The organism is Pseudomonas sp. WS 5503 (assembly GCF_012985385.1).
Taxonomy (GTDB): Bacteria; Pseudomonadota; Gammaproteobacteria; order Pseudomonadales; family Pseudomonadaceae; genus Aquipseudomonas; species Aquipseudomonas paracarnis.
In genome coordinates, this window is sequence record NZ_JAAQWI010000011.1 from 55,412 (window position 1) to 113,082 (window position 57,671).

At 63.7% G+C, this 57,671-nt stretch carries 30 protein-coding genes and 3 pseudogenes (1 of these 33 cut by a window edge); 19 read left to right on the forward strand and 14 right to left on the reverse strand.

The features are described 5' to 3' along the window. Positions 1-125 precede the first annotated feature (125 nt). The 4 genes from HBO10_RS25305 to HBO10_RS25320 all read left to right on the forward strand — a co-directional run bounded on the left by HBO10_RS25305 (position 126) and on the right by HBO10_RS25320 (position 4,916). On the forward strand, positions 126-1,505 hold the full coding sequence (locus HBO10_RS25305) for an iron-containing redox enzyme family protein (protein WP_034127755.1): 1,380 nt from the start codon (positions 126-128) through the stop codon (positions 1,503-1,505). 11 nt (positions 1,506-1,516) lie between these two features. Beyond that, positions 1,517-2,461, forward strand: coding sequence for a class I SAM-dependent methyltransferase (locus HBO10_RS25310; RefSeq protein ID WP_034127754.1), 945 nt, complete (start codon positions 1,517-1,519; stop codon positions 2,459-2,461). 7 nt (positions 2,462-2,468) lie between these two features. Further along, positions 2,469-3,587: a carboxylate-amine ligase gene (locus tag HBO10_RS25315; RefSeq protein ID WP_169922151.1), complete on the forward strand. Its 1,119-nt coding sequence runs from the start codon at positions 2,469-2,471 to the stop codon at positions 3,585-3,587. 84 nt (positions 3,588-3,671) lie between these two features. Further along, positions 3,672-4,916 (forward strand): zinc-dependent alcohol dehydrogenase, encoded by a 1,245-nt coding sequence (locus HBO10_RS25320; RefSeq protein ID WP_034127752.1) that lies wholly within the window; start codon positions 3,672-3,674, stop codon positions 4,914-4,916. 286 nt (positions 4,917-5,202) lie between these two features. On the opposite strand, the gene HBO10_RS25325 is transcribed toward HBO10_RS25320, so the two are convergent. Together HBO10_RS25325 and HBO10_RS25330 are read right to left on the reverse strand one after the other, a co-directional pair. Further along, positions 5,203-5,634: a hypothetical protein gene (locus tag HBO10_RS25325; RefSeq protein ID WP_034127751.1), complete on the reverse strand. Its 432-nt coding sequence runs from the start codon at positions 5,632-5,634 to the stop codon at positions 5,203-5,205. Positions 5,635-5,726: 92 nt separating this feature from the next. Continuing rightward, positions 5,727-6,515: a helix-turn-helix transcriptional regulator gene (locus HBO10_RS25330; protein ID WP_014718855.1), complete on the reverse strand. Its 789-nt coding sequence runs from the start codon at positions 6,513-6,515 to the stop codon at positions 5,727-5,729. Positions 6,516-6,600: 85 nt separating this feature from the next. On the opposite strand from HBO10_RS25330, the gene HBO10_RS25335 reads away from it, so the two are divergent. The 3 genes from HBO10_RS25335 (at position 6,601) to HBO10_RS25345 (ending at position 9,352) form a co-directional block, all read left to right on the forward strand. Next, positions 6,601-7,599 (forward strand): bile acid:sodium symporter family protein, encoded by a 999-nt coding sequence (locus HBO10_RS25335; protein WP_034127750.1) that lies wholly within the window; start codon positions 6,601-6,603, stop codon positions 7,597-7,599. 87 nt (positions 7,600-7,686) lie between these two features. Beyond that, positions 7,687-8,049 carry a type 1 fimbrial protein gene (locus tag HBO10_RS25340; protein ID WP_034127749.1) on the forward strand — a complete coding sequence of 121 codons (363 nt, stop codon included), beginning with the start codon at positions 7,687-7,689 and terminating at the stop codon, positions 8,047-8,049. Positions 8,050-8,161: 112 nt separating this feature from the next. Further along, a complete protein-coding gene (locus tag HBO10_RS25345) occupies positions 8,162-9,352 on the forward strand; it encodes a sugar transporter (RefSeq protein WP_020303072.1) in 1,191 nt (396 codons plus the stop codon). Between the two features lie 169 nt (positions 9,353-9,521). Here HBO10_RS25345 and HBO10_RS25350 read toward each other — a convergent pair whose 3' ends face one another. The 3 genes and pseudogenes from HBO10_RS25350 to HBO10_RS25360 all read right to left on the reverse strand — a co-directional run. Continuing rightward, a complete protein-coding gene (locus HBO10_RS25350) occupies positions 9,522-10,721 on the reverse strand; it encodes an NAD(P)/FAD-dependent oxidoreductase (RefSeq protein ID WP_034127748.1) in 1,200 nt (399 codons plus the stop codon). 111 nt (positions 10,722-10,832) lie between these two features. Further along, on the reverse strand, positions 10,833-11,828 hold the full coding sequence (locus tag HBO10_RS25355) for a helix-turn-helix domain-containing protein (RefSeq protein WP_034127747.1): 996 nt from the start codon (positions 11,826-11,828) through the stop codon (positions 10,833-10,835). 62 nt (positions 11,829-11,890) lie between these two features. Beyond that, positions 11,891-12,049 (reverse strand): annotated as a pseudogene (locus tag HBO10_RS25360) (transaldolase family protein); the annotation flags it as partial. Between the two features lie 329 nt (positions 12,050-12,378). Between HBO10_RS25360 and HBO10_RS25365 the strand changes: the two are divergent. The 4 genes from HBO10_RS25365 (at position 12,379) to HBO10_RS25380 (ending at position 40,616) form a co-directional block, all read left to right on the forward strand. Next, positions 12,379-25,290 (forward strand): non-ribosomal peptide synthetase, encoded by a 12,912-nt coding sequence (locus HBO10_RS25365; protein WP_034127745.1) that lies wholly within the window; start codon positions 12,379-12,381, stop codon positions 25,288-25,290. After that, positions 25,287-36,614 (forward strand): non-ribosomal peptide synthetase, encoded by an 11,328-nt coding sequence (locus tag HBO10_RS25370; protein ID WP_169922152.1) that lies wholly within the window; start codon positions 25,287-25,289, stop codon positions 36,612-36,614. Before HBO10_RS25365 ends, HBO10_RS25370 begins: the two co-directional genes overlap by 4 nt. 888 nt (positions 36,615-37,502) lie before the next feature. Next, positions 37,503-38,654, forward strand: a complete 1,152-nt coding sequence (gene macA, locus HBO10_RS25375; RefSeq protein WP_034127384.1) for a macrolide transporter subunit MacA — start codon at positions 37,503-37,505, stop codon at positions 38,652-38,654. Between the two features lie 3 nt (positions 38,655-38,657). Then, positions 38,658-40,616 (forward strand): MacB family efflux pump subunit, encoded by a 1,959-nt coding sequence (locus HBO10_RS25380; RefSeq protein WP_034127385.1) that lies wholly within the window; start codon positions 38,658-38,660, stop codon positions 40,614-40,616. A 119-nt stretch (positions 40,617-40,735) separates the two neighbouring features. Here the strand turns inward: HBO10_RS25380 and HBO10_RS31495 are convergent. The 4 genes and pseudogenes from HBO10_RS31495 to HBO10_RS25400 all read right to left on the reverse strand — a co-directional run. Continuing rightward, positions 40,736-40,901, reverse strand: a pseudogene (locus HBO10_RS31495) (LuxR C-terminal-related transcriptional regulator); the annotation flags it as partial. 106 nt (positions 40,902-41,007) lie between these two features. Beyond that, a pseudogene (locus HBO10_RS25390) lies at positions 41,008-41,184 on the reverse strand (LuxR C-terminal-related transcriptional regulator); the annotation flags it as partial. A gap of 83 nt (positions 41,185-41,267) precedes the next feature. Continuing rightward, complete coding sequence (locus tag HBO10_RS25395; protein ID WP_169922153.1) at positions 41,268-41,927, reverse strand: helix-turn-helix transcriptional regulator; 660 nt, start codon at positions 41,925-41,927, stop codon at positions 41,268-41,270. 229 nt (positions 41,928-42,156) lie between these two features. After that, positions 42,157-43,401: a methionine gamma-lyase gene (locus HBO10_RS25400; RefSeq protein ID WP_034127387.1), complete on the reverse strand. Its 1,245-nt coding sequence runs from the start codon at positions 43,399-43,401 to the stop codon at positions 42,157-42,159. A 123-nt stretch (positions 43,402-43,524) separates the two neighbouring features. Here HBO10_RS25400 and HBO10_RS25405 point away from each other — a divergent pair, with 123 nt between their 5' ends. Then, positions 43,525-43,995: an Lrp/AsnC family transcriptional regulator gene (locus HBO10_RS25405; RefSeq protein ID WP_014718112.1), complete on the forward strand. Its 471-nt coding sequence runs from the start codon at positions 43,525-43,527 to the stop codon at positions 43,993-43,995. A 109-nt stretch (positions 43,996-44,104) separates the two neighbouring features. Here HBO10_RS25405 and HBO10_RS31640 read toward each other — a convergent pair whose 3' ends face one another. Together HBO10_RS31640 and HBO10_RS25415 are read right to left on the reverse strand one after the other, a co-directional pair. Then, the gene (locus HBO10_RS31640) at positions 44,105-44,491 is read right to left on the reverse strand and encodes a hypothetical protein (RefSeq protein WP_078467263.1); all 387 of its coding nucleotides are present in this window, start codon (positions 44,489-44,491) and stop codon (positions 44,105-44,107) included. Between the two features lie 145 nt (positions 44,492-44,636). Beyond that, complete coding sequence (locus HBO10_RS25415; RefSeq protein ID WP_034127388.1) at positions 44,637-45,359, reverse strand: pirin family protein; 723 nt, start codon at positions 45,357-45,359, stop codon at positions 44,637-44,639. 182 nt (positions 45,360-45,541) lie between these two features. On the opposite strand from HBO10_RS25415, the gene HBO10_RS25420 reads away from it, so the two are divergent. Together HBO10_RS25420 and HBO10_RS25425 are read left to right on the forward strand one after the other, a co-directional pair. Then, positions 45,542-46,492 (forward strand): GlxA family transcriptional regulator, encoded by a 951-nt coding sequence (locus HBO10_RS25420; protein WP_034127389.1) that lies wholly within the window; start codon positions 45,542-45,544, stop codon positions 46,490-46,492. Positions 46,493-46,642: 150 nt separating this feature from the next. Next, positions 46,643-48,097, forward strand: coding sequence for a winged helix-turn-helix domain-containing protein (locus HBO10_RS25425; protein WP_052199961.1), 1,455 nt, complete (start codon positions 46,643-46,645; stop codon positions 48,095-48,097). Here the strand turns inward: HBO10_RS25425 and HBO10_RS25430 are convergent. Together HBO10_RS25430 and HBO10_RS25435 are read right to left on the reverse strand one after the other, a co-directional pair. Continuing rightward, positions 48,044-50,806 carry a winged helix-turn-helix domain-containing protein gene (locus HBO10_RS25430; protein WP_034127391.1) on the reverse strand — a complete coding sequence of 921 codons (2,763 nt, stop codon included), beginning with the start codon at positions 50,804-50,806 and terminating at the stop codon, positions 48,044-48,046. The two genes, HBO10_RS25425 and HBO10_RS25430, sit on opposite strands and share 54 nt — an antisense overlap. A gap of 58 nt (positions 50,807-50,864) precedes the next feature. Beyond that, positions 50,865-51,263: an AraC family transcriptional regulator gene (locus HBO10_RS25435; RefSeq protein WP_034127392.1), complete on the reverse strand. Its 399-nt coding sequence runs from the start codon at positions 51,261-51,263 to the stop codon at positions 50,865-50,867. A 205-nt stretch (positions 51,264-51,468) separates the two neighbouring features. Between HBO10_RS25435 and HBO10_RS25440 the strand changes: the two genes are divergently transcribed. The 5 genes from HBO10_RS25440 to HBO10_RS25460 all read left to right on the forward strand — a co-directional run bounded on the left by HBO10_RS25440 (position 51,469) and on the right by HBO10_RS25460 (position 56,753). Then, positions 51,469-52,377, forward strand: a complete 909-nt coding sequence (locus tag HBO10_RS25440) for a LysR family transcriptional regulator (RefSeq protein ID WP_003191909.1) — start codon at positions 51,469-51,471, stop codon at positions 52,375-52,377. Positions 52,378-52,581: 204 nt separating this feature from the next. Next, on the forward strand, positions 52,582-53,172 hold the full coding sequence (locus HBO10_RS25445; RefSeq protein ID WP_034127393.1) for an antibiotic biosynthesis monooxygenase: 591 nt from the start codon (positions 52,582-52,584) through the stop codon (positions 53,170-53,172). After that, a complete protein-coding gene (locus HBO10_RS25450; protein WP_034127394.1) occupies positions 53,169-55,007 on the forward strand; it encodes an amidohydrolase in 1,839 nt (612 codons plus the stop codon). Before HBO10_RS25445 ends, HBO10_RS25450 begins: the two co-directional genes overlap by 4 nt. 29 nt (positions 55,008-55,036) lie before the next feature. After that, positions 55,037-55,654 (forward strand): isochorismate family cysteine hydrolase YcaC, encoded by a 618-nt coding sequence (gene ycaC / locus HBO10_RS25455; protein WP_003191905.1) that lies wholly within the window; start codon positions 55,037-55,039, stop codon positions 55,652-55,654. Between the two features lie 217 nt (positions 55,655-55,871). Beyond that, positions 55,872-56,753: a LysR family transcriptional regulator gene (locus HBO10_RS25460; RefSeq protein WP_032903519.1), complete on the forward strand. Its 882-nt coding sequence runs from the start codon at positions 55,872-55,874 to the stop codon at positions 56,751-56,753. Here HBO10_RS25460 and HBO10_RS25465 read toward each other — a convergent pair. Continuing rightward, positions 56,740-57,671, reverse strand: the 3' portion of a protein-coding gene (locus HBO10_RS25465; protein ID WP_034127395.1) for an AraC family transcriptional regulator. 106 nt of this gene lie beyond the right edge of the window; the window shows 932 of its 1,038 coding nt (coding positions 107-1,038); its start codon lies off the right edge, out of view — the gene reads right to left on this strand; its stop codon occupies positions 56,740-56,742. The two genes, HBO10_RS25460 and HBO10_RS25465, sit on opposite strands and share 14 nt — an antisense overlap.

Below are 57,671 nucleotides of genomic sequence, written 5' to 3' on the forward strand. Positions count from 1 at the left end.
CCAACCTCATTTGAATTTTCCGCACGCCCCGAGGCTCTGCATTTTAGAAGCGCGTGATGTTGAGCGCTCTTGCGGGGCCACCTTGTGGGAGGCCCGTTGTAACGGACTTTGCGGAAACTGCCATCATGACACTCCTCACAGCGCTGTCAGGCCAGCCGGCCTCTCTCACCGACTCGGCCCAAGGTCGCCATCAACGGGTCTACCAACAGCTGCATGGCGAAACCCAATACGCCACCGAACTGGCGCGTGAATACCTGCACGATCAATTGGCCCTGGTAGAGGCCACCGACTGCGACTTGCCTGAGGCGCCCGAACAGCTGATGGCCTGGGTCGAGCAACGCTGCGCCGAGGTGGCCCAGGCCTATGCCGACTACCTTGAGCAGCGCCAGCAAGGGGGGCCACGACGGTATTTCCAGAACAAGGCCCATGCTTTGTACTTTCTGCAGTGCGTGGCGCCGACCAAACAGGTCGACGGCGCCTGGCTATACGGCTTGCTGCGCTATTGGCAAGACCAGCGCTTCGACGGCCTGCTCACCACTTACCTGGAAGAATTGGGCGACGGTGAAGCTGCGCAGAACCATGTGGTGATCTACCGCAAGTTGCTCAGCGAGCACGATGCCGACAGCGACGCCGGCCTGGAGGATGACCATTACCTGCAAGGCGCGCTGCAACTGGCGCTTGGCGTGTGCGCCGACGAGTTCCTGCCGGAGGTCATTGGCTTCAACCTGGGTTACGAGCAACTGCCGCTGCACCTGTTGATCACCGCCTATGAACTCAGTGAGCTGGGTATCGACCCTTATTACTTCACGCTGCATGTCACCATCGACAACGCCAGCAGCGGCCACGCGAGCAAAGCGGCGCAATCGGTGCTGAACCTGTTGCCGCTAGGCGAAGGCAGGGCGGATTTTTATCGTCGCGTGGCCGCAGGCTACCGCCTGAACGATCTGGGGCCGGGTACTACGTCTGTTATCAAACAGTTCAACCTGCAGGACGAGGTGGTGGCGATGCTCGAACGCAAGCGCGCCTTCGGCCAGCACATGCATTCGGACTATTGCCGCTTCGAAGGGCAGACCGTCAACCAATGGCTGGCCCAGCCTGGGCAGATCGGCGCGTTCCTCAAGGCCCTCGAAGACAAAGGCTGGATCAAACACAACCAGGACCCCGCCAACAGCCGCTTCTGGCAATTGATCGAGGGCGCTGGCGCCGCGATGTTCGGGGTGTTCAGCGGTTATGAAAAACAACTGATCCATGACTGGATTGCGGGTGAATGGGTTACCAGCGAACGCGTGCCGCCCGTGCGGCCGGGACGCGGCAGCCGGTTTTCCCGCGAGCAGCATCGTCCCGCGGATCCTGATACCCAGGCCCTGGCGGAGTCATTGTGCAACTTGCCCGATGTGCAACAGCTCAATGCACTGATCCCGTGGCTGTCGGCACGCCGTCACTGCACGCCTGCCGGGCTGTATGCCACTCGCCGCTTTATCCAACTGCGTGCGCGCCTGCGCTAAGGAATGTGCCTATGTCTGCGCAACAACTGGCTGATCGTGCCTTGTTGAATTTGGGCCGCGGGTTGAAGGAGGGTGGTTATCGCTTTATCACGCCAACGCCCTTGACCCATGAGCGTGTCTATCGGCGGCTGGCGACGCCCCTGGCAATGACGCTGCGCGATGTGTTCGGTTGGTCGATGCCGTTCGATCAAGGCTTGTTGCCCGAGGCCCTGCGTGAAGAATTGCAGCAAGCGGATGTGATCGAAAAGCACGGCGCGTTATGGCGTAGCGCAGTGCGTTGGTCGAGCCTCGACGGGCTGCTGTTCGCCCATTCGCCTTATCCCACCGACCAGGCGGACGCGGTGTTTTTCGGCCCCGACAGCTACCGCTTTGCCCACGTGATCGAAGTCTATCTGCAACAACGTTTCGAGCCGCTCAAGCGCGCTGTGGACATTGGCTGTGGCGCCGGCGTCGGTGCGCTGGTGATTGCTAAAGCCCGGCATGACGCCCAGGTGCTGGCGGTGGATATCAACCCCCGTGCCCTGCGCATGACCGCGGTGAATGCCGAGTTGGCCGCGCTGAATAACGTCAGCGTGTACCACAGTGATGTGCTGGCCAGTGTGGAGGGCGAATTCGACCTGATCGTCGCTAACCCGCCGTACATGAAAGATGACCGCCAGCGCGCCTATCGCCATGGCGGCGGCGCCTTGGGGGAGCAGTTGTCGCTGCGCATCGTCAGTGAGTCCATCGGGCGCCTGGCCCTCGGCGGTAGCCTGTTGCTGTATACCGGGGTGGCGATGGTGGCCGGCAGCGACCCCTTCCTGGAGGCGGTCAAGCCGCTGCTGGGCAGCGACGCCTACGGCTGGACCTACCGCGAACTGGACCCGGATGTTTTCGGTGAAGAACTGGAAAAGCCAGGCTATGAGCAGGTGGAGCGCATCGCCGTGGTCGCACTGACTGTCACCCGATTGCGCTGAATTCCCGATGCTCACCTTTGGCATTGAAGAGGAATACTTCATCACCGACCTGCACAGCCGCCAGATGGTCGGCGAGCCCTCGGCGGCAGTGCTGGCGGCCTGTCGCGAAGCGATTGGCGCGGGCTTCTCGTTTGAGATGTTCCAGGGCCAGATCGAGGCGGCCTCTCCGGTGTTCACCTCCAGCGCCGAAGCGGCGGACTACTTCCGGGCAGTGCGCGGCAACCTGGCGCAATCCCTGGCTGAGTTCGGCCTCGGTGTGGTGTGCGCCGGCAGCCACCCGCTGGCCGATTGGCGTGAGCAGCGGCCAACCGATCAGGCGCATTTCCGGCACCTGTTCGACGATATTCAATATGTAGCGCGGCGCAGTGTGTTGTGCGGGCTGCATGTGCATGTGCAGGTGCCGCAAACGCTGGACCGTATCGCGGTGATGAACCAGGTGTCGCCGTGGTTGCCGTTGTTGCTGCTGCTCAGTTGCTCGTCCCCCTTCTGGGACGGCGCGCCCAGCGGCTTCATGAGCTACCGCCAGGCCGCGTGCGACGAGTGGCCCCGCATGGGCGTGCCGGAACACTTCAGCGATTGGGCCGAGTACCAGCGCTACCTGGCCATGTTACAGCGCATCGGCGCGATCAAGGCCGATGGCAATGGCTGGTGGGGAATCCGCCCAGCGGCGCGTTACCCCACCCTGGAACTGCGCATGACCGACGCCTGCCCACGGCTGGCGGACGCCTTGGCCCTCGCCACGCTGTTTCGGGTGATGGTTACCCATGCCTGCGCGATGCAGCGCCCTGGCGCCAGGTTCAGTGCCGAGGCGCGCTGGCTGCTCAAGGAAAATCGCTGGCAGGCCAAGCGTTATGGGGCCGCTGGCACCTTCGCGTTGGACGACACCGGCACCCAGGGCAGCGCTGAGCAATGGTTGCAAAGCGCCCGGCAGACCTTTGCTGCCACCGCAGAGGCCATGGGCGAGCCGCTGCTGTTCGATACCCTGCAGGCGCTGCTGCGACGCGGCAACAGCGCGGCCGAGCAGTTGCGCCTGCAGGCCCAGGCCCAGGCGAGCGGCGCCGATGCGCTTGCCAGCTTGCGCCAGGTAGTCGACCTGCTGTTGGCCCAGACTCGCGGCGACCATTGATCGGGTCTTGATCGAGGTTGATGGAACACTGATGGTCTTGCTCCGCCCTTAATCAGTAACCCCTCAACGGCAGGAGCGCAGAGCATGCGAGCGATGACTTACCAGGGCGCACACAAGGTGCAGGTGGATACCGTGCCCGATCCGATCATTGAACAACCCGACGACATCATTCTGCGGGTCACCGCCACCGCGATCTGTGGCTCGGACCTGCACCTGTACCGGGGCAAGATCCCGACCGTGGAGCACGGCGATATCTTCGGCCATGAGTTCATGGGCATCGTCGAAGAAACCGGCCCGGCCGTCACCGCCGTGCAACGCGGCGACCGTGTGGTGATTCCGTTCGTGATTGCCTGTGGCGATTGCTTTTTCTGCCAGCTCCAGCAATTCGCCGCCTGCGAAACCACCAACGATGGGCGCGGCGCGATCCTGAATAAAAAATCCATCCCACCGGGTGCCGCGCTGTTTGGCTACAGCCGCCTGTATGGCGGTATTCCCGGCGGTCAGGCGGAGTGGGTGCGGGTGCCCAAGGCCAATACCGGGCCGTTCAAGGTGCCCGGCACCCTGGCGGATGAGAAGGTGCTGTTCCTCTCCGATATCCTGCCCACCGCTTGGCAGGCAGTGACCAACGCTGGCATCGACAAAGGCTCCAGCGTGGCCATCTATGGTGCCGGGCCCGTGGGCCTGCTCAGTGCGGCCTGCGCGCAGATGCTGGGTGCCGAGCAGATCTTCATGGTCGACGACCATCCGTATCGTTTGGCCTATGCGCAGAAAATGTACGGCGTGATCCCGATCAACTTCGAAGAAGACGAAGACCCGGCGGACACCATCATCCGCCAGACCGCCGGCATGCGCGGCGTCGATGGTGTGGTGGACGCGGTGGGTTTCGAGGCCAAGGGCAGCACCACGGAAACCCTGCTCACCGCGCTCAAGATCGAGGGCAGCAGCGGCAAGGCGCTGCGCCAGTGCATCGCCGCCGTACGTCGCGGTGGTGTGGTCAGCGTGGCCGGGGTGTATGCCGGGTTTATCCATGGCTTCATGTTTGGCGATGCTTTCGACAAGGGCCTGACCTTCAAGATGGGCCAGACCCATGTGCAGCGGTTTTTACCGGAGTTGTTGGAGCACATCGAGCTGGGGCATCTGCACCCGGAAGCGATCATCACTCACAGGCTGCCCCTGGAGCAGGCGGCGCGGGGGTATGAGCTGTTTGATAAAGCCGAGGAGGAATGCCGCAAGGTGATCCTGCTGCCGGGTGGGAGCGACCGGCCGCTGACCGAGCCGCTGGACGAACTGACCCCTGAGTTGCGCGTGCAAAGCGTTCCCGGTTTCTAGGCCAATAACCGGAAAAATGTGGGAGCTGGTTTGCCTGCTATAGCGGTGGTTCAGTTGAATATTCAGTGACTGACACGCCGCCTTCGCGGGCAAGCCCGCTCCCACAGGGGATCTGTGCCGGACGCTGATTTTGTGGGCGATGCATGACCAATGTGGGAGCTGGCTTGCCCGCGAAGGCGGCGTGACAGTCACTGCGCCTGCTACTGCACTACCGCTATAGCAGGCAAGCTCGCTCCCACATGGATCTTCTTTGCTTCGACAGTGGTGTTTCCCACATTAACCGGTGTCAGGCTGCGGCTTGCGGCTGGATGCGCAATTCACCTTCGACATCTTTGACCAACCCGCTGGCGACAAACAGTGGCGCCAGGCGTTTGTGCAACTGTGGCTCGACAAACTCTTTGATTGTATCCAGCGCCAACGTACCACTGAGCGGCAGCTCGGCCTTGGTGTACGACAACCATGCCTTCTTCAACGCCATCAACACATCACTGCCCGCCGTCGAAGCGAAGCGACGGTGCACCGGCTTACCCTCGAAGGTGAAGGTGTGTTGGAACTCATAGCCGCTTTCATCGCCGCCGTTGGCCGTGCAGCGCACGCAGGTGCAAGGGCCGTCGCCGAAGGCGCTGCGCAGGTAGGCGTTGAAGTCCACCACGGGCTTGAGTGACAGGCGCTTATCAACCTCGAACAGGTCCCCGGTCATTTTTTCGTCAGTGTTCAACGTCCATTTCCTCGCAGTCGGTTGCTGTGTTTCAAAGCGCGGCACAATACCAGCCGAGCGTGGGTTTGGGGATTATTTGCGTCGTGGGAGGGTCAGCGGAAGAACTCACCGGGGGTGGAATCGAACTGCTGACGAAATGCATTGATAAAGGCTGAGGTCGATTCATAGCCACACCCCAATGCCACATCCGTCACCCGCTCGCCTTGTTCCAGGGCGGGCAGGGCGCTCAACAGGCGCAGGCGCTGGCGCCACGCGCGGAATGTCAGCCCGGTGTCACTCAGGAACACCCGACTGAGGGTCTTTTCACTCACCTCCAGCTTGCGGCTCCACTCGCCCAACGTCGTCTGCTGCTCGGGATGCAGGTTGAGGCTGCGGTAGATCTGTCGCAGCCGTGGGTCGTGAGGCAGTGGCAACATCAAGTCCACCTGGGGCGCGGCGGCGAGCTGATCGAGCAGTACCTGAGCCAGGCGCCCGTCCGGCCCGTCCTCGGTATATTCCACCGGCAATTGGCTGAAGTTGCGGATCAGCTCGCGTAGCAAACTGCTCACCTCCAGCACTTGGCAACGCTCGGCGGCCCAGGCGGTGACGCTGCAATCTAGGTACAAGCTGCGCATTTCCGTATGGGGCGAACTGAACACCCGATGGGGCATGCCGGCCGGAATCCATACGGCGCGCTGCGGTGGCGCGACGAAACGACCGACGCTGGTCTGGATCTCCAGCACCCCGGAAATCGCGTAGGACAGCTGCACCCACGGGTGGCTGTGGCGTCGCGTCAGCGCACGGTTGGGCAAGGATTCAGTACGCCCGTACACCGGCCTCGGCAGGCTGGAAAGCCCTGGGACACTGCGGCGAACGGCTTTTTCATGTCCTTTAGGCGGCATTTACTGGCTCATTGGCGTTAGTCGGTAACAGGTGGTTACGTTAGAGTCGTCGCGACGCTCTTGGCAACCCCTGGAAGAATTGCTTATGACCCGGCCCCGGTTTCTCCCCGACAACTTCACCCTCACCCTGATCGCCACGGTGATCCTCGCTTCACTGCTGCCCGCCAGCGGCCAGACCGCCGTGGCGTTCGGCTGGGTCACCAACCTGGCCATCGCGCTGCTGTTTTTCCTGCACGGCGCCAAGCTGTCGCGCAAGGCTATCGTCGCCGGTGCCGGCCACTGGCGTTTGCATTTGCTGGTGTTCAGCCTGACCTTCGTACTGTTTCCGTTGCTGGGCCTGGCGCTCAAGCCAGTGCTGTCGCCGTTGATCGGCAACGAGCTGTACATGGGCATGCTCTACCTCTGCGCCTTGCCGGCCACCGTGCAATCGGCGATTGCCTTTACCTCCCTGGCCCGCGGCAACATCCCGGCGGCCATCTGCAGCGCGGCGGCGTCCAGCCTGTTCGGCATCTTCCTGACGCCGCTGCTGGTAGCGCTGCTGCTCAACGTGCATGGGGATGGCGGCTCCACAGTCGATGCGATTGTCAAAATCAGCGTGCAGTTGTTGCTGCCGTTCATTGCCGGGCAAGTCGCCAGCCGCTGGATTGGGGGCTGGGTCGGGCGTAACAAAGCCTGGCTGAAATTCGTCGATCAGGGCTCGATTCTGTTGGTGGTCTACGGGGCTTTCAGCGAGGCGGTCAACGAAGGCATCTGGCACCAGATCCCGCTGTGGGAATTGGGCGGGTTGGTGGTGGCCTGCTGCGTGTTGCTGGCCCTGGTGTTGGTGGCGTCGACGCTGCTGGGCAAGGCGTTTGGTTTTAACCAGGAAGACCGCATCACCATCCTGTTCTGCGGCTCGAAGAAAAGCCTGGCGACCGGCGTGCCGATGGCGCAGGTGCTGTTTGCCGGGGCGAGCATGGGGGTGTTGATTTTGCCGTTGATGCTGTTTCACCAGATCCAGTTGATGGTTTGTGCGGCGTTGGCCCAACGCTATGCCCAGCGGCCGGAGAGCATTCCTGAATTGATGGGGCAGGTGGATCCGTGATGCACCTCTCATTCGCGGGTAAATAAGCTCAAGTTAACCGGCGTGCCGACGACTTACTTCTTAACTAACCCAAGAAGGAGTGTCGGCATGAACGTTCGTCGTGTTGCGGTAATGACTGGCCTCCTGGGCCTGTGGGCAAGTACCTGCGGAGCCGCCCAGACCGTGGGGCAGGGCACCATCAGGTTCAGCGGCGCGATTGTCGAGTCAGGGTGTGCGACAAATGCGCGCAGCGGCTCGGTAATGGAACTGCGCGGTTGCGCCCAATCCAGTCGTGGCAGCCGAATCGAGGTGCGCAGTGTCGCGCCGGTGGTCAGCGTCGACGCACCCCATGTGCGGCTGGTAGCGGACACCGGCGAGGGGCGCTATTACGATCAGCGTTACGTGCTGGTAGACCGCGCCGGCAAGCTGATTCAGTCGGGCAATTACGTGATTACCATGACCTCGCCATAAACCCTGGGGCGACGATCCGCAGCAACAGCGGTGCGAGAAACCTATAGAATGCTCGGCGGCGGCGCTTGTCCTGGGTGGCCGCTTGATCATCGTCAGAGTACCGCGCCCGTCAATGAGCCTTTCAGCCGCAACCCCCCAAGCCAACTGGCAACCGGTCATCGCCCTGGCGCTGGCCGCGTTTGTGTTCAATACCACCGAATTCGTGCCTGTGGGGCTGCTCAGCGCCATTGGTGCCAGCTTTGACATGCCCGTGGCCAGCGTCGGCCTGATGCTCACCATTTACGCGTGGATCGTGTCGCTGACCTCGCTGCCGGTGATGCTGCTGACCCGCAACGTCGAACGGCGCAAATTGCTGATCGTGCTGTTCGGTCTGTTTATCGCCAGCCATATCCTCTCCAGCGTGGCCACCAGCTTCGGCTTGCTGATGGTCAGTCGGGTCGGCATTGCCCTGGCCCATGCGTTGTTCTGGTCGATCACGGCTTCACTGGCCGTACGCCTGGCGCCAGAGGGCAAGCAGGTGCAGGCTCTTGGCTTGCTGGCTACCGGCACGTCCCTGGCGATGGTGTTGGGCATTCCCTTGGGCCGTCTGTTGGGCGAGGCCATGGGCTGGCGTACCACCTTTCTGGTGATCGCCGCGTTCGCTGCCGCCCTGGTGTTCTGGCTTGGGCGCACCTTGCCGCTGCTGCCCAGCCAGAACTCCGGCTCCCTGCGCAGCCTGCCGTTGCTGTTCAAGCGCCCGGCGCTGGTGGCGCTCTATGTGCTGACCGCAATGACCGTCACTGCGCAATTCACCGCCTACAGCTACATCGAACCCTTCGTCGAAGGCGTCGCCGGCCTGGGCGGCAGTGCCGTGACCCTGATCCTGCTGGTGTTCGGTGGTGCTGGCATCATCGGCTCGTTGTTGTTCAGCCTGGTGCATCGCTTCAACCCCCACCTGTTCGTGATCGGCGCAGTGTCTATCCTCGCCGCGTGCCTGGCGCTGATGCTGCCGTTGAGCGGCGCCGAGTCTTACCTGGTGGGGCTGAGCATTTTCTGGGGCATGGCGATCATGGGGTTTGGCCTGGCCATGCAGTCCAAGGTGCTGGTGCTTGCACCGGACGCCACCGATGTGGCCATGGCGATGTTTTCCGGGATCTACAACATCGGCATCGGCGGTGGTGCTTTGATGGGCAGTTGGGTCGGCAGCCACTTCGGCTTCGCCTGGATCGGCGCGGCGGGCGGTTTGCTGGCTGGGCTGGCGTTGGTGGGGTATTGCCTGGCGATTCGGCGGTTTGGGCAGGGTGGTGCCCCGATGCCAAGCTGATCGCCCCGTATCCACCGGATAACTGCAGACTAAGTGTGGGAGCTGGCTTGCCTGCGATGGCGGTGTGTCAGCCACTGCATCTGTTGCTGCACGACCGCTTTCGCAGGCAAGCCAGCTCCCACATTTGATCTTCACTGCCTTGAGCAATGCGTTCGCTTGACTGACTGTCCTACGCCACCGGAATCAACGGATCCGCCGCCGCCAACGCCACCTTTCTATCCGCTGCCGGTGGGTAGATCCACACGCTATTGATCTGCTGTTTGAGTTCCTTGGCTTCCTGGCCCACCAGCTTGAGCTGACGGTCCCAGCCTTCGGTGTACACCGCGCCCCAAGCGCCGAGGTCGAGGCAGGTGACGTATTTGGGTTGGCTGTAGGCCATGGGGGCCTCGCCGATCAGATCGGCGGCGACGTTGTTGCCGGCGTAGCGGCCCAGCGCGATGGCGTGCTGGCAGGACATGGCAGCGAAGTTGCCCAGCGCGTCAGTGGCGGCGTAGGCCACGTCGCCAGCGGCGAAGATGGCAGCCTGGCCCTTGACCTTGAGGTGGGCGTCCACGTGCAGGCGGCCCTGGGGATCGCGGGTGCCCTCAATCTGTTCGGTCAGGGGGTTGGCGCGAAAGCCGATGGTCCAGATCACGGTGCTCGATTCAATCCGCTGCCCATCAGCCAGGGTCACGCCACCGGCATCCACCGAGGCGACCGAGGTGTTCAGTACCCATTCAAGCCCCAGTGCCTGGCTGGCTTCGATGATCGAGGGGCGTATGCCATCGCCCATCGACGCGGCAATCTGCGGCCCGCGGTCGACCACGATCACACGGATGTTGGCCGTCTCACCCAGTGCCGCACGCAGGCGCGCCGGCATTTCGGTGGCGGTCTCGATACCGGTAAAGCCGCCGCCGGCCACCACAACGGTATTGCGGGCCGGGCTGTCGGGCAGGTTTTTCAGGGCGTTGATATGGGCTTCAAGGTGCGCCGCGTCTTCGATCTGATCCACATCGAACACATGCTCGATGCCGTCCATGCCGGGGCGGTTCAGGCGGCTGCCGGCGGCCACTACCAGGCGATCGTAGGCGAGGGTGGCCGGGATGCCGGCCGCGTTGCGGTAGGTCACTTGCTTATTAGTGGCGTCGATGCTGTCGGCGGCGCCTTGCACAAAGGTCACGCCTACGGCGTCGAATAGCGCATCAAGCGGGGCCAGCATGGTATGCACATCGGGCTCGTAGAACCGCGGGCGGATACGCAGCTCCGCTTGGGGGGCGAGCAGGCTGATGTGCACATCGTTGCGGTCGTGTTTATCCAGTAGCCGAGCCGCGCTCAAGGCGCTCCACACGCCACCGAACCCGGCGCCAATGATCAGAATGTGTTGTTTCATGGGGTTGCTCCAGAGACCAGATAAGCCGCAAGGCATTGCCGGATCACTGTAAAAGCAGCAGGGTCTGTCCGAAAGGACATATAACCCTGGATGACTGCCACCTCTGCTGGCCTAGCGGGAAAAGCGCTCGCGGTAGTCGCGGGGTGAGATGGCCAGGTGGCGGTGGAAGGTGCAGCGCATGCGTTCCTCATCGCCAAACCCGCAAAGCCCGGCGATCTGGTCGATGCTGCGCTGGGAGTCTTCGAGCATGCGGCGCGCCGCTTCCATGCGAAACAGTTCGATGGCCTTGGCCGGGGTGCGACCGGTTTTTTGCTTATAGACCCGGGCAAAGTTGCGTGGGCTCATATGGCTCTGCGCGGCCAGGCGCTCGACACTGAGGTCGCTGTCGCGCAGGTTGTCGCTGATCCACGCATGCAGCGCATCAAAGCTGGCGCTGTCGGCGGTTTGCGCTTGCAGCACCTGGCTGAACTGCGCCTGGCCACCGGGGCGCTTGAGGAACACCACCAATTCGCGTGCCACTTGCAGCGCCACTTCGCGCCCGCAGTCAGCCTCCACCAGCGCGAGCGCCAGGTCGATCCCGGCGCTGACGCCCGCCGAGGTCCACACCTGGCCTTGCTGCACGAAGATCGCGTCCACGTCCACCTCGATGCTCGGGAAGCGTTGCTTGAGCAGCTCGCACATGGCCCAATGCGTTGCCGCGCGGCGCCCCTCCAGCAAGCCCGCCAGCGCCAGCAAAAACGTGCCGCTGCACACCGAGGCGGTCCGTCGCGCCTGGCCGGAGGCGTTGCGCAACCAGTCCACCAGCGCGGTATTTTCCAGCATGGCTTGCTCAATGGCCGGCGCGCCGGGTACCACCAGGGTGTCGATGGCAGCGGGGTCAAACTGTGCCAAGGCGACGGTGTCGACGCTCAAGCCCTCGGCGGTCGGCATCAACCCGCCCGCCAGGCTGGCGTTGTGCAACACATAACCTTGCAAACCGCGCTCGGCCATGGCCTTGGTCGCGGCCCAGAACACCGTCTGGGCGCCAGTCAGGTCGAGCAAGCCCATGTGCGGGTAGGTCAGGAACACCAACGTGCGTGGTTGGGCCAAAGCAGAGAGTGCAGTCATGCGCAGGCCAGCAGCTTTTCCAGTTTTTCCTGATCCCGCGCAAACTGTCGGATCCCTTCGGCACGCAATCGCTCGGCGTATTCCGGGATGGCGCAGGCCTTGAGCAGCAGCGACGGGTTGGTGGTGGCGCCCACGGGCCGCAGGCGGCTGATGGCTTCCAGATTGCCGGTGTCGCAGACCACAATGGTGAATGGCTTGAGTTGTTCAAGTTTGGACGTCATCGCCGCGTTCTCCGGAAAAGGGCACGGCGCTGTTTTACCATGTCCCGCGCACCTTGTTTACCCTGAGGCTGTCAGCTCCGGGCCGCCTTGGCATCCACAGAGAGGGGTAACCGCCAGAGTCCGGTGGAACCCTTCAGCCGGACACTTGTCCCCGCTTCCCATGTCACCCCCCAGCCCACAGATACCTTAATTTTCCAAGCCTGCCGGAAGCCACTCCAGGCCCTCGGCTGCGCCCGCTATTTTTTCCTGGGCGCCCGGCACTGCCGATCCAAGCGGCAAAACTGAATACGGACATTCTCGTCAACCGTGAATTATCAGGCAGGTTACCCATGCAGTTCAGCGACTTACTGGCAGCGATCTCCACCCATGCGATCCGTCTGCAGACCGAAGAGGGCGACCTGATCGTCCTGGGCGATGACGAAGCGTTGGACGACGCGCTCTGGGATCAATTGATCGCGCACAAACCCCAACTGTTGCAGTTGGTCGCCGAACATGGCGGTGACTGGCTGAGCCCGGCCTACCGCATCACACCGGACATGCTGGCCCTGGTCAACCTCGACCAGCCGGCCATCGACCGCATCGTCGCGGCGATCCCCGGCGGCGCGGCGAATGTGCAGGATATCTACTCCCTGGCGCCGCTCCAGGAAGGCATGCTTTATCACCATCTTTCGGCGCAGAAGGGTGACCCTTACGTGCTGCACGCGCAGTTCGTGTTCGACAGCCGCGCACGCCTTGAGGCCTTTGCCGAGGCGTTGCAATGGGTCATCGACCGTCACGACATCCTGCGTACCTCGATGGTCTGGGAGCGCCTGGACGAGCCGCTGCAAGTGGTGTGGCGCAAGGCTGTGCTGGCCTGCGAAGAGGTGCCTCTGGACGGTGCTGACCGCCTCGCTCAATTGCTCGCTCGCTATGATGCCCGCGCTTATCGCATGGACCTGGGCCAGGCGCCGCTGCTGCGCCTGGTATTCGCTGACGACCCGGCCAACCAGCGGGTGGTGGCGATGCTGCTGTTCCACCACACCATCCTTGATCACACGGCCCTGGATGGCGTTCGGCATGAGATCCAGCTGTACCTGGCCGGGCAGCAAGCCCAGGCCCCTGCACCGGTAGCGTTTCGCAGCTATATCGCCCAGGTGCGCCATGGCGTCAGCGAGCAGGCCCATGAGGCGTTCTTCCGCGACATGCTGGCGGATATCGATGAACCGACGCTGCCGTTCGGCCTGCAAGATGTGCAGGGTGATGGCCAAGGGATCGACGAAGTGCGCATCCCCGTCGACAGCGCTCTGAGCCGCCGCCTGCGCAGCATGGCGCGCCCGCTGGGGGTGAGTGTGGCGAGCCTGATGCATCTGGCTTTGGCGCGAGTGCTGGGTGCAGTCTCCGGTCGGAAGGCGGTGGTATTTGGCACTGTGATGCTCGGGCGCATGGGCGCAGGTGAGGGCGGTGAGCGGGCCTTGGGCATGTTCATCAACACCTTGCCACTGCGGGTGGAGGTGGGTGAGCAGGGCGTGCGCGCTGCGGTCAAGGTCACCCATGAGCGCCTCACGCGCTTGCTCGATCACGAACATGCGTCCCTGGCGCTGGCACAACGGTGCAGCGGCGTGGCGGCGCCTACGCCGCTGTTCAGCGCGATACTCAACTACCGTCACAGCGCCGCCACCGACATGGCGGCGGTGATCGAAGTCGCCGACGGCATCCAGGTGTTGGGCGCCGAGGAGCGCACCAATTACCCGCTGACGCTGAACGTCGATGACCTGGGTGAAGACTTCGCCCTGACCGTGATGGTCGATGCGTCCATTGGCGCGCAGCGGGTGGCGGGTTATCTGCATACGGCCTTGGAAAGCCTGGCCGACGCCCTTGAACAACGACCGGATATGCCGCTCTGCGGCCTGAACATCCTGCCTGACGCTGAACGCCACCATTTGCTGCACACTTTGAATCATGGCTCCACGCATTACGCCGACACCCAACTGATCCACCAGCAAGTCGAAACCCACGCCGCTGCCCAGCCCGATGCCATTGCGTTGCGCTTCGAGCACCACGTCCTGACCTACCGCCAACTCAACGAACGCGCCAACCAGGTCGCCCACGCGCTCCTGGCCCACGGCGTGTACCCCGACGCGCGCGTGGCGATTTGCGTGGAGCGTGGCCCGCAGATGATCATCGGCCTGCTTGGCATTCTCAAGGCCGGTGCGGGCTATGTGCCCATCGACCCGGCCTATCCCCAGGAACGCATCGCCTACACCCTGGCCGACAGCCAGCCGGTGGCGGTGCTGGTGCAGGCCAACACGGCGCAGCAGGTCGGCGCACTGGCCCGGATCGACCTGGACCACCTGGGCCCGTTGCCCATCACCAACCCTGGGTTGCACCTGAGCCCGGCCAACCTGGCCTACGTCATCTACACCTCCGGCTCCACTGGCCAGCCCAAGGGCGTGATGATCGAGCATCGCCAGGTCGCACGCCTGTTCAGCGCCACCCACCACTGGTTCGGGTTCAACCCGCACGATGTGTGGGCGCTGTTCCATTCCTTCGCGTTCGACTTTTCCGTGTGGGAAATCTGGGGCGCGCTGATGCACGGCGGCCAGTTGCTGATCGTGCCGCAACTGGTCAGCCGCTCGCCGGATGAGTGCTACGCGCTGTTGTGCGACGCCCAGGTGAGCATCCTCAACCAGACGCCGAGCGCGTTCCGCCAGTTGATCGCGGCCCAGGGCAACAGTGCCCAGTCCCATTCCTTGCGCCAAGTGATTTTCGGCGGTGAAGCCCTGGAACCGGGCATGCTCAAGCCGTGGTACGCACGGGCAGTGAATGCCGGTACGCAACTGGTGAACATGTACGGCATCACTGAAACCACCGTGCATGTGACCTACCGTGCGCTGGAAGCGGCCGACGCGCACTTGGTCGGCGTGAGCCCGATTGGCGTGCGTATTCCCGATTTGCAGTTGTATGTGCTGGATGAGCGCCATGAGCCCTTGCCCCTGGGTGTGGTGGGCGAGTTGTACGTGGGCGGTGCCGGGGTGGCGCGTGGTTACCTCAACCGCCAGGCGCTGAATGCCGAACGCTTCCTTGCCGACCCGGCCACCGGCTTGCGTATGTACAAAACCGGCGACCTCGGCCGCCTGCTGGCCGACGGCAGTGTCGAGTACCTGGGGCGTAACGATGACCAGGTCAAGATCCGTGGTTTCCGTATCGAACTGGGTGAAATCCAGGCGCACCTGGCCACTGCCAGCGGCGTGCGCGATGCGGTGGTGATCGCCCGTGAAGATCAGCCGGGCGATAAACGGCTGGTGGCCTATGTGATCAGCGATGGCGACCTCAACGTGGCTGCCCTGCGTGACCATCTGCTGCTGAGCCTGGCCGAACACATGGTGCCCAGCGCCTTCGTGCGCCTGGATACGCTGCCGTTGACCACCAACGGCAAACTCGACCGCAAGGCCTTGCCCGCACCCGATGCCGACGCCGTGGCCCGGCGCGAGTATGCGGCGCCCCAGGGGGCGGTGGAAACCACCCTCGCCATGCTCTGGCAAGACCTGCTCAACGTCGACCGTGTCGGTCGTGAGGACAATTTCTTCGAACTCGGCGGCCATTCGCTGCTGGCGGTCAAACTGATCGAGCGCATGCGCCAGGTCGACCTCAGCGCCGATGTGCGCGTGCTGTTCGGTCAACCGACCTTGGCGGCGCTCGCTGCGGCGGTGGGCGGCCAGCAGACCTTGCAGGTGCCGGCCAACCTTATTCAAGCAGACACGCAGGCCATCACCCCGGACATGCTGCCCCTGGTCGAGCTGGATCAGGCCGCTATCGACCATATCCTTGAGGCCGTGCCCGGTGGCGTTGCCAACGTGCAGGACATTTATGGCCTGGCGCCGTTGCAGGCCGGCATTCTCTACCACCACCTGGCGACCACCGAGGGCGACCCCTACGTGTTGCAGGTGCAGTTGCGGTTTCACGACCAGGGCGCCGTCGACGGGTTTGTCAACGCGCTGCACACGGTGATCGAGCGCAACGATATCCTGCGCACCGCCATCCTCTGGGAGGGCCTGGAAGAGCCGGTGCAAGTGGTGTTACGCCAGGCACCCTTGGTGATCGAGCGCCTGGATGCGCTGGGCAGTGATGCACTGGAGCATCTGCAACAGCGTTTCGACCCACGCCACTATCGCCTGGACCTGTCACGCGCCTCGCTGATGCGCCTGGCGTATGCGCAGGACAGCCACGGCTTGGTCGGCATTTTGCTGCTGCACCATATCCTCCTCGACCACACGGCCCTGCACGTGCTGGTCAAAGAGATGAGTGCCAGCCTGCATGGCCACAGCGCACAACTGCCTGACGCGGTGCAGTATCGCAACTACGTGGCCCAGGCCCGCCTCGGTGTCACCCAAGCCCAGCATGAAGCCTTCTTCAGCCAGATGCTGGGCGACATCGACGAGCCGACCCTGGCCTTCGGCTTGCAGGACGTGAATGGTGACGGCAGCGGCATCCATGAAGCGCGCCTGCCGCTGGAGCCTGCGCTCAACCTGGGCTTGCGCGAACAGGCGCGGCAACTGGGCGTGAGCACCGCGAGCCTGGTACACCTGGCCTGGGCCCAGGTGCTGGGCCAGGTGTCTGGCCAGCAGGAGGTGGTATTCGGCACCGTGTTGCTGGGCCGTATGCAGGGCGGCGAGGGCGCGGACCGGGCGCTGGGGATGTTTATCAATACCTTGCCGCTGCGGGTCAGCGTTGGCAGCGTCGGCGTGCAGGCCGGCGTGCGCGCCACCCATGCGCGCCTGGCGCAACTGCTCGGGCACGAACATGCCTCGTTGTCCCTGGCCCAGCGTTGCAGTGGCGTGCCGGGCTCGCTGCCGCTGTTCAGCACCTTGCTCAACTACCGACACAGCGCAGCCGATGAAGCGCCGGGGGACAACCCCTTTGCCGCTTCCGGTATCGAGATTCTCAGCTCCGAAGAACGTAGCAACTATCCGCTGGTGCTCAACGTTGATGACCTGGGGAGTGGCTTTGCGCTGACGGTGCAAGGCGTCGCGCACCTGGATGTGCAACGCGTGGGTGAGTACATGCTCACCGCGTTGCGCCATGTGGTGAGCGCGCTGCAACATGCGCCGACCACGCCGCTGCAGGCGGTGTCGATCCTGTCGCCTTCCGAGCGTCATCAAGTGCTGGTAGGTTTCAACGCCACCGCCCGGCAATACCCCTCGCAACTTACTGTCTCGCAACTGTTTGAAGCCCAGGCGCTGGCCCGCCCTGAAGCGTCGGCGGCGGTGCAGGGCGAGCTGTCACTGAGCTACCGTGACCTCAATCGCCGTGCCAACCGTCTGGCCCATCATCTGATCAGCCAGGGTGTGCAGCCCGGCGAAAGCGTGGCGATTGCCTTGCCGCGTTGCCTGGATCTGCTGGTCTGCCAACTGGCGATCCTCAAGTGCGCTGCGGTGTATGTGCCGCTGGACGTCAACGCGCCTGTCGAACGCCAGGCTTTCATCGTCAAAGACAGCAGCGCACGCCATGTGCTGGACGACCTGGCGCAGTTGGATCTGGACACGCAGTCGCCCGCTAATCCCGACCTGGCCCAATCCGCGCAGAGCGTTGCCTACATCCTCTACACCTCCGGTTCCACCGGGACACCCAAGGGCGTGCAAGTGCCCCACCTCGCCATCTCGCGGCTGGTGCTGAACAACGGTTTTGCCGAATTCAATGCCCACGACCGGGTGGCCTTTGCTTCTAACCCGGCATTTGACGCCAGCACCCTCGAAGTGTGGGCACCGTTGCTCAATGGCGGTTGTGTGGTGGTGGTCGAGCAGGTGCAGTTGTTATCCCAAGCCGCGTTCGCCGAGCGGTTGCGGGAACAGACGGTCAGCGTGTTATGGATGACCGCCGGGCTATTTCATCAGTACGCCGATGCGTTGATGCCGGTGTTCCGCCAATTGCGCTACCTGATCGTCGGCGGCGACGTGCTTGACCCTCAGGTGATTGGCCGGGTACTCAAGCTCGGCAAACCCCAGCATCTGCTGAATGGGTATGGCCCGACCGAAGCCACCACGTTCTCCACCACGTTTGAGATCACTACCCTTGGCGAGGGCGCTATTCCGATTGGTCGACCGATTGCCAACGCTCAGGCCTATGTACTGGACGCGCGCCAGCAACCGCTGCCCGTGGGTGTGACCGGCGAGCTCTATATCGGCGGTGCGGGCGTTGCGAAAGGCTACTTGAATCTGCCTCAGCTGAGCGCGGAAAAATTTGTCCCGAACCCATTCGGCGATGGCCAACTCTACCGCAGCGGTGATCTGGCCTGCTGGCGAGCCGACGGCAATTTGATGTATCTGGGGCGCAATGACCTGCAGGTGAAGATTCGTGGCTTTCGTATCGAACCCGGTGAAATCGAAGCGTGCCTGTGTGCCTGTGCCGGGATCAGGGACGTTGTGGTATTGGTTCGCGAAGACGAGCCTGGCCACAAACGGTTAGTGGCCTATTACACCGCCGACGCAACGTTGGATATCGCAACCCTGCGAGCTCATGTGCAAGGCCGGTTGCCCGATTACATGGTGCCTTCGGCTTATGTGTGGCTGGCGCAGTTGCCGCTTACCGCCAACGGCAAGCTCGACCGCAAGGCATTGCCGGCACCCGACCAGGCCGCCTTGATCAGCCGTGGCTACGAAGCCCCACAAGGCGAGGTGGAAAGCCTGCTGGCGCAGATCTGGCAGGACGTGCTCAAGCTTGAACGCGTGGGGCGCCATGATCATTTCTTCGAATTGGGCGGGCATTCGTTGCTGGCGGTCAGCCTGATCGAACGCATGCGCCAGGTGGGCCTGAGCGCCGATGTGCGCGTGTTGTTCAGCCAGCCGAGCCTGGCCGCGCTGGCGGCAGCCGTGGGCAGCGGCAGAGAAATCGTGGTGCCCGCCAATGGCATCCCCACCGGCTGCATACAGATCACACCGTCGATGCTGAGCCTGGCGCAACTCACCCCGCAGGCCATCGCGCGGATTGTCGCCAGCGTGCCGGGTGGTGCAGCGAATATCCAGGATATCTACCCGCTGGCGCCGCTACAGGAAGGCATTCTCTACCACCACATCAGCGCCGAGCAGGGCGACCCGTACCTGCTGCAATCGCGCATGGCCTTTGACACTGCCGAGCGCCTGCACGGTTTTATGGGCGCGCTGCAACAGGTGGTGGCGCGCCACGACATTCTGCGTACCGCTGTGGTGTGGGAAGGGCTCGAAAGCCCGGTGCAAGTGGTGTGGCGCACCGCCCAGTTGGGGGTGCACGAGGTGATGCTCGACCCGGCACACGGCGACGTGATGGCGCAACTGCATGAGCGTTTCGATGCGCGTCACTACCGCCTGGACATTACCCAGGCGCCCTTGCTGCGCATGGTCTATGCCCAGGACCCGGCGCACAACCGGGTCGCGGCGATCCTGCTGTTCCATCACCTGGCGCTGGACCACACCGCCATGGAAGTGGTCGGCCAGGAAATGCGTGCCTTTATGTTCAACCAGGCCCAGGATTTGCCCGCCGCCGCGCCGTTTCGCAACTATGTGGCCCAGGCGCGACTGGGCGTCAGTGTGGCGCAGCATGAGCAGTTTTTCCGCGACATGCTCGCCGAGGTCGACGAGCCCACCTTGCCGTTTGGCCTGCAGGATGTGCAGGGCGATGGTCGTGCAATCGAAGAAGCCGAGGTGCACCTGGAAGCGGGCCTGGCCCAGCGTGTACGCCAGCAGGCGCGCCAACTGGGCGTCAGCGCCGCCAGCCTGATGCACCTGGCCTGGGCCCAGGTGTTGGGCCTGGTCTCGGGCCGTGACGAGGTGGTATTCGGCACGGTGCTGATGGGCCGTATGCAAGCCGGCGAGGGCGCAGACCGTGCGCTGGGGATGTTTATCAACACCTTGCCGCTGCGGGTCGATATTGCAGCCGGCGCAGCGCAGGCGGTCAAAGCCACCCATGCACGCTTGAGCGCCTTGCTCGGGCATGAGCATGCGTCACTGGCCCTGGCCCAGCGTTGCAGCGGCGTGCCGACCAGCACGCCGTTGTTCAGCGCCTTGCTCAATTACCGCCACAGCAACCCAGGCGAAATGGCCCGCGACGGACACGGCATCTGGGAAGGCGTGCAACTGCTGGGCGGTGAAGAACGCAGCAACTATCCGCTGACCCTGAGCGTGGATGACCTGGGCGCAGGCTTTGGCCTGAGCGTGCTGGCCGTGCCGCAAATCGGCGCGCAGCGCCTGTGCGACTACATGCTCAGCGCCGTGGAGCAACTGGTTGCCACCCTTGAGACGGCGCCCCACCGCGCGCTGCGCCAGTTACCGATTCTGCCCGCCGCAGAGCGCGACACGGTGCTGCGCGAGTTCAACGCCACTGCCCACGACTTCCCCCGTGGCCAGACGGTGCACGGTGCGTTTGAGGTGCAGGCCGAGCGCCAACCCCATCGCATTGCCGTGCAGCAAGGCAGCGAGGCGCTGACGTATCAGCAGCTCAATCAACGGGCCAACCAGTTGGCTCATCACTTGCTGGAACTCGGCGTGCAAGCCGATGACCGCGTGGCACTGTGTTGCCGTCGCGGCCCGCAGATGCTGGTGGGGCTGTTGGGCATTCTCAAGGCTGGCGCGGGCTATGTGCCGATCGACCCGGCGTACCCCGCCGAGCGTATCGCCTACTTGTTGCAAGACAGCGCGCCCGTGGCGGTGCTGGCCGAGACCAGCACGCGGGAGCTGCTGGGGCCCGTCGCCGTGGTCGATCTGCAGGACCTCGGTTGGCAGCGCCACGCCGTCAGCAATCCGCAACTGCCCGCCCTGACGCCCGCGCACCTGGCGTATGTGATCTACACCTCCGGTTCCACCGGCCAGCCCAAGGGCGTGATGGTGGAACACCGCACCGTGGAGAACCTGGTGCATTGGCACTGTGAGGCCTTTGGTCTGACAGCGGTAAGCCACACCAGCAGCGTGGCCGGCATGGGGTTTGATGCCATGGCCTGGGAAGTCTGGCCGGCCCTGTGCGTCGGCGCGACCCTGCACCTGCCACCCGCCGACATCGGCAACGAAAACATCGATGAACTGTTGGCCTGGTGGCTGGCACAGCCGTTGGACGTGAGTTTCCTGCCCACCCCGGTGGCCGAGTACGCGTTCAGCCTGCCCCAGCAGCACCCTACCTTGCGCATCCTGCTGATCGGCGGTGACCGCCTGCGTCAGTTCACTCAGGAGCGGCGCTTTGCGGTGGTCAACAACTACGGCCCCACCGAGGCCACGGTGGTTGCCACCTCCGGCCGCGTGCGGGCCGGGCAGGTGTTGCATATCGGCCGGCCTGTCGCTAATGCCACCAGCTATGTGTTGGACGCGCACCTGCGCCCGGTACCGGTGGGGGTGGCCGGTGAACTCTATGTGGGCGGCAGCGGCGTGGCGCGGGGTTACCTGAACCGTCCCGAGCTGACGGCCGAGCGCTTCCTGCAAGACCCGTTCAACCCAGGGCAGATGTACCGCACCGGTGACCTGGTGCGTTGGCTGCCCGATGGCAACCTTGAGTACCTGGGCCGTAACGACGACCAGGTAAAACTGCGCGGCGTGCGGGTTGAACTGGGTGAAATCGAAAGCCGCCTGGCGGCACTGGACGGCATCCGTGAGGCCGTGGTGCTGGTGCGCGAAGGCCGCCTGTTGGCCTGGTTCACCGAACAGCGCCCGCTGCAGATCGAGACCTTGCGTGCGCACCTGCAAGCCCAAATTCCCGAGGCGCTGGTGCCGGTCGCCTACATGCGGCTTGATCAGTTGCCCCTGACCGCCAACGGCAAACTGGACCGCAAGGCATTGCCAGAGCCAGACCAGTGCGCCTTGCTCAGCCGTGAATACCAAGCCCCCCAGGGTGACGTCGAAACCACCCTGGCGCGGCTGTGGGCCGAGGTGTTGCAGGTGGAACAAGTGGGTCGCCATGACCACTTCTTCGAACTGGGCGGCCATTCATTGCTGGCCGTCAGCCTCATCGAGCGCATGCGCCAGGCCGGCCTCAGCGCTGATGTGCGCGTGTTGTTCAGCCAGCCAACCCTGGCCGCGCTGGCCGCCGCTGTCGGCAGTGGCCGCGAAGTGCAGGTGCCGGCCAATCGCATCAGTGCCGGTTGCCAGCGCATCACCCCGGACATGCTGGCCCTGGTGGACCTCGATCAGTCGGCGATCGACCAGGTGGTGGCCCAGGTGCCTGGCGGCGCTGCCAACGTGCAGGACATCTACCCGCTGGCGCCGTTGCAGGAAGGGATTTTCTATCACTACCTCACGGCGGCGCAGGGCGATCCTTACCTGCTGCAATCACACCTGGCGTTTGACGGTGTCGAGCGCCTGCAGGCCTTTATGCGCGCACTGCAACAGGTGATTGACCGCCACGACATCCTGCGCACCGGGGTGGTGTGGGAGGGCCTGGCGCAACCGCTGCAAGTGGTGTGGCGCCAGGCGCAGTTGTGCGTGCAGGAACTGCAACTGGAAGGTGACGTACTCGCCGGCCTGCACGAGCGGTTTGATGCGCGGCGGTATCGCCTGGAGATCAGCCAGGCGCCGCTGATCCGCCTGATGTACGCCCAGGACCCGGCCAACCAGCGCGTGGTGGCGGTGTTGCTCTATCACCATATCGTGTTGGACCACACCGCCTTCGATGTGGTGTTGCGCGAAATGCAGGGCCACCTGTTGGGCCACGCAGCGCCCACCGCCGCGCCAATGCCGTATCGCAACTATGTGGCCCAGGCCCGTTTGGGTGTCAGCGAACAGGAGCATGAACAGTTCTTCCGCCAGATGTTGGGCGAGGTTGACGAACCGACGTTGCCGTTCGGCTGGCAGGACGTGCGCGGCGACGGCAATGCCATCGACGAACATACCCTGCAACTGGACAGCCAGCTCAACCGCCGCCTGCGCAGCCAGGCACGGCTGCTGGGGGTCAGTGCTGCCAGCCTGTTCCATCTGGCCTGGGCGCAGGTGTTGGCCGCGGTATCGGCGCGCCACACGGTGGTGTTCGGTACGGTGCTGGTAGGCCGTTTGCAAGGCGGCGAGGGCGCCGACCGCGCCCTGGGTGTGTTTATCAACACCTTGCCGCTGCGCCTGGATATCGACGACCAGGGCGCCCGCGCCGCCGTGCGGGCCACCCATGCGCGGCTGACCCAATTGCTTGGCCATGAACACGCCTCCCTGGCCTTGGCCCAGCGTTGCAGTGGCGTAGCGGCCCCGGCGCCCTTGTTCAGCTCGATGCTCAACTATCGCCATCGCGGCGCCGCCACCCGTTCGGCGGATGCGCAGTTGGCATGGGAAGGCATGCAGACCTTGGTCAATGACGGGCGCACCAATTACCCGCTGACCTTGAACGTGGACGACCTGGGCGACGGCTACGCGTTCACCGCCCTGGCCCAGGTGGATGCGCAACGGGTGTGCGGGTATATGCATAACGCGTTGAGCGGCCTGGTCGAGGCTCTTGAGCAGGCGCCGCACCAGGCGCTGAACCGCCTGCCGGTGCTGGGGCTGCAAGAGCGGCAACAACTGCTGGTGCAGTTCAACGCCACCGAGGTGAACTACAACCTCGACCAGACCCTGCACGGGCTGTTTGAAGCCCAGGTTGTACGTACCCCGCAGGCCGTGGCGATGAAGGCCGGCGAGCACACCTTGAGCTACCTGCAACTCAATGAACGCGCCAACCGCCTGGCCCATCACCTGCGTGACAGCGGTGTGCGCCCGGATGCACGGGTGGGCATCTGCGTCGAGCGCGGCCTGGACATGGTCATCGGCCTGTTCGCCATCCTCAAGGCCGGCGGTGCCTACGTGCCGCTGGACCCGGCGTACCCGCCAGAGCGCATCGCCTACATGCTGCACGACAGCGCGCCGGTGGTGGTGCTGGCCCAAAGCGCCACCCGCACCCTGCTGGGGGACGTGGAGGTAGTCGACCTCGACCACAGCACCTGGCAGCACCAACCCGTTACCAACCCGCAAGTACCGGGCCTCATTGCCCACCACGCGGCCTATGTGATCTACACCTCCGGTTCCACCGGCCAACCCAAGGGCGTGATCAACGAACATGCGGGGGTGGTCAACCGCCTGTTGTGGATGCAGGACGCCTATAGCCTCAAGGCCCACGATGCGGTGTTGCAGAAAACCCCGTTCAGCTTCGACGTGTCGGTGTGGGAGTTCTTCTGGCCGCTGTTCACCGGCGCGCGTCTGGTAATGGCGCGCCCTGAAGGGCACAAGGACCCGGCGTACCTGTGCGAGGTGATCGCGGCGGAGCACATCACCACCTTGCACTTTGTGCCGTCGATGCTCGATGTATTCCTGGCCCACGGCGATGTCAGCCAGGCGGCGGGGTTGGTGCGGGTGATGTGCAGCGGCGAGGCCTTGCCGGGCAGCCTGGTGCGGCGTTTCAAGCGGCAGTTGCCGGGGATTGGTTTGTACAACCTGTATGGCCCCACTGAAGCGGCGGTGGACGTGACGGCCTGGAACTGCGCACGCCCTGAGGTGCCGGACAATACCCCCATCGGCAAGCCGATTGCCAACACCCGCCTGTATGTACTCGATGGGCAGTTACAGCCGGTGCCGCTGGGCGTGGTCGGTGAGCTGTTCATCGCCGGCGTGCAAGTGGCGCGGGGTTACCTGAACCGCCCTGAGCTGACCGCCGAGCGCTTCCTCGACGACCCGTTCACCCCTGGGCGCATGTACCGCACCGGTGACCTGGGCCGCTACTTGCCCGATGGCACGCTCGAGTACCTGGGGCGCAACGACGATCAGGTGAAGATCCGTGGCCTGCGCATCGAACTGGGGGAAATCCAGGCGCGCCTGATCGAGCATCCGGCGGTCAAGGACGCCGTGGTCGTCGCCCGTGACCAGCGCCTGGTCGCGTATTACACCGGCGCGCCCACCGATATCGAAAGCCTGCGCGCCCAACTGTTGCAGCACCTGCCTGACTTTATGGTGCCGGCGCTGTTCATGCACCTGGACGCCTTGCCCCTGAGCCCCAACGGCAAGCTCGATCGCAAGGCCCTGCCTGCACCGGGTATGGACGCGTTGCAGGTACGTGAGTACGCGGCGCCCGAAGGCGACACCGAGATCCTCCTGGCCCAACTCTGGGCCGAGCTGCTCAAGGTGGAGCGGGTAGGGCGCCACGACAACTTCTTTGAACTGGGCGGGCACTCGCTGCTTGCCGTGAGCTTGATCGGGCGCCTGCGCCAGGAAGGCATGGAAGCCGATGTGCGGGGCTTGTTCGAACAACCGACCCTGGCCGGCTACGCCGCAATGACCGAACGAATGGAGATCGTCCTGTGAACATCCTCGAGCTGCTGGCAACCCTGAAAACCAAGGATGTGCAACTGGCGCTCAAGGGCGAGCAATTGTCGGTGAACGGCAACAAGCAAGCCTTGAGCGACCCGGCGATATTGGCCGGCTTGCGTGAGCACAAGCCGGCGCTGATCGAACTGATCAAGGCCGGTGAATACACCGCGACCAAGGCCGGTGAGGTGCAGGTACCGGCCAATGGCATCCCGGCCAATGCCGAGCGCATCACTCCCGACATGCTGACCCTGTCGACCCTGAGCCAAGACGAGATCGAGCGCATTGTCGCCACGGTGCAGGGCGGCGTGGCGAATATCCAGGACATCTACCCGCTGGCGCCGTTGCAGGAAGGCATCCTGTTCCACCATGTCAGTGCCGAGCAGGGTGACCCCTATGTGATGCAGTCGCAGTTCGCCTTTGACAACCTTGCGCGTTTCGATGCGTTTGCCCAGGCGCTGCAACGGGTGATGGACCGTCACGACATCCTGCGTACCGGGGTGGTCTGGGATGGCCTGACGCAACCCTCGCAAGTGGTGTGGCGCCAGGCACGCCTGCCGGTGCAAGCCTTGATGCTGGACCCGGCCGATGGCGATATCGCCGCGCAACTGCATGACCTGTTTGATGCCCGCCACTATCGCCTCGACGTCACCCAGGCGCCGTTGCTGCGCCTGGTGCGCGCTGAAGACCCGGCCAACCAGCGCATCGTCGCCACCCTGTTGTTCCATCACATGGCGCTCGACCACAGCGCCCTGGACGTGGTGTGCCACGAAATGCAGGCGTGCCTGTTGGGCCAAGGCGCGACCCTGGGCCAGACCGTACCGTTTCGCAACTATGTGGCGCAGGCGCGGTTGGGGATCAGTGAGCAGGAGCACGAACGTTTCTTCCGGCAGATGCTCGGCGATATCAGCGAGCCCACCTTGCCGTTCGGTTTGCAGGACGTGCAAGGTGATGCGCGGGGTATCGCTGAAGTCAGCCTGCCATTGGCGCCGGCACTGGCCCAGCGCTTGCGCGGGCAGGCGCGCCAACTGGGCGTGAGCGCCGCCAGCCTGTTTCACCTGGGTTGGGCCCAGGTGCTGGGGGTGTTGGCCGGCAAAGCCCAGGTGGTGTTCGGCACCGTATTGATGGGGCGCATGCAGGGCAGCCATGACACCGACCGCGCCTTGGGCATTTTCATCAATACCTTGCCGTTTCGCGTGGACGTAGACGCCCAGGACGTACGCACCGCAGTCAAGGCCACCCACGCACGTCTGACCACCTTGCTGCGCCATGAGCACGCGGCGTTGGCCCTGGCCCAGCGTTGCAGTGGCGTGCTCGCGCCGACGCCGCTGTTCAGCGCGCTGCTCAACTATCGCCACAGCGCGCCCGCCGCCAGCGCCGAGGCGGTGTCGGCCTGGCACGGTATCACCGCACTGCGCGCCGAGGAGCGCACCAACTACCCGCTGACCCTGAGCGTGGACGACCTGGGTGAGGGCTTCGGCCTGAGTTTGCTGGCCAGCACCCTGGTTGACCCTCAGCGCGTCTGCGCCTACCTGCACACCGCGCTGGAAAACCTGGTGAGCGCACTGGAGCAGGCCCCCCATACCGCGCTTGATCAACTCTCGGTGGTGCCCGCCGCCGAACAGCGCTTGCTGCTGGAACAGTTCAACACCACCCAGACCGTTTTCCCCCAAGGCACCACCCTGCATGGCCGCGTCGAAGCCCAGGCCGCGCTCACGCCGCACGCCATTGCCGCTGTGCATCAGGGCCGGCAACTGACTTACGCCGAATTGAACCAGCAAGCCAACCTGCTGGCGCATCATCTGCTGGCGCTGGGGGTCAAGCCCGACGACCGCGTGGCCATTGTCGCGCGGCGCGGCCTCGACACCCTGGCCGGGTTGCTGGCGATTCTCAAGGCCGGCGCCGGTTATGTGCCGGTGGACCCGTCCCACCCGGCCGAGCGCCTCCACTATTTGCTCAGCGACAGCGCGCCGGTGGCGGTACTCACCCAGCATGCGTTGCTGACGCGCCTGCCGGTGCTGGAAGTGCCGGTGATCAACCTGGACCGCTTCACCTGGCAGCACCATTCGGCGAGCAATCCCACAATCGCCGTCGGCCCGACGAATCTCGCCTATGTGATCTACACCTCCGGCTCCACTGGCTTGCCCAAGGGGGTGATGGTGGAACACCACAGCGTCGCCAACCTGGTGGACTGGCATTGCAGCGCCTTCGACCTGCGCGCCGGGCGGCATACCGCCAGTGTTGCCGGCTTCGGCTTTGACGCGATGGCCTGGGAAGTGTGGCCGGCGCTGTGTGTGGGCGCCACCTTGCACCTGCCACCGGCCCATGAGGGCGGCGAAGATATCGACGCACTGCTGGCCTGGTGGTGCGCGCAGCCACTGGATGTGAGCTTTCTGCCGACGCCGGTGGCGGAATACGCCTTCAGTCAGAACATCGAGCACCCGACCTTGCGCACCTTGCTGGTCGGTGGCGACCGCCTGCGCCAGTTCGGGCGGGCACAGCGCTTTGAGCTGATCAACAACTACGGGCCCACCGAAGCCACGGTGGTGGCCACTTCCGGCAAGGTCGAGGCGGGCCAGCCGTTGCATATCGGCAAACCCATGGCCAATGCCAAGGTCTACGTGCTCGACCAACACCTGCGCCCAGTCCCGCTGGGGGTGGCGGGGGAGTTGTACGTGGGCGGCAAGGGCGTGGCACGCGGTTACCTCAACCGCCCGGAACTGACCGCCGAGCGTTTTGTGCGCGACCCGTTCAACGAAGGACGCATGTACCGCACCGGCGACCTGGTGCGCTGGCTGCCGGACGGCACACTCGATTACCTGGGGCGCAACGATGACCAGGTGAAAATCCGTGGCGTGCGCATCGAACTGGGCGAAATCGAAACCCAGCTCAACCAGTTGCCCGGGATTCTGGAAGCGGTGGCGGTGGTGCGTGAAGAACGGCTGGTGGCCTACTTCACCGAAAACCCACAACTGGACCCGCTGACGGTGGCCCAGATTCGCGCCCACCTGGTGGCGCATCTGCCGGACTACATGGTGCCCGTCGCGTTCATGAAACTCGACGCACTGCCACTGACGGCCAATGGCAAGCTTGACCGCAAGGCCCTGCCGGCGCCGGACATGGCCGCCGTCTTTACCCGCGAGTACGCCGCGCCCCTGGGCGAAATCGAAACCGTGCTGGCGCAGATCTGGGCCGATGTGTTGCAGGTGCAGCGCGTGGGGCGCTATGACCATTTCTTTGAGCTGGGTGGGCATTCGCTGCTGGCCATGCGCATGGTGTCCCAGGTGCGCCAGCGGCTGGGCGTCGAGTTGGCGCTGGGCGACCTGTTTGCCAACGCCGAACTGGCGGCGGTCGCCGAGGTACTGGCCCAGGCCGGTCGCAGCACCTTGCCGGATATCTTGCCGGCCAACCGTGATGAGGACGTACCGCTGTCCTTCGCCCAGCAACGCCTGTGGTTCCTGGCCTTGATGGAAGGTGCCAACACCGCCTACAACATTCCCATCGGCTTGCGGTTGCGCGGGCAGTTGCATGTGCAAGCGTTGCAACGGGCCCTGGCGCGCATTGTGGGGCGGCATGAAACCCTGCGCAGCCGCTTCGCCCAGCAGGGTGACCAGGCCCAGGTGCTGGTCGTGCCGGCCGAAGAGGTATTGCCGCTGCAAGTGCAGGACCTGCGTCGCCATCCGCAGCCGCAACAGGCCCTGGACGCGCTGATCCACGGCGAAGCTTCGGCACCGTTCGACCTTGAGCGCGGCCCGTTGCTGCGCGGGCGCCTGGTGGTGATGGCCGATGATCACCATGTGCTGTTGCTGACCCTGCACCATATCGTCTCTGACGGCTGGTCCATGGGCGTGCTGACCCGCGAGCTGATGGCGCTGTACCAGGCGTTCAGCCACGGCCACGCCGACCCGCTGCCGCCCTTGCCGATCCAGTACGCCGACTTTGCCGTGTGGCAACGCCTGTGGCTGAGCGGCGAGGTGCTGCAGCGCCAAAGCAGCTACTGGCAACAGGCGTTGGCCGGTGCGCCGGCGTTGCTGACCTTGCCCACCGACCGCCCGCGCCCGGCGCAGCAGGACTACGCTGGCAGCAGCGTCGAAGTGCGCCTGGATGAACGCCTCACCGCCGGGCTCAAGGCCTTGAGCCAACGCCATGGCACCACCTTGTACATGACCTTGATGAGCGCTTGGGCTTCACTGTTGGCGCGCTTGTCCGGGCAGCCCGAGTTGGTGATCGGCACGCCGGTGGCCAACCGCATGCGCACCGAAGTCGAAGGGCTGATTGGCCTGTTCGTCAACACCCTGGCGCTGCGTATCGACACCTCGGGCGAGCTGAGCACCGAGGCGTTGATGGCGCGGGTCAAGGCGCTGACGCTGCAAGCCCAGGCCCATCAGGACTTGCCCTTCGAGCAGGTGGTGGAAATCACCCGGCCGCCGCGCAGCTTGGCCCACAGCCCGCTGTTTCAGACCCTGCTGAGCTGGCAGGACAGCAGCGCGCCGACCCTGGCCCTGGGCGACCTGGCCCTGGAGAGCATTGTCGAGAACAGCCATTTCGCCAAGTTCGACCTGTCGTTGAACCTGGGGGAAGTGCAGGGCAGCATCCTCGGTGCGCTGGAATATGCCGTGGCCCTGTTTGACGAATCGACGATGCAGCGTTACGTCGGCTATTTCACCCGCGTGTTGCAGGCCATGGTCGATAACGACCAGACGGTGCTGGCGCAGGTGCCGCTGGTGGATGCGCGCGAGCGTCGGCAACTGCTGGTGGATTTCAACGCCACCGCCGTTGAGTACAACCTCGACCAGACCCTGCACGGCCTGTTTGAAGCCCAGGTACTGCGTACACCCCAGGCCATTGCCCTGAAGGCGGGCGCGCAGCAACTGAGCTATGCCGAACTGAACGCGCGCGCCAACCAACTGGCCCATCACCTGCAAGCCCTGGGTGTGCAGCCCCAGGCGCGGGTGGCGATCTGCGTGGAGCGTGGCCTGGACATGGTCATCGGCCTGTACGCGATCCTCAAGGCCGGCGCCGCCTATGTGCCGCTGGACCCGGCCTACCCGTTGGAACGCATCGCCTACATGCTCCACGACAGCGCGCCGACGGTAGTGCTGGGCCAGTCCAGCACCCTTGGGTTGCTGGGCGAGGTGCCGGTGGTAAACCTGGATTCGCCCACCTGGCAGCACCAGCCCACCCATAACCCGCAGGCGGCCAGCGTGGCGGCCTACGTGATCTACACCTCCGGTTCCACCGGCCAGCCCAAGGGTGTGATCAACGAACACCCTGGGGTGGTCAACCGCCTGCTGTGGATGCAAGACGAATACGCGTTGACCGCCAGCGATACGGTCTTGCAGAAAACCCCGTTCAGCTTCGACGTGTCGGTGTGGGAGTTCTTCTGGCCGCTGTTCACCGGCGCACGCCTGGTCATGGCTCGTCCTGGTGGGCATAAAGACCCTGACTACCTGTGCCAGGTGATCGAGGCCGAGGGGGTCACGACGCTGCATTTTGTGCCGTCGATGCTTGACGTGTTCCTGGCCCACGGCGATGTCAGCCAGGCCGCCGGGCTGGTGCGGGTGATGTGCAGTGGCGAAGCCCTGCCGGGCAGCCTGGTACGGCGCTTCAAACAGCAATTGCCGGGGGTTGGCTTGTACAACCTGTATGGCCCCACCGAAGCGGCGGTGGATGTCACCGCGTGGGACTGCGCAGGCGCCGTGGTGCCGGATAACACCCCCATCGGCAAGCCGATTGCCAATACGCGCCTGTATGTACTGGACGAGCAGTTGCAGCCGGTGCCGTTGGGGGGGGTCGGTGAATTGTTTATCGCCGGCGTGCAGGTGGCGCGGGGTTACCTCAACCGTCCTGAGCTGACAGCCGAACGCTTCCTCGACGACCCGTTTACCCCGGGGCGCATGTACCGTACCGGTGACGTGGGTCGCTACTTGCCCGACGGCACTCTCGAGTACCTGGGGCGCAATGATGACCAGGTGAAGATTCGTGGCCTGCGCATCGAACTGGGGGAAATCCAGGCGCGCCTGACCGAGCATCCAGCGGTGCAGGAAGCTGCCGTGATTGCCCGCGAGCAGCGCCTGATCGCCTATTACACCGGCGTGCCGAGCGACGTCGAAAGCCTGCGCGCCCACCTGCTGCAACACCTGCCGGAATTCATGCTGCCGACGAGCTTTATGCACCTTCAGGCGCTGCCGCTGAGCCCCAACGGCAAGCTCGACCGCAAGGCACTGCCGGCGCCGGGCCTGGACGCGTTGAGCGTGCGCGACTATGAAGCGCCCGTGGGTGATACGGAAATCACCCTGGCCGCACTGTGGGCCGAATTGCTCAGCGTGGAGCGCGTGGGTCGGCATGACAATTTCTTTGAATTGGGTGGCCACTCATTGCTGGCAGTCAGCCTGATCGGGCGCATGCGCCGCCTGGGCTTGTCGGCGGATGTGAAAGTGCTGTTCGGCCAACCGACCTTGTCCGCCCTGGCTGCGGCCTTGGGCGGTGGGCGTGAAGTGACGGTGCCGGCCAATCGCATTGCGGCCGATTGCACCCGGATTACGCCGGACATGCTTGCGCTGATCACCCTGGACCCCGCTGCCATCGAGCGCATCGTTGCCAGCATCCCCGGCGGTGCGGCGAATGTGCAGGATATTTACCCGCTGGCACCCTTGCAGGCCGGCATCCTGTATCAGCATCGCGCCGTGCAAGGTGACGATGCCTATGTGCTGCAGGCGCAGTTTGCCTTCGACAGCCGCCTGCGCCTGGACGCCTTTGCCCATGCCTTGCAGGCGGTGATCCAGCGCCATGACATCCTGCGTTCATCCTTCCACTGGGACGGGCTGGAGGAGCCGGTGCAGGTGGTATGGCGCACCGCCTCATTACGTGTTGAAAACAGCTCGGTGCCGCCACGCCTGGACCTCGCCCAGGCACCCTTGATGCGCCTGGTGTATGCCGAGGAGTCGCAGCGGGTGGTGGCGACGTTGCTGTTCCACCATCTGGTGATGGACCACATCGCGTTGGACATCCTGCAACAGGAAATGCAGGCCTTCCTGTTGGGCACGCAAGACACCTTGGCCGCGCCCGTGCCGTACCGCAACTACGTGGCCCAGACTCGTCTGGGCGCTGAGGACCACGAGCCGTTTTTCCGCGAGATGCTCGCTGAGGTCGACGAACCCACCGACGTACCGCACCTGGGTGCCGATGAGCATGCGTATCTGAACCTCGACCTCGGGTTGAGTCGGCGCCTGCGCCACCAGGCGCGTCAAGCGGGAGTCAGCGCCGCCAGCCTCATGCACTTGGCCTGGGCCCATGTGCTGGGCACGGTCTGCGCCCGTGAACAGGTGGTGTTCGGCACGGTGATGCTCGGTCGCCTGCAAGGCGGCGAAGGTGCCGAGCGCGCCATGGGGGTGTTTATCAATACCTTGCCGCTGCGAGTCGACCTGGGTGAACACTCGGTACTGAATGCGCTGCGTGCCACCCATGGGCGCCTGACCCAATTGCTCAGCCACGAACACGCGCCTTTGGCGCTGGCCCAGCGTTGCAGCGGCGTACCCATGGCCACGCCGTTGTTCAGCGTGCTGTTCAACTACCGCCACAGTGCGCCCCAGGCCGGGGGCGTGGCCGACGCGTGGCAGGGGATCGAGGTGCTCAAGACCGAGGAACACACCCACTACGGCGTGTCGATGAGCGTGGATGACCTGGGTGAAGGTTTCAGCCTCACGGCCATGGGGCAGGGAGCCCGACGCTTGGGCGACTACCTGCATAACGCCTTGGTGCAGGTGGTGCAGGCACTGGAAGAGCGCAGCGACATCGCCCTCAGTGGTTTGCCGATCCTGCCCCTGGCTGAACGCCAGCAACTGCTTGAGGGCTTCAACGCTACGGCTCGTGCGTTCCCACGTGAACACAGCGTGCAGCAGGTGTTCGAAGCCCAGGCGCAGGCGCGCCCCGACGCGGTGGCGGTGCTGCACGGCGAACAACGGATAAGCTATGGCGAGCTCAATAGCCGCGCCAACCGCCTGGCCCATCACCTGCTCGGCCTGGGTGTGTGCCCCGGCGATAACGTGGCGATCCTGCTGCCACGCTCGGTGGCGTTGCTGGTCAGCCAACTGGCGATTCTCAAATGCGCCGCCGCCTATGTACCGTTGGACATCAGCGCGCCGGCCGAACGCCAAGGCTTCATGCTGCAAGACAGCGGCGCGGCCTGGCTGTTGACCGGTAGCGACTGCAGCGTGGAGAGCGCGGCGCAGCGCCTGGACCTGGACACCCTGGGCCTTGACTCGCACCCCGACCACAACCCGGGCCTGCCGCAATCCTCGCAGAGCGTGGCGTACATCATGTACACCTCCGGCTCCACCGGCATGCCCAAAGGCGTATTGGTGCCTCACCGTGGCATCACGCGCCTGGTGCTCAACAACGGCTACGCCGATTTCAATCCCAATGATCGCGTAGCCTTCGCCTCGAACCCGGCCTTCGATGCCAGCACCATGGACGTCTGGGGGCCGTTGCTCAACGGCGGTCAGGTGCAGGTGATCGACCACGCCACCTTGCTCGACCCGCTGGCGTTCGGCGCGGCACTCAAGGGCGCGACGGTGCTGTTCGTTACCACGGCGCTGTTCAACCAGTATGTGCAACTGATTCCCCAGGCCCTGGCCGGCTTGCGTATTTTGCTGTGCGGCGGCGAGCGTGCCGACCCGGCGGCGTTCCGCAACCTGCTGGGGCTGGCTCCGGGGCTGCGCCTGGTGCATTGCTACGGGCCGACCGAAACCACCACCTACGCCACCACTTTTGAAGTGCGCGCCATTGCCGCTGAAGCCGACAGCGTGCCGGTAGGGCGACCCATTTCCAACACGCAGGTCTACGTGCTGGATGCGCAGTTGCACCTGCTGCCCCTGGGGGTGACCGGCGAAATCTGCATCGGCGGCGACGGTGTCGCCCAGGGCTACCTGAACCGCCCTGAGTTGACGGCGGAAAAGTTCGTGCAAAACCCGTTCAACCCAGGCGCCTTGCTGTACCGCACCGGCGACCTCGGACGCTGGACCGCAGACGGACTGCTGGAGTGCATCGGGCGCAATGACGACCAAGTGAAGATCCGTGGCTTTCGCATTGAGCTGGGTGAGATCGAAGCACGCTTGGCGACATTCTCCGGAATCCGCGAGGGGGTGGTGCTGGCCCGCGAAGACGTGCCGGGGGACAAACGCCTGGTGGCCTATTTCACCTGGGCGGGCGAGCCGGTCGGCATCGAGCCGGTGCGTGCTTATCTGCAGACGCACTTGCCGGCCTACATGGTGCCGTCGGCCTTTGTGATCCTTGAGCAACTGCCGTTGACGGCCAATGGCAAGGTCGATCGCAAAGCCTTGCCGGTACCGACGTGGGACGCTTCGGCCAGCGGCACATTTGAAGCACCGGTCGATGCACTGGAGCAGACCTTGGCCCAGCTGTGGGCCGAGGTGTTGAAGCTTGAGCAGGTGGGGCGCCATGACAGTTTCTTCGAACTGGGCGGGCATTCCTTGTTGGCGATTCGCCTGGTCCATCGGCTGGACGAGGCCGGGTTGCCGGTGTCGCTGGCCGAGCTGTTCGAGCATGCCAGCGTGGCCTCGGTCGCGGCGCTGCTGCGCCTGCGCGGTGACGATGTGCTGCCTGAGGCGGCGGTGATCACAGTGCGTAGCCGCGGGGCGCAGGCACCGTTATTCCTGGTGCATGAGTTCAGTGGCATGGACGTGTACTTCCCGGCGCTGGGCCAGCACCTGCCTGGCGATTACCCGATTTATGGCCTGCCGGGCATGGCCCTGGGCGAGGCGCATCTGGACAGCATGGAAGGCCTGGCCGCGCGCATGGTCGGGCTGATTCGCCAGATCCAGCCCCACGGTCCTTACCGGCTGGCGGGGTGGTCCTTTGGGGGTGTGCTGGCCTATGAAGTTGCCATGCAGTTGCTGGGGCAGGATGAGGCCGTGGCGTTTCTGGGCTTGATCGACAGCTACGTGCCGCGCATGACCGACCAGGGCAAGTCACGCTGGAGCGGGCCGGATGCCCTCAAGCGGCATTTGTTGTTGCAGTGCACGGCCTATTGGAAGGCACAGGGAGGTGTGGATGAGCTGGCGAACCTGGAACAACTGGAGGCAGGCCTTGGACAGCTGGACTTTGCGGCTCTGCTGCAACGCTGTCGCGATCAAGGTTTGCTATACGCGCAAATGGCAGCGGCGACGGACGCCGACCTGCTGAGCTTTTTGCAACGGGAAGTCGGCCATGGGCATGCCCTGGCCCACTACAGCCTGTTCCCGCTGCCGATCCCGGTTCACTTGTTCAGCGCCGAGCAGCGGCCTACCGAACTGTCGCGGCGCAGTGCCGCGCTGGGTTGGGACATCGCCCTGGCGCCTGGGCAACTGCGCCAGGTGCAGGTACCGGGGGATCACCAGAGCATGATGCAGGCGCCGCATATTCAGAGCCTTGGCCAGGCCATGAGCCAAGCGCTGGCGGCGAGCACTCCGGTGAGTTGCGCGGCGCACTCACCCTTGCTGCGTATCCAGAGCGGGCGCGCCGGTTATGCGCCGGTGTTCTGCGTGCCAGGCGCGGGAGACAGCGTCACCGGCTTTGTGGGTTTGAGCGAAGCGCTGGGGCGCGACTGGCCGCTGTATGGCTTGCAGCCGCGGGGGCTGGATGGCGAGGCGGTGCCTCATAGCCAGGTGGAAGCGGCGGCCCAGTGTTACCTGGCGGCGCTGGAACAGGAGTGCCCCGAGGGGCCGGTGCATCTGGTCGGGCATTCGTTCGGCGGCTGGGTGGCACTGGAAATGGCGCTGCGCTTGCAGGCAATGGGGCGTGAGGTGGGGTCGTTGACGGTGATCGACAGCGAGTCGCCGGGGCGTGCGGGCAAGGCATATACCTCGACGGCGGCGTTGTTGCGGTTGATCGAGGCGATGCAGTTGGCGGCTGGGAAGTCGCTGGGGATTGATCCTGTGGACTTTGCCGGGCGCGATGAGGTGGCGCAGCGACAAGCGTTGCATGGGGGGATGGTGAGTGTGGGGTTGTTGCCGGCGCGTGCGGCGCTGGAGGCAATGGATGGGCCGGCGCGCACTTACGCGGCGGCGTTGCGCACGGTGTATCAGCCGCAAGGGCGGTATGACGGGGTGGTGCGCCTGGTGTTGGCGCAGGACCCGGCGTTGGATTCGGCGGGGAACCAGCGTGAGCAGGGGTTGATGATCGAAGGCTGGCGAGGGCTGGGAGGTGGGTTGGAGGTTTGGTATGGCGGGGGGAATCACTTTACGTTGCTCAAGGCGCCGAATGTTTTGGGGTTGGCCAGGTGGTGGTTGGAAGTTGTTGGGGTTGGGGAGGTGGTGTCTTGAGGGGTGTGCACCGATCCAGATGTGGCCGCTGGCTTGCCTGCGATAACGGTTTGTCTGCGTACATATCCGTTCCTGCGGTAACGGCCACTTATGGTTCCGCTCTTACAGCGGGTCACTTTTGGAAAGGCCCAAAAGTAACCAAAAGGCCTTCGCCCCACCACTCGGCACCTCGCCCAGGCTCGGTGTGCCCGACCGCAGGCTTTGCAGCGTGGGCCGCCGCAATGGGCCATCCCTGGCCCAGTGCGGCTAACCCGGCGTCCTGCCGGGTTACCCACGCTGCAAAGCCCGCGTTCGGCCAGCGTGGTTTAACGGGGCGATTTCAAATCAAAAGCAGAGCGCGGCGGCCTTATAGCCGACCGGGTGGTAAGGGGGAACACGGTGAGACATGGGGGGGCAATCTTGCCCCCGGAAACCACGATGCGAAGCGAGCGGCTTTTGATCTTGATCTGCTTTTGATCTTAGGCGCCCCGTTAAACCACGCTGGCCGGAATTCGACAGGGATTTGGGGGGTAAACCGGCAGGGATGCCGGTTTAGCCGCCCCACGCCATGGATGGCGCGTGGCGGCGGCCCCCCAAATCACTGGCGGATTACGGGCACACCGAGCCTGGGCGAGGTGCCGAGTGGTGGGGCAAGAGCGTTTTGCTTACTTTTGCGCTTTTCAAAAGTGAGCCGCTGTAAGAGCGGAACCCTAGGTGGCCGTTACCGCAGGAATGGATATGTACGCATTCCAACCCAACTAAATGGTCGACCAGAAGGCAGCCATCGCAGGCAAGCCAGCTCCCACATTTGGACCGGGGAGCGTCAGGTAGACAGGGGTCGGCTGTCAGGTCTTTACCCAGGCCAGCGTCAGCGCGCAACCATATTTGTACTCAATCAAGAAGCCAACCATGCAAACGTCTAAATTCCGCAAAATCGGCATTCTGGCTTCAGTGGCCGTCGCAATCGGCCTGGCCATCTACACCGTAAACGCCCCCGCCGACGCCCCCCAATACCTCACCGCGACCGCCGAACGCGGCGATATCGAAAACGCGGTATTGGCCACCGGCCTGCTCGAAGGCGTCAAACAAGTCGACGTCGGTGCCCAGGTCTCTGGCCAGCTCAAGTCGCTGAAAGTCAAAGTTGGCGACAAGGTAAAGAAGGGCCAATGGCTGGCCGAAATCGACCCCTTGATCCTGCAGAACACCCTGCGCAAAGCCCAGGTCGATGAAGAAAACCTCCAGGCCCAACGCCGGGCGACAGCAGCGCAGCTCAAGCAGGCCAAGTCTGTATATGAACGCTACAAAGGCTTGCAGGCCGACGAGTCGGTGTCACGCCAGGATTTCGAAGACGCCGAATCGACCTACCAGGTGCAGCAGGCCAACCTGCTGTCCCTGGACGCACAGATCAAAAGCGCGCACATCGAGATCGACACCGCCAAGGTCAACCTGGCCTATACCCGCATCAACGCGCCCATCGACGGCGACGTGGTGGGTATTGTCACCCAGGAAGGCCAGACCGTGATCGCCAGCCAGTTGGCGCCCGTGCTGCTCAAGCTGGCAGACCTGGACACCATGACCGTCAAGGCCCAAGTGTCGGAAGCGGATGTGATTCATATCAGCCCCGGCCAGCAGGTGTACTTCACCATTCTCGGCGAGGCGGACAAGCGCTATTACGCCAAGCTGCGCGGCACCGAGCCGGCGCCGCAGAACTTCCTGGAAACCCAGACCGCCGGCACGCCGAAGCAAAACACCGCGGTGTTTTACAACGCGTTGTTCGACGTGCCCAACCCAGAGCACCGCCTGCGCATCGCCATGACCGCCCAGGTGCGCATCGTGCTCGACACCGCCCAGGCCGCGCTGATAGTGCCCGTGGCGGCGCTGGGCGTGCGCAATGCCGATGGCCGCTACGAAGTGCGGGTGCTGGATGCCAAGGGCAAGGCGGTCGCCCGCACGGTGAAGACCGGTATCAATAACAACGTCAAGGTACAGATACTTGACGGCCTGGCCGAGGGCGACACCGTGGTGATCGGCGATGCTACACCTGCCGTGGCGGGGAGTTGAGTCATGACCCAGCCTCTGTTGGAACTCAAGGGCATCACCCGCAGCTTCATGGCCGGCGAGCGTGAATTCATCGCGCTCAAGGGCATCGACCTGACCATCCATGCCGGGGAAATGCTGGCGATCATCGGCGCCTCCGGTTCGGGTAAGTCGACCCTGATGAACATCCTCGGTGGCCTGGATTACGCCACCGCCGGCAGCTACAAGATCAATGGCATCGAAACCCGCTCCCTGGGCGATGAGCAACTGGCAGAGCTGCGGCGCGATTACTTCGGGTTTATCTTCCAGCGTTACCATTTGCTCGCGCACCTGAGCGCTTTGCACAACGTGGAGATGCCGGCGATCTACGCCGGCACCCCGCAAAGCCAGCGCCATAGCCGCGCCGGGGAATTGCTGGCACGCCTGGGCCTGTCGGGCCACACCAGCCATCGGCCCAGCCAGCTGTCCGGCGGGCAACAGCAGCGGGTGAGTATCGCGCGGGCCTTGATGAATGGCGGTGAAGTGATCCTGGCCGACGAACCCACCGGCGCCCTCGACACCCACAGCGGCAAGGAGGTGATGCGCATCCTCGCCGAACTGCACGCGGCGGGGCACACGGTGATTATCGTCACCCACGACCCCAAGGTCGCGGCGAACGCCCAGCGCATTGTCGAGGTGTGTGATGGCGAGATCATCAGCGACAAGGCCAACGACAGCGTCGGCCTGGAATTGCCCGTCGAGGCGCCGGTCGAGCCCCGACGCAGCGGGGCGCGGCGCCTGGTGGCGAGCCTGGGGCTGTTCAAGGAAGCGTTCAACATGGCGTGGGTGGCGCTGATTTCCCACCGCATGCGCACCTTGCTGACCATGCTCGGGATTGTCATCGGCATCACCTCGGTGGTGTCGATCTCGGCCATCGGCGAAGGCGCCAAGCGCTATGTGCTCAAGGACATCCAGGCGATTGGCAGCAACACTATCGATATCTTTTCCGGCACCAGCTTTGGCGACAGTCGAGCCTCGGCGATCCAGACGCTGATGCCCTCGGATGTGGACGCGCTGAACCAGCTGTATTACGTCGACAGCGCCACGCCGGTGGTGGGCCGCAACCTGATGCTGCGTTTTGGCAATATCGACGTGGATGCACAGGTCAATGGTGTCAGTGACCGCTACTTCAAGGTCAAGGGCCTCAAGCTTGAAGCCGGCATTGCCTTCAGCGAAAGCGACGCGCGGCGCCAGGCCCAGGTGGTGGTGATCGACCACAATACCCGCCAGCGCCTGTTCGGGCCCAACATCGACCCGCTGGGCCAGGTGATCCTGATAGGCAACCTGCCGTGCACGGTGATCGGCGTGACGGCGGACAATAAAAACATGTTCGCCGCCAGCAAGGCCCTGAACGTGTGGGTGCCATACGAAACCGCGGCGGGCCGTCTGCTGGGCCAGCGTCATCTGGACAGCATCACCGTGCGCATCAAGGACGGCCAGCCGAGCAAGGTGGTGGAAGACAACGTCAATAAGCTCATGCTGCAACGCCATGGCACCAAGGATTTCTTTACCAACAACCTCGACAGCATCATGCAGACGGTGCAGAAAACCAGCCGCTCCCTCGCGCTGCTGCTGTCATTGATTGCGGTGATCTCTTTGCTGGTGGGCGGTATTGGTGTGATGAATATCATGCTGGTGTCGGTCACCGAGCGCACCCGTGAAATCGGGATTCGCATGGCGGTGGGGGCGCGGCAATCGGATATTCGCCAGCAGTTTCTGGTGGAGGCGGTGATGGTGTGCCTGATCGGCGGGATCATCGGGATCTCGTTGTCCTACGCCATCGGCTACCTGTTTTCGCTGTTTGTGAAGGAGTGGGAGATGGTGTTTTCGGTGGGCTCGATCATTACCGCGTTTGCCTGTTCGACGTTGATCGGCATTGTGTTTGGTTTTGTACCGGCGCGGAATGCGGCGCGGTTGGACCCGATAGAGGCACTGGCCCGGGACTGACCTGAGGGAGCTGCTGATCGTTCCCACGCTCTGCGTGGGAACGCCGCCATGGACGCTCTGCGTCCACGGTGACGCAGAGCGTCACGGGATCCATTCCCACGCGGAGCGTGGGAACGATCTTAGTCTTCGGTCGAGTACATCCACCGCAACAACGAGTGCCGTCCGCTGATCCCCCAACTTGATCGCCGCACGCTTGAGGTAGCTCTCGATGGTGTTGACCTTCAACGCCAATTGCTCGGCCAACTCCGGCGCGGTGCGCCCGGCCAGCAGGCCTACGCACACTTGTTGATCGTTCCCACGCTCTGCGTGGGAACGCCGCCATGGACGCTCTGCGTCCACAGTGACGCAGAGCGTCACGGGATCCATTCCCACGCGGAGCGTGGGAACGATCTTAGTCTTCGGTCGAGTACATCCACCGCAACAACGAGTGCCGTCCGCTGATCCCCAACTTGATCGCCGCACGCTTGAGGTAGCTCTCGATGGTGTTGACCTTCAACGCCAATTGCTCGGCCAACTCCGGCGCGGTGCGCCCGGCCAGCAGGCCTACGCACACTTCCAGTTCACGGTTGGGAACGCCGCCATGGACGCTCTGCGTCCACAGTGACGCAGAGCGTCACGGGATCCATTCCCACGCGGAGCGTGGGAACGATCTTAGTCTTCGGTCGAGTACATCCACCGCAACAACGAGTGCCGTCCGCTGATCCCCAACTTGATCGCCGCACGCTTGAGGTAGCTCTCGATGGTGTTGACCTTCAACGCCAATTGCTCGGCCAACTCCGGCGCGGTGCGCCCGGCCAGCAGGCCTACGCACACTTCCAGTTCACGGTTGGACAAGGTCAGCCCCGATTGCAGCAGGCGCTCCTGGATGCGTCGGCGCAAGGTGTCGATGCCCTGGGGTTGAGGCACTGCGCACGGGCTGTCCGGGAGCGAGGGCTGCAGCGCGGTGATGTGTTTTTCCACCATGGGCAGCAACAGCGTGGAGAAGTCCTGGAGCATGCTGCGCTCTTGCGCGGAAAAGCTGTCGGACGGGTGCGAGCGATACACCGACAGCACATAGCGCACATCGTCCTTGCGGCGCGTGAGGTGCAGTTGTGCGGCGAGTTGCTCGCTGCCCAGGGCCGCCGCCGAATCGGTGTACACCGGGCTGATCTTGCGGCGGCCAAGGCCTTCGCGGCTGACTTGCAATTGGGTGATATGGGTGGCGTCCACTGCCAATTGGGTGAGGATCAGGTCATGCAGCATGCGTGGGAAATGGCGGCTGCCGGTGCTGGCGATGACCTTGCCTATCTGTGGGAACAGGTGTGAGTTCATCAATTCGTCCATGAGTTTCGTGCAGGTATCGGGCCTTATAGCGACGGGGGTTAAGAAGGTAACTAATGTGAATAACCTGCAGTGATAGTGCGTCCCGCCGCTGACATGCTAGTACAGCCTGGCTAAAGGAGGGGGATCCAATCTGCGAAAAAAAACATTAAACAGGCAGAGCGGCAGTCGGATCCTTCCGACCGCCGCCCAGGTACCGCATAACCCATGGGGTTGGACGCTATTTCATCGCATACGCCGCTGTCGCAATGGGCCGCAGGTTGGCAGCGCTGCACTTGGCCAGGGCCTGATGGATATCGGCCAGCAGGTCGGCAACGTCTTCAAGCCCCACCGACAAACGCACCAGACCCTCGCTGATACCGTGCTGCGCCCGTTGTTCGGGGGTGTAGGTGGAGTGGGTCATGCTTGCCGGGTGTTGGGCCAGTGATTCGGCATCTCCCAGGCTGACTGCGCGGGTGAACAGTTGCAGTGCGTTCATGAAGCGCTGGCCGGTTTCGAGGCCGCCCTTGAGTTCAAAGGCGATCATGCCACCGGGCAGTTTCATTTGCCGGCTTGCCAGTTCGTATTGTGGGAAAGAACGCAGACCGGGGTAGGTTACCCACTGCACCGCAGGGTGCGCCTGCAGCGCCTCGGCCACCGCTTGGGCGTTGCTGCAATGGCGGTCCATGCGCAGGCCCAGGGTCTTGAGGCCGCGCATCAGCAATGCGGCGTCCTGGGGCGACATCACCGCGCCGGTCAGGTCCTTGAGCCCTTGCAGGCGAATGCGCTGCGCCAGGGCCTGGTTGCTCACCGCGATGCCTGCGGTGATGTCGCCGTGGCCACTGAGGTATTTGGTGGCCGAGTGCACCACCACATCGGCACCCAGTTCCAGGGGACGTTGCAGATAGGGGGTGCAATAAGTGTTATCGACCACCACGGTGACATTTGGCTGCTGATGGGCCAGTTCGGCCACGGCGGCGATGTCGATCAGGCGCAGGTTGGGGTTGGCCGGGGTCTCGCAGTAGAGCATGCGGGTGGCCGGGGAGAACGCTGCTTGCAGGGCGGTGAGGTCGGTCAGGTCGACATGCCGCACCTTGATGCCGAATTCGCTCAGGCCGTGGTGCAGCAGGGCGAACGTACAACCATAGAGCGTCTGGCTGACGATGATCTCGTCGCCCGGGCGCAACAGAGTCCAGAACGTCGCGGCAATCGCGCCCATGCCGGAGCTGAACGCCACGGCGGCCTCGCCGTTTTCCAGGCTGGCCATGCGTGACTCCAGCAGGGCCAGGGTCGGGTTGGAAATGCGCGTATAGAAGTGGCCGCTGGCTTCGCCGGCAAAGCAGGCGGCGCCGTATTCGACGGTGGGAAAGGCGAAGGTCGCAGACAGATAGATCGGCGGGACGAGTGCGCCGTGGTGGTCCTGGGCGTCATAGCCGTGGTGTATGGCACGGGTGGAAAAGCCGAATGTGGTGTGTTTATTGTGCATGTCGGGCGCTCCTTATTTCCTACAATGCTATGCTCATAACCACGGATGAACCTTGCAAAAAAGCCCGGAAAAACCTGCGTTTGTGGATCAAAAACCGATAAAAATAATGATTAGAGGCACGTTATGCCCATCAAGCTGGACCGCACCGATAAAGCCCTTTTGAACGCGTTGCAGGGCAATGCCCGCCTGACCGTGGCCGAGTTGGCCGAGCGGGTGGCGCTCACCACTTCACCGTGCTGGCGTCGGGTGCGCACCTTGGAAGAAAGTGGGGTGATCAGTGGCTACCAGGCGATTCTCTCGCCCAAGGCACTGGGCTACGGGGTGACCGCGTTCGTCAGCATCATGATGGAAAGCCACACCCAGGAAATTGCCCGGGCGTTCGAGCAACGTCTGTTGGCCATCCCAGAAATTGTGGCGTGCCATAACGTCTCTGGGCGCTATGATTTTTTGCTGGAAGTGGTGGCCAAGGACCTGGAATCGTTCGGTGAATTTGCCCGAGAGGTCTTGCAGACCTTGCCTTGCGTCAAGGAGATCTATTCGAGTTTTTCCTACAAGTCGGTAAGGCCGCTGCGGGTAATTCCGCTGCCGGGTTGAGGCACGGCTTAGCGCTTCAGTCGACATCGTGTGGATACCCAGGCAAATCGAAGACGAAAAAAAACCGGCTGATCAGGCCGGTTTGGGGTGTCCCGCCAACAGTGCGGGGTTATACGTGGGTGCTCAGCAGACGCTCGGCACCGCCTTCAGCCAGACCACGTTCCTGCAGACGATCGGCACCGCCTTCAGCCAGGCCACGTTCCTGCAGACGATCAGCACCGCCTTCAGCCAGGCCACGTTCCTGCAGACGATCAGCACCGCCTTCAGCCAGACCACGTTCCTGCAAGCGATCAGCACCGCCTTCAGCCAGGCCACGTTCCTGCAGACGATCAGCACCGCCTTCAGCCAAACCACGTTCTTGCAGACGATCCGCGCCACCTTCGGCAACACGGGTTTCTATCAGGCGATCCGCGCCGCCTTCAGCGACAACCGGGTGGGCAAAAGCGTTTGCAGCGAGTACCGAGAAAGCGAGGCTAAGCAAGAGTTGGCGTTTCATGATGATGTGCTCCGAGTGTTTTAGTTGGGTGCCGTTTGGCATGGGTTTGATGTTACGCGTTGCATTTTTTTAGAGAACTTCATTGCGCTGATGGTGACTATCGATGCCAACGATGGTCCCGCTGGCGGGACCACCACTGCGGCCGTCATGGCATTTGCGGCAGTTCGTTGGGGCGCAGGTCAAACACCAGTACTTCAGCGTCTTCGCCGTGGCTCAGGCGGATCTGGCGTTCGTCCCGTACGCGTACACCGTCGCCTTCCTGCAAGCGCTGGCCGTTGAGTTCAACGCTGCCGCGCGCCACATGGATGTAGGCGTAGCGATCCGGTGCCAGCTCCAGGCGGGCACTTTCGTCAGCGTCGAACAGCCCGGCATACACCCGTGCGTCCTGGCGCACTTTCAGCGAACCGTTGGCGCCCTCCGGCGAGATGATCAACTGCAAACGCCCGCGTTTTTGCGCTTCTGTGAAGTGCTCCTGCTGATAGCGCGGCTTGGCGCCTGCTTCGTTGGGCACGATCCAGATTTGCAGGAAGTGCACGCCATGACGCTGGCTGTGGTTGAACTCACTGTGGGCTACGCCGCTGCCCGCGCTCATCAGTTGCACATCGCCGGGGCGGATCACCGAGCCGGTGCCCAGGGTGTCCTTGTGTTCCAGCGCGCCTTCGAGCACGTAGGAGAAGATCTCCATGTCACGGTGCGGGTGCTGGCCGAAGCCTTTGCCTGCGGCGACGCGGTCGTCGTTGATCACTAGCAGGTCGGAAAAACCCTGTTCCTTGGGGTTCCAGTAGTTGGCGAAAGAGAAGGTGTGGAACGACTTCAACCAACCGTGATTGGCGGCGCCGCGTTCGGAAGCTTTGCGAAGGGTCAGCATGGGTCCAGTCCTCAAGTGAGCGCGGGCTGCGAGATGCAGAGCGCTTGCGTTGAGAAGAAGGTTAATGGTTAACGAATGATTGATTAAGAAGATGAAAATAGAATAACTGTCTCTTTGAAGTTGACAGTTAAAGTCGTGCCATAATGCCCGTCGCACTCCTTCTCGATGGACATTTCCCGCTTATGAAAACCGTGGCCATGGCGCTGTTCCCGGACTTCCTGCTGCTCGATATGGCCGGGCCGCTGGAAGTGTTTTCGATTGCCAACCGCTACCTGCCGGCGGCCGACCACTACCAGATCCTGACCATCGGCACTGAGCCCGGTCCGTTGCAGGCCTCCAATGGCGTGAGCGTGCAGACCGACCTGCTGTTGGAACAGGCCCAGGCGGCTTATGACCTGCTGTTGGTGCCGGGCGGCCCCGGCGCCTATAACGAATGCCACCCCGCGTTGTTGCCCTGGCTCAAAGCTGCGGCGCCACGGGCTCGGCGTTTTGGCTCGATCTGCACCGGCGCTTTTGTGCTCGGCCACGCAGGTTTGCTCGACGGGCACCGCGTGACCACCCATTGGCACTACACCGAGCGGTTGATCAAGGCGTTTCCCAGCGCCATCGTCGAGACCGATCGCATCTATTTGCAGGACGGGCGGCTGATTACCTCTGGCGGCGTCACTGCGGGTATCGACCTGGCCCTGTCGGTCGTGGCCCAGGACCATGGCAAGCAAGTGGCGGTGGATGTGGCCAAAGTGCTGCTGGTGGTGATGAAGCGCCAGGGCGGCCAGGCCCAGTTCAGCCCGATGACTGCCGCCGTGGCGCCTCAGGAAACTCCGATCACCCGCGTGCAGAACCACGTCCTGGCGCATCTGGATCAACCCTTTACCATCGAGTCCATGGCTGAGTTGGCCGGAATGAGCGCACGCCACTTCGCGCGGCTGTTCGCCAAGGACGTGCAGATGACGCCCATGGCGTTCCTGCAGGGCGCGCGCATCGACCGGGCCCGGCACCTGCTGGAAACCACCGACCTGCCGCTCAAGACCGTGGCCTTCCACGCAGGCTTTGGCAGCGTGCGGCATATGCGTTTTCTGTTCAGCGAAAAGCTCGGGCTGAACCCTACCCAATACCGACAACAGTTCAGTTAACGACACCATGTCCGTCTCAGGCACCCGATTGTCCGTATCGCTCCCCGTGCCAGCATTGTCCTGTCATCGCCAACTGGCAAGATAGCGTCGAGCCCATGGAAAAAGGATGCGCAGGCACTCAAGCACGGGTGTTTCAGCGCTTTGACGGACATGCAAAATGGTACGGCGGTGAGCTTTGGCCCCTACACCTTTCATCGGCAGCAGCGCCTGGTCAGCAAGGCGGGCTGGCCGGTGCCACTGGGCGGGCGAGCCTTGGATATTCTCGCAGTACTGCTCGAAGCGCCTGGGCACTTCGTCAGCAAGGCGACCTTGATCGAACGGGTGTGGCCCAACAGCGTCGTTGAAGACAGCAACCTGCGTGTGCATATCGCCGCGCTGCGTCGTGCCCTTGACGGCCAACGCTGGATCCTCAATCACCCCCAGCGCGGTTACTGCTTCGCTGCGCCTGCGCAGGACGCGCTGCCGACGCTGCTGCCTCAGCACAACCTGGCTGCACGGCTCAGCCCGGTATGGGGGCGAGATGAACTGGTGGGCGTGCTGGCGCGACGGTTGCCTGTGCAGCGGTTATTGACCCTCACCGGCGTGGCCGGCATTGGCAAGAGCACGCTGGCCCTGGCCCTGGCCGAGCGGGTATTGCCGCGTTATCGCGACGGCGTATGGTGGGTCGACATGGCCGTTGTGCAAACCCCGAGCGAACTGCTCGGTAGCCTGGCCAGGGTGTTGCAGTTGCATTCGACGCCCGCGAGCCTCAACGAACTGGGCCGGCGCCTGGCCTCGCGCCACGTGTTGCTGGTACTCGACGGCGCTGACCTGCTGCTGGGCGCGTGTCGACAACTGATGCGTGCGCTACGCGAGGCGGCGCCGGGCATCAGCGTGCTGATCACCAGTCGCGAAGCCTTGCTGGCCCCTGGCGAGTGGATAGTACGTGTGCCTCGGCTGGCAGTGCCGTCGCCAAAGGCGTTGGCCAATGTCGAGCAGGCGATGGCCTGTCCTGCGGTGCAACTGTTCGTGGCGCGCGCGCGTGCCAATCAGCAGGGGTTTGATTTGCGGCCTCAGGACCTGGCGCCGCTGGGCGACCTGTGTCGGCGTCTGGACGGCCTGCCGTTGGCCCTGGAATTGGCGGCCGCCCAGGTGGATGCGTTGGGCATCGGCGGTGTGCAGATGCAAGTACGCACAGGCTTGCAAGTGCTGGCCCGTGGGCGCCGCACGGCAGTGGAGCGCCATCGCTCACTGACCGCGGCCCTGGATTGGAGCTACGAGCGCTTGAGCCTGCCGGAGTGCTGGCTGTTTCTGCAATTGAGTCTGTTCAAGATGGCAGTCACCTTACCCACCCTGAGTGACCTGGTGACCGGTACCGAGCTCGAACATGCCGACCTGTCTTACCTGCTGGCGCGCCTGGTCAACGTCTCGCTGCTGAGCGTCGAGCCCGGCCTGGGCCCGGCGCGCTATCGGCTGCTCAACTGTGTGCGCAGCTACGCCCTGGGGCGACTGCGCGACCCGCGTCAGGTCGCGCGTTTGCAGCAGGGCTACGCGCCTTGCCTGGGGGCGTTCTCAGGCCGGCCGTTTGTCCTGCAACTCGTCGAGCAGGCAGCGCACGCGCAGTAGATCCTGAGTGGCGAAGCCTTCGCTGAAACGTGCGTGGATTGAACTGAGCAAGTCCCTGGCGAGCTGAATGCGCCCCTGCTGTTGCCACAGTTGCGCCAGGGCTGCGCCGCAGCGCAGCTCCCAGGCCAGGGCGCCTTGCTGGTGCGCCAGGCCCAGCGCCTCCAGCAGCAGGGTTTCAGTGGTGTGCTCATCCTCTAGCTGCAAGGCGTACACCCGCAGAATCTCCGGGGCGCACCAGCCCGCCGCGCCACTGCGCGCGCGTTCCAGGGTTGGCACATCCACGGCATGGGTGCCAAAGGTGATCAAGGTGTCTTGGATCAGGCCCAGGCCCTGCCAATCCGGTTGGCCAAGAATACCGGCGTAATGCCCGGCCCAGGTCTGGAACAACTGCACAGAATGCTTGTGCGACTGCTCCAGCAGCAGCCTTTGCAGGGCTTGGGCGTCGTCTTCGGCGCCGTTGTAGCGGGCGATCACCACCCCAGCCAGGGCCAGGGTGTAGCAAATCGAGGTGCCGTGGTTGATCTGTAGCGCCAACTCCAAAGCCTGACTGGCGGTGCGCCAGGCGCGCTCGGGAAAGCCCTGCAACCACAGGATTCGCGCCAGCACGGTCAAGGAGGCGACGCCCTGGTCGTACTGCACGCCAACCCCGAAGGCAAAGCGGTTCACGTGACCGCTTTGGGACATGCGCTGCAGCACCTGCTCGGCGTGGTGCCGGGCGAGCGTCTGGTTGCCGGTGTAATGCTGACCCAGCGCACGCAGCCGCTGCGCGCTAAGGCCCAGCAACGGCTCGGTGCGTGGGTCGAGGCGTTCAAACTGCACACTCAGCGCCTGCGCTGGGCCGTAGCGCCCGGCGCACAGGTTCACCGCCATCAGCCCGGAGACCGCCCGCAACTGGCCGCCAAGGTCCTGGGTTGTCTCGGCCAGGCGTGCGGCACCCTCGAATGCCGCAATGGTCCGAGGTGCGGCGCCCATGGCGTGGTAGGAGAGGCTGCCCAGGGCCAATTGCAGTTGCAGGGTCAATTGCGTGCAGGGCGCGGTGACCTGGCCGATCAGCGCCAGCGCCTGGTCCACATAGCCGCCGTGCTCACGCAGCAACGACAACTCTTGCCACAGCGGCATCGCGCTGACCGTCAGGCGGATAGCCAGCAGCTGCGCACCGTCGTCAGCAAAGCCCCAGTCGAGGGCGGCACGCACGTCTTCGCGCAGCGGTGCGTAACGGTCGATCCACGGCTGTGTGGCGATCAGGTCCCAGTCGCCCTGGGCCTGTTCCATCAGCGCCAGGCAGCGTGCAGCGTGGCGCTCTCGTGTGGCATGCAGTTCGCAGGCCTGGCTGAGCTTTTCCAGGGCGTAGGTGCGGGTGATGTCCAGCAGGCGATAGACCATCTCGTCATCGCTTGCTTCCACGTTCAACAACGACTTGGCCACCAGTTGCGTAATGGAGCCCAGCACTTCGGCGGGGGCCACTTGCTCCCCGGCGATCACCGCCGCTGCGCTGACCAGGCTGAAGCCGCCACGGAAGACCGCCAGGCGGCGCAGGCAGATTTGTTCGCACGCGGTGAGCAGGTCAAAGCTCCAGTCGAGCGTGGCGCGCAGGGTCTGCTGGCGGGGCAGGGCACTGCGTCGGCCGCGGGTCAGCAGGCGAAAGTTGTCTTCCATCTGCACCAGCAGGCCCGGCAAGCCAAACCGTTCGATTTGCGCGGCCACCAGTTCGATCGCCAGGGGAATGCCGTCCAGGCGCTGGCAGATATCAATCGCCAGGGGCAGTTCAGCGTCGCTGAGGGCAAAGCTCTCCTGGTGGGACATGGCGCGCTCGATCAGCAATTGCATGGCCGGGTAACCCAGGGCCTGGGCGCGGTTGCCGGTGGCGGGCGGGCAGGCCAGCGGTTCAAGGCGCTGCACATATTCACCTTCGGCGCGCAGGGCTTCGCGGCTGGTGGTGAGGATGTGCAGGTGCGGTGCATGGCGCAACAGGGTTTCACTGATCAGGGCGATGTCGTCGAGCAGGTGCTCGCAGTTGTCGATCACCAGCAGCATCTGGCGTGCCTGCAGGCTGCGGGCGAGGCTGGCCAGGGAGGCATTCTCGCCCGGTGTCAGGCCGAGCAGGGCGGCCAGGTTGGGCAGGATCATGGACGCGGCACTGAGCGGCGCCAGGTCCAGCAGGTGAATACCGTCGCGGTAATGCCCGATCAGCAATTCCGCGACGCGCAGGGCAACGGTGGTCTTGCCGATGCCACCGGCGCCGGTCAGGGTGATAAAGCGCTGCTGCGGCAGTTGTTGTACCAGGGCGTCGATCAGCGCTTGGCGGCCGATCATGCGCGTGCGCCGCAGGGGCAGGTTATGGCTGGGGCGTTTGGGCGCACCGTCGGTGGGCAGCGTCATGGGTTCGATGCTCAGTGGCGCAACAAAACTGTAGCCGCGCTGGGCGACCGTGACGATATAGCGCTGCCCGGCCTGGCCGTCGCCCAGCGCCTTGCGTAACGCAGCCATGTGCACACGCAGGTTGCCGTCTTCCACCACGCTTTTGGGCCAGACCCTTGCGATCAACTCCTGTTTGCTCACCACATTGCCGGCGTGCTCCAGCAGGATCAGCAGAATGTCCACCGCCCGCCGCCCCAGGCGCAGCGGGCGGCCGGCCTCCAGCACCAGGCGCTGGCGCGGGTGGATGCGGTAGGGGCCGAAATGCACGGCCTGGTCGCTCAAGTCATTCATGGCTGCCCAGGTTCTGGAGGAAGGGAGCGACCAGCATATTCCAGGTACGTGCAGACCACTAGGCAGCGATCACATCAGGTTTGCTGCGCGAGTGGTGATTTCGCCAGGTCATCGGGTTGACGCCTTCGCTGCGGGTGAACATATGGCAGAAGTGCGCCTGGTCGCAAAAGCCACATTCCAGGCTGATCTGTGTGAGGCTCAGGGACGAGCCGGTAATCAGTTCCTTGGCGCGCTGGATGCGTTGCTGGCGAATCCATTCCTGGGGCGACAGCCCGGTGGTGCACTTGAAGGCGCGGGAAAAATGGCTGCGCGACAAGGCGCAGGCCTGGGCCAGGTCGGCGATCGCCAGGCTTTCGCCGAGGTTGGCGAGGATCAGTTGCTTGGCGATGCGCTCGCGCCGGGGGCACAGGCCACCGGTGGCGGGCAACCGGGGGGAATATTGCTCGAGTCGGGCCATGACAAATATCCGCAGTCGATGGGAACGTTCCCGGTGGATGGGTGCAGTGTAGACGCGCTTCATCTTGTTGCCGGAGCGCCTGGCTGACGAGTTAATCGTTGTTAATTTCGCCAGGTGCGGTGCCGGAAAAGACAGCACAGCTATGCAATCCCAGGCGTGCAGTGCATGCTTCCCTGGCCCCCTGGAAAACGTTTGGATAGTGCCCATGAACCGCAACGATCTGCGCCGCGTCGATATGAACCTGCTGGTGATTTTCGAAGCCCTGATGTTCGAGAAAAACCTGACCCGAGTCGCCGAAAAACTGTTTATCGGCCAACCGGCAGTGAGCGCCGCGCTGGGCCGTTTGCGCGATTTGTTCGACGACCCGTTGCTGCTGCGTAACGGCCGTGCCATGGAACCCACGGCGCGCGCACTGGCGATACTCAAGGAGCTGCAACCTGCCATGGACACCATCTCGGGCGCCGTCAGCCGCGCCAAGGATTTCGACCCCTCCACCAGCTGCGCGGTGTTTCGTATCGGCCTGTCCGATGATGCGGAGTTCGGGCTGTTTCCGTCGTTACTCAGCCGCCTGCGCGAAGAAGCGCCAGGCATCATCGTGGTGGTGCGCCGCGCCAATTACCTGTTGATGCCTTCGCTGCTGGCCAGCGGTGAAATTTCCGTGGGGGTCAGCTACACCACCGATCTGCCGGCCAATGCCAAGCGCAAGAAACTGCGCGATATCCCCTGCAAGGTCCTGCGCGGGGATGACGGCGAGGCGCCGCTGACCCTGGATGATTACTGCGCCAGGCCCCATGCAATGGTGTCGTTCTCCGGTGACCTGAGCGGCAATATCGACCTGGACCTGGCCCGCATCGGCCGCTCGCGCCGCGTGGTACTGGCGGTGCCGCAGTTCAGCGGGTTACGGGCGTTGCTGGCGGGGACGCAGATTATCGCGACCGTGCCGGATTACGCCGCGTGCGCGCTGACCGAAGGCACACGTCTGCGCGCCGAGGACCCGCCGTTTGCGATTGATGCGGCGGAGCTGTCGATGGTGTGGAGCGGGGTGCATGACAACGACCCGGCGGAGCGGTGGTTGAGGGGCAGGATTGCGGAGCATATGGCGCGGGCCACATAGATTTGCCGGCAATTGCAGGAGCGAGCTTGCTCGCGAAAAACTCCCAGGCGCCACGTTTATTCAGAAAGTAGGGCTTATCGTTGACGTTTTTTGCGCGCAAGCCCGCTCCTGCAACAAGCCAAACAGCACATACATCCAATTCTCCCCAGCCGCCAAGCCGCCAGACTCTCCCCATCGCTCAATACTCCGGGGAAGCACTCAGCCATGGATTCAACCACCAACACCAGCCCCGACGAAGTCGTCACCCTGGTCGTCAAGCACCGGGTTAAACCCGGCTTTGAAGTCGAGTACGAAGCCTGGTTGCGCCGCATCGTGCGCATCGCGGGCGAACGCCCTGGGCACCTTGGTGTTGACGTGGTGCGCAGCCAGCAAAACGGCATGGCGATGTTCACTTGCGTGCTGCGCTATCGCTCCACCAGCGCCCTTGAGCTGTGGCTCGGCTCCCCGCAACGCCAGGCCCTGATCGACGAAGCCGCGCCCATGCTGGCGGACGGCGACCAGACGGAAATCGGCGCGGCCAATGAATTCTGGTTCACGCCCCAGGCCGAGGGTGGTGCCAAGCCGCCGCGCTGGAAGCAGGCGGTGGTCAGCCTGTTTGTGATCCTGCCGCAAACCCTGCTGCTGCCGTTTATCTGGGGGCCGATCCTGCGGTTGCACCCGTTTTTGTCCAATTACGTGGTCTCCACCTTCCTGGTCACGCTGACCATCGTGTTGCTGGTGGTGTACCTGCTGATGCCGGCGGCCACCCGCCTGTTCGCTCCCTGGCTTGAAGCCTCTGTAAAGGAAACCCTATGAACGCCGATCTGATTCTGTTCAATGGCCAGTTCCACACCGTGGACCGGGAAAACCCACGCGCCACCGCCGTGGCCATCCACCAAGGGCGCTTTGTCGCCGTGGGTACCGACGGCGAAGCCATGGCCCTGCGCGGCAGCGGCACCCAGGTCATCGACCTCAAGGGCCGCACCGTAATTCCCGGCCTCAACGACTCGCACTTGCACCTGATTCGTGGCGGGTTGAACTACAACCTTGAACTGCGCTGGGAAGGCGTGCCGTCCCTGGCCGATGCCTTGCGCATGCTCAAGGACCAGGCCGACCGCACGCCCACGCCGCAATGGGTACGCGTGGTGGGCGGTTGGAACGAATTCCAGTTCGCCGAAAAGCGCATGCCCACCCTGGAAGAACTCAACCAGGCCGCCCCGGACACCCCGGTGTTCGTGCTGCACTTGTACGACCGCGCCTTGCTCAACCGCGCAGCCCTGCGGGTGGCGGGCTACACCAAGGACACGCCGAACCCGCCGGGCGGTGAGATCGTGCGCGACAGCAACGGCAACCCCACCGGCATGCTGGTGGCGCGGCCTAACGCGATGATCCTGTATGCGACCTTGGCCAAGGGCCCGAAACTGCCTTTGGAATACCAGGTCAACTCCACCCGCCAGTTCATGCGGGAACTCAATCGCCTGGGCCTGACCAGCGCCATCGATGCCGGCGGCGGCTTCCAGAACTACCCCGATGACTACGCGGTGATCGAGCAACTGGCCAAGGATCAACAGTTGACGGTGCGCATCGCCTACAACCTGTTCACCCAGAAGCCCAAGGAAGAGCTCAGCGACTTCAAGAACTGGACCGGCAGCGTCACCCTGCATCAGGGCGATGACTACCTGCGCCATAACGGGGCCGGCGAGATGCTGGTGTTCTCGGCGGCGGACTTTGAAGACTTCCTCGAGCCCCGCCCGGACCTGCCGCTGACCATGGAACAGGAGCTGGAACCGGTGGTGCGCCACCTGGTGGAACAGCGCTGGCCGTTCCGTCTGCACGCCACTTACGACGAGTCCATCTCGCGCATGCTTGACGTGTTCGAGAAGGTCAACCGCGATATTCCGTTCAATGGCTTGCCGTGGTTCTTCGACCACGCCGAAACCATCACCCCGAAAAACATCGAACGTGTGCGTGCCCTCGGTGGCGGTATTGCGATTCAGGATCGCATGGCGTTCCAGGGCGAATACTTTGTCGAGCGCTACGGCGCCAAGGCCGCCGAAGCCACACCGCCGATCAAGCGCATGCTGGCCGAAGGCGTGCCGGTTGGGGCGGGCACCGATGCCACCCGCGTGTCGAGCTACAACCCCTGGACCTCGCTGTACTGGATGGTCAGCGGCCGTACTGTCGGTGGCCTGGAGCTGCACGCCGAGGGTTTGCCGCGCCTTACCGCATTGGAGCTGTTCACCCACGGCAGCGCCTGGTTCTCGTCCGAGCAGGGCAAGAAAGGCCAGGTCAAGGTCGGTCAATTGGCGGATGTCGCCGCGTTGTCGGCGGACTTTTTCAGTGTCGAGGAAGAAGCTATCAAGTGGATCGAGTCGGTGCTGACAGTGGTCGGCGGCAAGGTCGTGTACGGCGCTGGCGACTTCGAAGATTTCGCACCGCCACGAGTACCGGTGCTGCCCGACTGGTCGCCGGTGGTCAAGGTGCCAGGGCACTGGCGCCCGACGTCGCCGATGCAGGCCCAGGTTCACCAGTGCAGCGGCCCCTGTGGCGTGCATGCCCACAGCCATGAAAAAGCGCGCCTTTCCAGCGTGCCGGTCAGCGACTTCCAGGGTTTCTGGGGGGCGTTCGGCTGCTCCTGCTTTGCTTTTTGAAAAACACCCCATCCCCAAAGGAGTTACCCATGACTTACAAGCGCTTGAACAAAGACGATGCTGTTGTGCTGTTGGTTGATCACCAGACCGGCCTGATCTCCCTGGTGCAGGATTTCTCCCCCAACGAGTTCAAGAACAACGTGCTGGCCCTGGCCGACGTGGCGAAGTTCTTCAACCTGCCGACCATCCTGACCACCAGCTTTGAAAGCGGCCCTAACGGGCCGCTGGTGCCTGAGCTCAAAGAACTGTTCCCCGACGCGCCGTACATTCCGCGCCCTGGCCAGATCAACGCATGGGACAACGAAGATTTCGTCAAGGCCGTCAAGGCGACCGGCCGCAAGCAGATCATCATTGCCGGTGTGGTGACCGACGTGTGCGTGGCATTCCCGACCCTGTGTGCCCTTGACGAAGGCTTCGAGGTTTTCGTGGTCACCGACGCTTCCGGCACCTTCAACGAAACCGTGCAACAAGCCGCCTGGGCGCGTATGACCGCCGCCGGTGCGCAACTGGTCAACTGGTTCTCCGTGGCCTGCGAGCTGCAAGTGGACTGGCGCAACGATATGGAAGGCCTGGCCAACCTGCTTTCGCCGCGCATTCCCAACTACCGCAACCTGATGAACAGCTACTCGGCGTTCGCTGCCAAGTAACCTGTTTTGTAGGAGCGAGCTTGCTCGCGAAAAACGTCAACGATAACCGCGTGCTTCCTGAATAAACGCGGCGTCTACGGGGTTTTCGCGAGCAAGCTCGCTCCTACAGAGGGCATTAGGGCAAGTTCTCTCCAACATTTGATGGTGTTCACATTTTGGTTTGTGGTGTGACCACTGACAGGCTATAAAACAGCCCATCGTCCCCTGAGAAGCGACAATGAACCCCTTCGAAGACATGCGCCTGTTCTGCCAGGTCATGGAATCCGGCAGTTTCACTGCCGCCGCCGAGCAATTGGGCTTGTCCAAGCAATTCGTCAGCCGCCGCCTGATCCAACTGGAAGACCGCCTGGGCGTACGCCTGCTCAACCGCTCCACACGGCGCCTGGACGTCACGCCGCTGGGCCAGAGTTACTATGAGTCGGCCTTGCGCCTGCTCGGTGAGGTGGAGCAAGTGGAGCAGGGCATCGCCGGCCAGAACAGCGAACCCCGCGGCACCATTCGCCTCAGTGCACCCTTGTCGTTCGCCATGGCGCACCTGGGTTGCCTGTTGCCGTTGTTCCTGCGCCAGCATCCGCAGGTCTGCGTTGAAGTTGACCTGAGCGACCGTCCGGTGGACTTGATCGGCGAAGGCTACGACCTGGTGCTACGCATCGGCACCCTGGAAGATTCCACCCTGATCGCCCGACGGATCGCCGCTATCGAGCGGGTGTATTGCGCCAGCCCCGACTACCTGGCGCTGCGGGGTACGCCTTTGAAACCCGAAGATTTAACCACGCACGACTGCCTGCCCTACGGCCACGGCCGCCAGGTGCAATGGCGCTTCAAAGGCAAGGTGCAAGCGTTGAGCGTCAGTGGGCGCATGCGCGTCAACAACGGTGACCTGCTGCGCGATACCGCGATAGCCGGTTTGGGCGTTACCTACCTACCGACGTTCATTGTCAGCGAGGCCTTGAAGGATGGGCGTCTGGTCAAGGTACTGGAGGACTTCGCTCCTGAGGCCTTGACCCTGTCGGCGGTGTACCCGCAGCACCGCCAGAGTTCACGCCCGGTGCAAGCGCTGGTGGAGTTCCTGCGCGAACGCCTGGCTAGCGGCTGCTGAACAGTTGACGGATCAGGTTGGGCGTGCTGCCCGTCCACCGCTTGAACGAGCGCCGAAAATTCGCCGCATCGTTGAAATTCAGGTACGCCGCTACTTGCTCGTTACTCCACCCCTTGGCCTGGTACAGGTGCAACGCCACATGCTTGCGCACCCGGTCGACCTGTTGCTGAAAACCGGTGTCGTGCCGTTGCAACTTGCGCTTTAGCGTGGCCGGGCTCATGGCGAAGGTGTGGGCGGCCTGTTCCAGGCTTGGTGGCTGGCGCACGTGTTCGCGCAGGTAGGCATCGAGGCAGTCCAGAAAACTTGTGGCAAAGCCCAGTTGCTCGATTTGTTCAAGGGCTTGCTGGCGCGCGACCTGGCCCGCCGTGGCCGAAGCACCCGGCCAGGTGTGGGTGAGGTATTCACGGGGGAGGCACATCATGTTCAGAGGGCGTTCGAAGCGCGTGTGTTCGCCCAGATGGACCCAGTATTGCTCGACATACCGAGGTTCGGCGTGGCTGAAGCTGCACACCCACGGCAAGCGCTGGCCGCTGAGCCATTGGCTCATGGCAACCAGTGAAGTCATGCTGGCTTCGAGCAGAAAGCGCCAGTGTTCGCCGGCGCCGCAACTGTCCAACCAATACAGGTAAGCGTGGTGCTCATCCAGCTCCAGTTGCAGCGTGGCCAGCGGGCTGAGCAGCACTTGTTGCTGGATCAGGATATCCAGGGCCTGATGAAGGTTCTGTGCATGCCCCAGCGCATGACTGGCGGCGCCGTAATAGCCGGGCAGCAGGCGTTGGCCAAACAGGAAACTGCTGTCATCGGCATCCAGCAGTTTGCGGCTGTTGCCGATCAAACCCAGGAACTGCTGCGGGCTCAACCGCGCATTGCCGGCCAGGATGTCTTCGTGGAACAGGCCGGTGCCGCGCAGTAGGCGAT

Bases quoted from the DNA above. Each gene is read 5' to 3' on its own strand.
- HBO10_RS25305 (WP_034127755.1), top strand. From the start codon at position 126: ATGACACTCCTCACAGCGCTGTCAGGCCAGCCGGCCTCTCTCACCGAC.
- HBO10_RS25310 (WP_034127754.1), top strand. From the start codon at position 1,517: ATGTCTGCGCAACAACTGGCTGATCGTGCCTTGTTGAATTTGGGCCGC.
- HBO10_RS25315 (WP_169922151.1), top strand. From the start codon at position 2,469: ATGCTCACCTTTGGCATTGAAGAGGAATACTTCATCACCGACCTGCAC.
- HBO10_RS25320 (WP_034127752.1), top strand. From the start codon at position 3,672: ATGCGAGCGATGACTTACCAGGGCGCACACAAGGTGCAGGTGGATACC.
- HBO10_RS25330 (WP_014718855.1), bottom strand. From the start codon at position 6,515: ATGCCGCCTAAAGGACATGAAAAAGCCGTTCGCCGCAGTGTCCCAGGG.
- HBO10_RS25335 (WP_034127750.1), top strand. From the start codon at position 6,601: ATGACCCGGCCCCGGTTTCTCCCCGACAACTTCACCCTCACCCTGATC.
- HBO10_RS25340 (WP_034127749.1), top strand. From the start codon at position 7,687: ATGAACGTTCGTCGTGTTGCGGTAATGACTGGCCTCCTGGGCCTGTGG.
- HBO10_RS25345 (WP_020303072.1), top strand. From the start codon at position 8,162: ATGAGCCTTTCAGCCGCAACCCCCCAAGCCAACTGGCAACCGGTCATC.
- HBO10_RS25350 (WP_034127748.1), bottom strand. From the start codon at position 10,721: ATGAAACAACACATTCTGATCATTGGCGCCGGGTTCGGTGGCGTGTGG.
- HBO10_RS25355 (WP_034127747.1), bottom strand. From the start codon at position 11,828: ATGACTGCACTCTCTGCTTTGGCCCAACCACGCACGTTGGTGTTCCTG.
- HBO10_RS25365 (WP_034127745.1), top strand. From the start codon at position 12,379: ATGCAGTTCAGCGACTTACTGGCAGCGATCTCCACCCATGCGATCCGT.
- macA (WP_034127384.1), top strand. From the start codon at position 37,503: ATGCAAACGTCTAAATTCCGCAAAATCGGCATTCTGGCTTCAGTGGCC.
- HBO10_RS25380 (WP_034127385.1), top strand. From the start codon at position 38,658: ATGACCCAGCCTCTGTTGGAACTCAAGGGCATCACCCGCAGCTTCATG.
- HBO10_RS25395 (WP_169922153.1), bottom strand. From the start codon at position 41,927: ATGAACTCACACCTGTTCCCACAGATAGGCAAGGTCATCGCCAGCACC.
- HBO10_RS25400 (WP_034127387.1), bottom strand. From the start codon at position 43,401: ATGCACAATAAACACACCACATTCGGCTTTTCCACCCGTGCCATACAC.
- HBO10_RS25405 (WP_014718112.1), top strand. From the start codon at position 43,525: ATGCCCATCAAGCTGGACCGCACCGATAAAGCCCTTTTGAACGCGTTG.
- HBO10_RS31640 (WP_078467263.1), bottom strand. From the start codon at position 44,491: ATGAAACGCCAACTCTTGCTTAGCCTCGCTTTCTCGGTACTCGCTGCA.
- HBO10_RS25415 (WP_034127388.1), bottom strand. From the start codon at position 45,359: ATGCTGACCCTTCGCAAAGCTTCCGAACGCGGCGCCGCCAATCACGGT.
- HBO10_RS25420 (WP_034127389.1), top strand. From the start codon at position 45,542: ATGAAAACCGTGGCCATGGCGCTGTTCCCGGACTTCCTGCTGCTCGAT.
- HBO10_RS25425 (WP_052199961.1), top strand. From the start codon at position 46,643: ATGCAAAATGGTACGGCGGTGAGCTTTGGCCCCTACACCTTTCATCGG.
- HBO10_RS25430 (WP_034127391.1), bottom strand. From the start codon at position 50,806: ATGAATGACTTGAGCGACCAGGCCGTGCATTTCGGCCCCTACCGCATC.
- HBO10_RS25435 (WP_034127392.1), bottom strand. From the start codon at position 51,263: ATGGCCCGACTCGAGCAATATTCCCCCCGGTTGCCCGCCACCGGTGGC.
- HBO10_RS25440 (WP_003191909.1), top strand. From the start codon at position 51,469: ATGAACCGCAACGATCTGCGCCGCGTCGATATGAACCTGCTGGTGATT.
- HBO10_RS25445 (WP_034127393.1), top strand. From the start codon at position 52,582: ATGGATTCAACCACCAACACCAGCCCCGACGAAGTCGTCACCCTGGTC.
- HBO10_RS25450 (WP_034127394.1), top strand. From the start codon at position 53,169: ATGAACGCCGATCTGATTCTGTTCAATGGCCAGTTCCACACCGTGGAC.
- ycaC (WP_003191905.1), top strand. From the start codon at position 55,037: ATGACTTACAAGCGCTTGAACAAAGACGATGCTGTTGTGCTGTTGGTT.
- HBO10_RS25460 (WP_032903519.1), top strand. From the start codon at position 55,872: ATGAACCCCTTCGAAGACATGCGCCTGTTCTGCCAGGTCATGGAATCC.